This is a genomic window from Ectobacillus sp. OTK, from assembly GCF_059698935.1.
This window is the reverse complement of sequence record NZ_AP048547.1, coordinates 3,219,937-3,277,607: the sequence shown is the minus strand read 5'-3', so window position 1 is coordinate 3,277,607 and position 57,671 is coordinate 3,219,937. Positions and strand designations below refer to the sequence as shown.

52 protein-coding genes, 1 tRNA gene, 2 pseudogenes and 1 riboswitch (2 of these 56 only partly in view) are annotated in these 57,671 nt (G+C 37.7%); of the genes and pseudogenes, 44 read left to right on the top strand and 11 right to left on the bottom strand.

What is annotated here, in order from left to right; translation table 11 throughout:
- Positions 1-159 carry the end of a 2-keto-myo-inositol isomerase gene (gene iolI, locus AC6HZ4_RS16400; protein WP_497490701.1) on the top strand. 687 nt of this gene lie to the left of the window's left edge, so the window shows 159 of its 846 coding nt (coding positions 688-846); the start codon falls outside the window, past its left edge; its stop codon occupies positions 157-159.
- Positions 160-668: 509 nt separating this feature from the next.
- Positions 669-1,319, top strand: coding sequence for a 2OG-Fe(II) oxygenase (locus AC6HZ4_RS16395; RefSeq protein WP_497495743.1), 651 nt, complete (start codon positions 669-671; stop codon positions 1,317-1,319).
- A 333-nt stretch (positions 1,320-1,652) separates the two neighbouring features.
- Here AC6HZ4_RS16395 and guaC read toward each other — a convergent pair whose 3' ends face one another.
- Positions 1,653-2,636, bottom strand: a complete 984-nt coding sequence (guaC, locus tag AC6HZ4_RS16390; RefSeq protein ID WP_497490699.1) for a GMP reductase — start codon at positions 2,634-2,636, stop codon at positions 1,653-1,655.
- A 141-nt stretch (positions 2,637-2,777) separates the two neighbouring features.
- Positions 2,778-2,877: riboswitch (purine riboswitch) on the bottom strand.
- A gap of 431 nt (positions 2,878-3,308) precedes the next feature.
- On the opposite strand from guaC, the gene AC6HZ4_RS16385 reads away from it, so the two are divergent.
- The 3 genes from AC6HZ4_RS16385 to AC6HZ4_RS16375 all read left to right on the top strand — a co-directional run bounded on the left by AC6HZ4_RS16385 (position 3,309) and on the right by AC6HZ4_RS16375 (position 7,933).
- Positions 3,309-4,301 (top strand): LacI family DNA-binding transcriptional regulator, encoded by a 993-nt coding sequence (locus AC6HZ4_RS16385; protein WP_497490697.1) that lies wholly within the window; start codon positions 3,309-3,311, stop codon positions 4,299-4,301.
- 490 nt (positions 4,302-4,791) lie between these two features.
- A complete protein-coding gene (locus tag AC6HZ4_RS16380; RefSeq protein ID WP_497490696.1) occupies positions 4,792-6,495 on the top strand; it encodes a glycoside hydrolase family 13 protein in 1,704 nt (567 codons plus the stop codon).
- On the top strand, positions 6,488-7,933 hold the full coding sequence (locus tag AC6HZ4_RS16375) for a PTS transporter subunit EIIC (protein ID WP_497490694.1): 1,446 nt from the start codon (positions 6,488-6,490) through the stop codon (positions 7,931-7,933). Before AC6HZ4_RS16380 ends, AC6HZ4_RS16375 begins: the two co-directional genes overlap by 8 nt.
- Before the next feature lie 89 nt (positions 7,934-8,022).
- Here the strand turns inward: AC6HZ4_RS16375 and AC6HZ4_RS16370 are convergent, their stop codons facing one another.
- On the bottom strand, positions 8,023-9,615 hold the full coding sequence (locus AC6HZ4_RS16370) for a PhoX family protein (RefSeq protein ID WP_497490693.1): 1,593 nt from the start codon (positions 9,613-9,615) through the stop codon (positions 8,023-8,025).
- 257 nt (positions 9,616-9,872) lie between these two features.
- On the opposite strand from AC6HZ4_RS16370, the gene AC6HZ4_RS16365 reads away from it, so the two are divergent.
- Positions 9,873-10,079 carry a hypothetical protein gene (locus AC6HZ4_RS16365; RefSeq protein WP_497490692.1) on the top strand — a complete coding sequence of 69 codons (207 nt, stop codon included), beginning with the start codon at positions 9,873-9,875 and terminating at the stop codon, positions 10,077-10,079.
- Between the two features lie 3 nt (positions 10,080-10,082).
- On the opposite strand, the gene AC6HZ4_RS16360 is transcribed toward AC6HZ4_RS16365, so the two are convergent.
- Positions 10,083-11,102, bottom strand: a complete 1,020-nt coding sequence (locus AC6HZ4_RS16360) for a LacI family DNA-binding transcriptional regulator (protein ID WP_497490691.1) — start codon at positions 11,100-11,102, stop codon at positions 10,083-10,085.
- A 556-nt stretch (positions 11,103-11,658) separates the two neighbouring features.
- Between AC6HZ4_RS16360 and AC6HZ4_RS16355 the strand changes: the two genes are divergently transcribed.
- From AC6HZ4_RS16355 to AC6HZ4_RS16325, 7 genes are all read left to right on the top strand, one after another.
- On the top strand, positions 11,659-13,002 hold the full coding sequence (locus AC6HZ4_RS16355; RefSeq protein WP_497490690.1) for a sugar ABC transporter substrate-binding protein: 1,344 nt from the start codon (positions 11,659-11,661) through the stop codon (positions 13,000-13,002).
- A 148-nt stretch (positions 13,003-13,150) separates the two neighbouring features.
- The gene (locus AC6HZ4_RS16350; protein ID WP_497495741.1) at positions 13,151-14,455 is read left to right on the top strand and encodes a carbohydrate ABC transporter permease; all 1,305 of its coding nucleotides are present in this window, start codon (positions 13,151-13,153) and stop codon (positions 14,453-14,455) included.
- Positions 14,455-15,291, top strand: coding sequence for a sugar ABC transporter permease (locus tag AC6HZ4_RS16345; protein ID WP_497490688.1), 837 nt, complete (start codon positions 14,455-14,457; stop codon positions 15,289-15,291). Before AC6HZ4_RS16350 ends, AC6HZ4_RS16345 begins: the two co-directional genes overlap by 1 nt.
- 147 nt (positions 15,292-15,438) lie before the next feature.
- Positions 15,439-17,208 (top strand): alpha-glycosidase, encoded by a 1,770-nt coding sequence (locus AC6HZ4_RS16340; protein ID WP_497495740.1) that lies wholly within the window; start codon positions 15,439-15,441, stop codon positions 17,206-17,208.
- 535 nt (positions 17,209-17,743) lie between these two features.
- Positions 17,744-18,487, top strand: a complete 744-nt coding sequence (locus AC6HZ4_RS16335; protein ID WP_497490687.1) for a metal ABC transporter ATP-binding protein — start codon at positions 17,744-17,746, stop codon at positions 18,485-18,487.
- The gene (locus AC6HZ4_RS16330) at positions 18,488-19,345 is read left to right on the top strand and encodes a metal ABC transporter permease (protein ID WP_497490686.1); all 858 of its coding nucleotides are present in this window, start codon (positions 18,488-18,490) and stop codon (positions 19,343-19,345) included. It begins immediately after the preceding gene.
- Positions 19,346-19,361: 16 nt separating this feature from the next.
- On the top strand, positions 19,362-20,315 hold the full coding sequence (locus AC6HZ4_RS16325; RefSeq protein WP_497490685.1) for a metal ABC transporter substrate-binding protein: 954 nt from the start codon (positions 19,362-19,364) through the stop codon (positions 20,313-20,315).
- Between the two features lie 173 nt (positions 20,316-20,488).
- Here AC6HZ4_RS16325 and AC6HZ4_RS16320 read toward each other — a convergent pair whose 3' ends face one another.
- Positions 20,489-21,340 carry a hypothetical protein gene (locus tag AC6HZ4_RS16320; protein WP_497490684.1) on the bottom strand — a complete coding sequence of 284 codons (852 nt, stop codon included), beginning with the start codon at positions 21,338-21,340 and terminating at the stop codon, positions 20,489-20,491.
- A gap of 250 nt (positions 21,341-21,590) precedes the next feature.
- On the opposite strand from AC6HZ4_RS16320, the pseudogene AC6HZ4_RS16315 reads away from it, so the two are divergent.
- Positions 21,591-21,719, top strand: a pseudogene (locus AC6HZ4_RS16315) (ketopantoate reductase C-terminal domain-containing protein); the annotation flags it as partial.
- 51 nt (positions 21,720-21,770) lie between these two features.
- Here the strand turns inward: AC6HZ4_RS16315 and AC6HZ4_RS16310 are convergent.
- A complete protein-coding gene (locus tag AC6HZ4_RS16310; protein ID WP_497490683.1) occupies positions 21,771-22,544 on the bottom strand; it encodes an alpha/beta hydrolase in 774 nt (257 codons plus the stop codon).
- 609 nt (positions 22,545-23,153) lie between these two features.
- Here AC6HZ4_RS16310 and AC6HZ4_RS16305 point away from each other — a divergent pair.
- The 4 genes from AC6HZ4_RS16305 (at position 23,154) to AC6HZ4_RS16290 (ending at position 25,049) form a co-directional block, all read left to right on the top strand.
- Positions 23,154-23,606: a riboflavin kinase gene (locus AC6HZ4_RS16305; RefSeq protein WP_497490682.1), complete on the top strand. Its 453-nt coding sequence runs from the start codon at positions 23,154-23,156 to the stop codon at positions 23,604-23,606.
- Between the two features lie 233 nt (positions 23,607-23,839).
- Positions 23,840-24,022: a YezD family protein gene (locus AC6HZ4_RS16300; RefSeq protein ID WP_497490681.1), complete on the top strand. Its 183-nt coding sequence runs from the start codon at positions 23,840-23,842 to the stop codon at positions 24,020-24,022.
- Positions 24,023-24,320: 298 nt separating this feature from the next.
- Complete coding sequence (locus tag AC6HZ4_RS16295; RefSeq protein ID WP_497490679.1) at positions 24,321-24,710, top strand: hypothetical protein; 390 nt, start codon at positions 24,321-24,323, stop codon at positions 24,708-24,710.
- 168 nt (positions 24,711-24,878) lie between these two features.
- A complete protein-coding gene (locus AC6HZ4_RS16290; protein WP_497490678.1) occupies positions 24,879-25,049 on the top strand; it encodes a hypothetical protein in 171 nt (56 codons plus the stop codon).
- 265 nt (positions 25,050-25,314) lie between these two features.
- Here AC6HZ4_RS16290 and AC6HZ4_RS16285 read toward each other — a convergent pair whose 3' ends face one another.
- A complete protein-coding gene (locus tag AC6HZ4_RS16285) occupies positions 25,315-26,199 on the bottom strand; it encodes a sulfite exporter TauE/SafE family protein (protein WP_497490676.1) in 885 nt (294 codons plus the stop codon).
- A 661-nt stretch (positions 26,200-26,860) separates the two neighbouring features.
- Here AC6HZ4_RS16285 and AC6HZ4_RS16280 point away from each other — a divergent pair.
- The 9 genes from AC6HZ4_RS16280 to AC6HZ4_RS16240 all read left to right on the top strand — a co-directional run bounded on the left by AC6HZ4_RS16280 (position 26,861) and on the right by AC6HZ4_RS16240 (position 36,091).
- The gene (locus AC6HZ4_RS16280) at positions 26,861-28,057 is read left to right on the top strand and encodes a chromate transporter (protein WP_497490675.1); all 1,197 of its coding nucleotides are present in this window, start codon (positions 26,861-26,863) and stop codon (positions 28,055-28,057) included.
- A gap of 18 nt (positions 28,058-28,075) precedes the next feature.
- Complete coding sequence (locus tag AC6HZ4_RS16275) at positions 28,076-28,510, top strand: Chromate resistance protein ChrB (protein ID WP_497490673.1); 435 nt, start codon at positions 28,076-28,078, stop codon at positions 28,508-28,510.
- Positions 28,507-28,920 (top strand): chromate resistance protein ChrB domain-containing protein, encoded by a 414-nt coding sequence (locus AC6HZ4_RS16270; protein WP_497490671.1) that lies wholly within the window; start codon positions 28,507-28,509, stop codon positions 28,918-28,920. The genes AC6HZ4_RS16275 and AC6HZ4_RS16270 overlap by 4 nt, the downstream gene beginning before the upstream one ends.
- Positions 28,921-29,340: 420 nt before the next feature.
- Entirely contained in the window at positions 29,341-30,138 is a 798-nt protein-coding gene (locus AC6HZ4_RS16265; RefSeq protein ID WP_497490670.1) for an ABC transporter permease, read from the top strand.
- A gap of 30 nt (positions 30,139-30,168) precedes the next feature.
- Entirely contained in the window at positions 30,169-31,218 is a 1,050-nt protein-coding gene (locus AC6HZ4_RS16260; protein WP_497490668.1) for a taurine ABC transporter substrate-binding protein, read from the top strand.
- Between the two features lie 21 nt (positions 31,219-31,239).
- The gene (locus AC6HZ4_RS16255) at positions 31,240-32,061 is read left to right on the top strand and encodes an ABC transporter ATP-binding protein (protein ID WP_497490666.1); all 822 of its coding nucleotides are present in this window, start codon (positions 31,240-31,242) and stop codon (positions 32,059-32,061) included.
- 338 nt (positions 32,062-32,399) lie between these two features.
- Positions 32,400-33,320: a TauD/TfdA dioxygenase family protein gene (locus AC6HZ4_RS16250; RefSeq protein WP_497490664.1), complete on the top strand. Its 921-nt coding sequence runs from the start codon at positions 32,400-32,402 to the stop codon at positions 33,318-33,320.
- Positions 33,321-33,398: 78 nt separating this feature from the next.
- Positions 33,399-33,471: transfer RNA gene (locus AC6HZ4_RS16245), tRNA-Cys, on the top strand.
- Positions 33,472-33,871: 400 nt separating this feature from the next.
- Positions 33,872-36,091, top strand: a complete 2,220-nt coding sequence (locus AC6HZ4_RS16240; RefSeq protein WP_497490663.1) for a hypothetical protein — start codon at positions 33,872-33,874, stop codon at positions 36,089-36,091.
- Between the two features lie 109 nt (positions 36,092-36,200).
- Here the strand turns inward: AC6HZ4_RS16240 and AC6HZ4_RS16235 are convergent, their stop codons facing one another.
- From AC6HZ4_RS16235 to AC6HZ4_RS16220, 4 genes are all read right to left on the bottom strand, one after another.
- Positions 36,201-38,078: a glycoside hydrolase family 15 protein gene (locus AC6HZ4_RS16235; RefSeq protein ID WP_497490662.1), complete on the bottom strand. Its 1,878-nt coding sequence runs from the start codon at positions 38,076-38,078 to the stop codon at positions 36,201-36,203.
- Positions 38,079-38,305: 227 nt separating this feature from the next.
- Positions 38,306-39,415 carry a GerAB/ArcD/ProY family transporter gene (locus AC6HZ4_RS16230; RefSeq protein WP_497490660.1) on the bottom strand — a complete coding sequence of 370 codons (1,110 nt, stop codon included), beginning with the start codon at positions 39,413-39,415 and terminating at the stop codon, positions 38,306-38,308.
- Between the two features lie 16 nt (positions 39,416-39,431).
- Complete coding sequence (locus AC6HZ4_RS16225; RefSeq protein ID WP_497490659.1) at positions 39,432-39,665, bottom strand: hypothetical protein; 234 nt, start codon at positions 39,663-39,665, stop codon at positions 39,432-39,434.
- A gap of 512 nt (positions 39,666-40,177) precedes the next feature.
- The gene (locus AC6HZ4_RS16220; RefSeq protein ID WP_497490657.1) at positions 40,178-40,735 is read right to left on the bottom strand and encodes a CBO0543 family protein; all 558 of its coding nucleotides are present in this window, start codon (positions 40,733-40,735) and stop codon (positions 40,178-40,180) included.
- A gap of 340 nt (positions 40,736-41,075) precedes the next feature.
- Here AC6HZ4_RS16220 and AC6HZ4_RS16215 point away from each other — a divergent pair, with 340 nt between their 5' ends.
- The 13 genes and pseudogenes from AC6HZ4_RS16215 to AC6HZ4_RS16155 all read left to right on the top strand — a co-directional run bounded on the left by AC6HZ4_RS16215 (position 41,076) and on the right by AC6HZ4_RS16155 (position 53,584).
- Entirely contained in the window at positions 41,076-41,951 is an 876-nt protein-coding gene (locus tag AC6HZ4_RS16215) for a helix-turn-helix domain-containing protein (RefSeq protein WP_497490655.1), read from the top strand.
- Between the two features lie 165 nt (positions 41,952-42,116).
- Positions 42,117-42,899: pseudogene (locus AC6HZ4_RS16210) on the top strand (MFS transporter); the annotation flags it as partial.
- A gap of 116 nt (positions 42,900-43,015) precedes the next feature.
- Positions 43,016-43,267: a DNA alkylation repair protein gene (locus tag AC6HZ4_RS16205; protein WP_497490654.1), complete on the top strand. Its 252-nt coding sequence runs from the start codon at positions 43,016-43,018 to the stop codon at positions 43,265-43,267.
- Between the two features lie 603 nt (positions 43,268-43,870).
- Positions 43,871-44,557, top strand: a complete 687-nt coding sequence (locus tag AC6HZ4_RS16200) for a GntR family transcriptional regulator (protein ID WP_497490653.1) — start codon at positions 43,871-43,873, stop codon at positions 44,555-44,557.
- 457 nt (positions 44,558-45,014) lie between these two features.
- Complete coding sequence (locus AC6HZ4_RS16195) at positions 45,015-46,040, top strand: zinc-dependent alcohol dehydrogenase (RefSeq protein ID WP_497490651.1); 1,026 nt, start codon at positions 45,015-45,017, stop codon at positions 46,038-46,040.
- A gap of 13 nt (positions 46,041-46,053) precedes the next feature.
- On the top strand, positions 46,054-46,803 hold the full coding sequence (locus AC6HZ4_RS16190) for an SDR family oxidoreductase (protein ID WP_497490650.1): 750 nt from the start codon (positions 46,054-46,056) through the stop codon (positions 46,801-46,803).
- Between the two features lie 578 nt (positions 46,804-47,381).
- The gene (locus AC6HZ4_RS16185; protein ID WP_497490648.1) at positions 47,382-48,128 is read left to right on the top strand and encodes an IclR family transcriptional regulator; all 747 of its coding nucleotides are present in this window, start codon (positions 47,382-47,384) and stop codon (positions 48,126-48,128) included.
- A 29-nt stretch (positions 48,129-48,157) separates the two neighbouring features.
- The gene (locus AC6HZ4_RS16180) at positions 48,158-49,111 is read left to right on the top strand and encodes a sugar kinase (RefSeq protein ID WP_497490647.1); all 954 of its coding nucleotides are present in this window, start codon (positions 48,158-48,160) and stop codon (positions 49,109-49,111) included.
- A gap of 26 nt (positions 49,112-49,137) precedes the next feature.
- Positions 49,138-49,770: a bifunctional 4-hydroxy-2-oxoglutarate aldolase/2-dehydro-3-deoxy-phosphogluconate aldolase gene (locus AC6HZ4_RS16175; RefSeq protein WP_497490645.1), complete on the top strand. Its 633-nt coding sequence runs from the start codon at positions 49,138-49,140 to the stop codon at positions 49,768-49,770.
- Between the two features lie 16 nt (positions 49,771-49,786).
- Positions 49,787-50,935, top strand: a complete 1,149-nt coding sequence (dgoD, locus tag AC6HZ4_RS16170) for a galactonate dehydratase (protein WP_497490643.1) — start codon at positions 49,787-49,789, stop codon at positions 50,933-50,935.
- Positions 50,936-51,794: 859 nt separating this feature from the next.
- Entirely contained in the window at positions 51,795-52,763 is a 969-nt protein-coding gene (glpX, locus tag AC6HZ4_RS16165) for a class II fructose-bisphosphatase (RefSeq protein WP_497490642.1), read from the top strand.
- Positions 52,764-52,832: 69 nt separating this feature from the next.
- The gene (locus AC6HZ4_RS16160) at positions 52,833-53,348 is read left to right on the top strand and encodes a hypothetical protein (RefSeq protein WP_497490641.1); all 516 of its coding nucleotides are present in this window, start codon (positions 52,833-52,835) and stop codon (positions 53,346-53,348) included.
- 77 nt (positions 53,349-53,425) lie between these two features.
- Positions 53,426-53,584, top strand: coding sequence for a hypothetical protein (locus tag AC6HZ4_RS16155; protein ID WP_497490639.1), 159 nt, complete (start codon positions 53,426-53,428; stop codon positions 53,582-53,584).
- Here AC6HZ4_RS16155 and AC6HZ4_RS16150 read toward each other — a convergent pair.
- Positions 53,581-53,778: a hypothetical protein gene (locus tag AC6HZ4_RS16150; RefSeq protein WP_497490638.1), complete on the bottom strand. Its 198-nt coding sequence runs from the start codon at positions 53,776-53,778 to the stop codon at positions 53,581-53,583. The genes AC6HZ4_RS16155 and AC6HZ4_RS16150 overlap by 4 nt on opposite strands.
- A 337-nt stretch (positions 53,779-54,115) precedes the next feature.
- On the opposite strand from AC6HZ4_RS16150, the gene AC6HZ4_RS16145 reads away from it, so the two are divergent.
- The 4 genes from AC6HZ4_RS16145 to AC6HZ4_RS16130 form a co-directional block, all read left to right on the top strand.
- The gene (locus AC6HZ4_RS16145; RefSeq protein WP_497490637.1) at positions 54,116-55,201 is read left to right on the top strand and encodes a GAF domain-containing sensor histidine kinase; all 1,086 of its coding nucleotides are present in this window, start codon (positions 54,116-54,118) and stop codon (positions 55,199-55,201) included.
- On the top strand, positions 55,198-55,773 hold the full coding sequence (locus tag AC6HZ4_RS16140) for an ANTAR domain-containing response regulator (RefSeq protein ID WP_497490636.1): 576 nt from the start codon (positions 55,198-55,200) through the stop codon (positions 55,771-55,773). The genes AC6HZ4_RS16145 and AC6HZ4_RS16140 overlap by 4 nt, the downstream gene beginning before the upstream one ends.
- A gap of 102 nt (positions 55,774-55,875) precedes the next feature.
- Positions 55,876-57,324, top strand: coding sequence for an ethanolamine ammonia-lyase reactivating factor EutA (locus AC6HZ4_RS16135; RefSeq protein ID WP_497490635.1), 1,449 nt, complete (start codon positions 55,876-55,878; stop codon positions 57,322-57,324).
- Positions 57,325-57,342: 18 nt separating this feature from the next.
- Positions 57,343-57,671 carry the 5' portion of an ethanolamine ammonia-lyase subunit EutB gene (locus AC6HZ4_RS16130; RefSeq protein ID WP_497490634.1) on the top strand. The gene runs 1,042 nt beyond the window's last position, so only the first 329 of its 1,371 coding nucleotides appear in the window; it begins with the start codon at positions 57,343-57,345; the stop codon falls past the right edge of the window.

Here is a 57,671-nt window from a genome sequence, read left to right as displayed (position 1 = left end):
ATTTTATCTACATTGAAGGAAATCGGTTTCTCAGATGTTGTATCTGTTGAATTATTCCGTCCGGAGTATTACCAGCTGGATGCGGAAGAAGCAATCAAGACCGCAAAAGAAACAACACTTAAAGTGGTATCTAAGTATTACGACTTACAGACAGTATAAATCGTCAGTACGAATAGCTTTATTACGCAATAGCGGCATAGCGTTGCAGGGATTGCTAACAAAAACTGATTTTAGAGAAGAACCGGATGCGAGATGCTCCGGTTTTTTGTAATTGTAGCAGTTGGAAATAGGGGGCAAAATAAGTTGTTCCTTTTCAAGTGTTTTATATAGGTTCATTTCAACTAAATTAAATAAGGATAAAACTATAAAGTCTATTGGAGAGTAAAATCACTATTTTTTTCTATAAAAAAAGAATAATATAATTGTAGAAATCTAACAATGCAGGGTGTAAAATTTAATACTGAAATCAGTAAAACAATTAAACAATTAAACAATAACATCCTTTGGAATGCAGGAGAAAATTAAAACTTAATAGAAGATATAGTTATTACGATCTTTCCTCTAGATGAAAGAACCAATAAAACCTAATGAATGACCGCTTTCAGTAACAGACCCGTCTGATTATTTTAGAAATTAAAAATAATTGAAAAGGTTGATGAAAGTTGACAATGGATGCTAAAGAATTAACTATTAAAGAACAAACTATTTTTAATCACATTGGAAATAAAATTAAAACAGAAGATAGGGAAATTAATATAATTGCTAGATTAGAAGAACCACTAATAGTGATTTTAGGAAATGTTTTAAGTAATGAAGAATGTGATGAGCTAATTAGGTTGTCAAAAGATAGACTTCAGCGTTCAAAAATTGGAGATACACGTGAGGTAAATGAACTCAGAACAAGCAGTAGTATGTTTTTTCAAGAAGGCGAAAATGACATTATTAGTAGAATTGAAAAAAGAATATCATATATTATGAATATATCTGTTGAACATGGAGAAGGTCTTCAAGTTCTTAACTATAAAATTGGTCAGGAGTATAAAGCTCATTTTGACTTTTTTTCATCAGCAAATAAATTGGGTAGCAATCCTAGAATTAGCACACTTGTCATGTACTTAAATGATGTAGAGCATGGTGGAGAAACTTTTTTTCCTAAACTTAATTTTTCAATCTCCCCACAAAAGGGTATGGCGGTGTACTTCGAATATTTCTATAATGATAACACTTTAAACGAGTTAACTTTACATGGCGGAGCACCCGTTATAAGTGGAGATAAGTGGGCTGCAACGCAATGGATGAGAAGACAAAAATTAAGATAAAAAGGTTTGGTAAATAAGCTGCTTTAACAATTAATTGGTCATTCAGAATTGGTTCGAAAAAGTATGATTCATCTAAGGAACAGATTTATTTCACTATAAGTGCGTTTCTGCAACAAGCAGGAACACTTATTAAAAAACAATTCATAATGAATTACATAGGTAATTTTATTTGCTTTGTTGAATGAGGAACATTCGATAGAGGAGAAGACTAAGCACAGGACTAGTAAAGGTGCCTATGCTTAGCTTTTTTATTTGTGGAGAACTTAAAGGTAAACAAGGACTAGTGTGCCTTGCTTACCTAACTGTTATTATAATTAAAGCGATTTATAACCTTTAATATACTTTATCTCCATTAAAGATTGAATTTTTAACAACAACATAATCAACAGTACGGATTGCTGCTAACTTGTTTCCTCCTGCATAAGAAATAGAAGATTGAAGGTCTTGTTCCATTTCTGTTAAAGTATCTTGTAAAGAACCCTTATGTTCCACAAGCATTTTTTTGCCTTCGACATTTCTTCGTTCTCCTTTTTGAAATTCCGAAGCTGAACCAAAATATTCTTTATAGTACTTTCCATCCTTTTCAATTGTTTGGCCTGGAGATTCTTCGTGTCCTGCGAATAATGAACCGATCATGACCATAGAGGCACCAAATCGAATCGATTTCGCGATATCGCCATGTGTTCGAATCCCTCCATCGGCAATAATCGGCTTACTCGCAGCTTTTGCACACCAACGCAGTGCAGCTAATTGCCAGCCGCCTGTTCCGAAGCCGGTTTTAATTTTCGTAATACATACCTTTCCTGGTCCAATGCCTACCTTTGTTGCATCTGCACCAGCATGCTCTAATTCCCTTACTGCTTCTGGAGTTCCGACATTTCCGGCAATCACAAAGCTTTCGGGCAAGTGCTTCTTAATATGCTGGATCATCTCAATCACGGCATTTGAATGCCCATGGGCAATATCAATTGTGATGTATTCCGGTGAAAGCTGTTCATCTGCTAATTGTTGTACAAATCTATACTCTTCTTCTTTGACTCCGACGCTAATCGATGCAAACAATCCACGTGATTGCATATCCTTAACAAAAGAAAGCCGTGTATGTGGTTCAAAACGATGCATAATATAGAAGTAACCGTTTTCTGCCAAAAAAATTGCAACCTTTTCGTCAATAATTGTTTGCATATTGGCAGGTATCACAGGCAGCTTAAAGGTCCGTCCGCCAAAGGTTACAGATGTATCACACTCAGAACGACTTTTTACAATAGATTTTGCTGGAATTAGTTGTATATCCTCGTAATCAAACACGTTATCCATGAATTACACTCCTAACACAAATAGTAGAATAAATTTGATAAAACTGTTCGTGAAAACAAACATTGAACTTGCTTTTTATTAGTACGTTAAATATTCATGTAAATCCTCCTTAAAATAAAAAATTCCTAACTGCAAATGGGTAGAATGATCCCACCCATTCGTAGTTAGGAATTTTCGGTTCCTAGTAGAAACTCTTAGCCCGTATTACTAAGAATATACGAATGATAAATGATTTATCTATAGGTTATTTTAAACGAACTTTTTTTGTTTGTAAACATTTATTGTTCGTTTTTATGTTTATTTTTGTTATTGAATTTAAAAATTAGAGGGCTATAAATCAGAATTCGTAATTTTTGAAGTGGTTTGCAACAAAGCCTTCTAATGCCGGTATGCCAATTCGTGAAGTGGTTAATTCATCTGGGATTGTTGCAAAAAGTTGCTATTCAAACAAATGCTGGCATGTTGAATGAGTAACACCGGATTGAGGAGAAGCTTGATCAATTTTTAGATATAAATGATTAACTGAAGGATCGGGAATCAATCCAACTGAAAATTGTCAGACATAACGGAGGAAACTAGATGGGGAATATTCATTGTAAGTTGTCTCTTTTCTAAAGTAAAATAAATAAGAAACTGATTTCATACTTATTTTAACAGTGGAGTGATGGACAGATGTCTACAATATCAGATGTAGCAAAATTATCAGGATTATCAAAAGCGACCGTTTCGCGTGTAATAAATAATCATCCATACGTTTCAAAAGAGAAAAAAGAGCAAGTGCTAAAGGCGATGAAGGAGCTTGGCTATACGCCAAATCCTTCTGCAAGAAGGCTAAGAGGACAGCTGACAACTACACTTGGGGTGATTGTACCTCGAATTGTGAATCCATTCTTTTCGTCATTAGTAAACGCGATCGAACAGGCCGCCTATAAAAAAGGATACCAAGTGTTGATTTGCCAAAGCAATGAAGATAAGGAGAAAGAATTAGCATTTTTAAATTTATTAAAAACAAAGCAAGTAGATGGAATTATTATGACTTCAATTGAAAATGATTGGGAGATTGTAGAATCGTATAAAGAATATGGTTCTATTTTGTTATGCAATGATTACGTAAATCAAGAAGTTGTTCCAATGATCCGTTTAGATCAAACTAAAGGGGCATATTTAGGCATTAAGCATTTAATTGAACGAGGGCATAAAAAAATTGCTTACTGCACAGGTGGATTGTTTGATGAGTATGGGAAGGGTAAAGATCGTAATCAAGGTTTTCAAAAAGCGCTAAAAGAAGCAGGAATTACGATTAATCCAAAATGGATTTTTATAAATCAGCATACTATTGAAGATGGTAAACAGGTGATGAAGCAAATTCTAGAGATGGACGATCGTCCTACTGCTATTTTTACTGGCAGTGATCAAATCGCGGGCGGGGTAATAATTGAAGCAAAAGAGCAGGGTTTAACAATTCCTGATGATCTTGCAGTCATTGGGTTCGATGATCAGCCGATTGCAGAAATACTGGATCCTAAACTAACGACGATTCGTCAACCTGTAGATCAGATGGGGGAAAAATCAGTAGAAGTAATTATCGAGCTGCTGGATAACCCCGAAATGGAGATAAAAAATTACGAGCTGCCTATAGAATTAATTATTCGACAATCAACATAGTTATGTAAGCATTGTTAATCCTGCATTAACGAAATAAATACAAGTAAGGGACAAAGTGAAACTTTTATAACAGTTTCACTTTATTGTTTTTTCAAGAAATTGCAGAAGCTATAGGAGCATTCACGAGAAACAAATGATAAGGGGGTTGTTGAGTTATTTATAATTTAAGAATTTGGTGAGAAAGCGTTGACAGAATTCAAAAACTAAAAGTATAATAACAAACAGAAACCGGTTCCATTGATAAGAGAATATATTCATTACACATATATTTTTTTACTCCTTTATGGAACCGATATCACATTTTTGAAAGATGTTTTACGTCCCTGTTATACACATGAATGCGATTAAATGCTTATTTTTACTTGGTAATGGTAGCATTATCTCTTAGGTATATTTTTTTGAGAGTATATGAAACCGATATCAGATACGGATAACAGACGTAAGTATCTAAGAAAATGTTTTAAATATATACGCCGTTGGAGGGAATCACATGGAGAAGAAATGGTGGCAAAAAGAAGTTATTTATCAAATTTATCCCAAAAGCTTTTATGACTCGAATAATGATGGAATAGGCGATATAAAAGGGATTACACAAAAACTAGACTACTTACAATCTTTGGGGATTACAATGGTTTGGATTTGTCCAATTTACCAATCTCCAATGGCTGATAACGGGTATGATATCTCAGACTATTATCAGTTAAATCCAGAGTTCGGAGAAATGAAAGATCTGGATGAATTAATTGAAAAGGCAAAAGAAAAAGGAATTAAGATTGTTCTAGATCTAGTCATAAATCATACATCGGATGAACATCCATGGTTCCAAGATGTACTGGAGAACCCAGAGAGCAGTAAATATAGGGATTATTATATTTTGAAATCCGGCAAAGACGGCCAACCTCCTACTAATTGGCGTTCTGTTTTCGGCGGCAGTGTATGGGAGCCTTTGAAGGATACGGATGAATATTACTTTCACTCTTTTCATAAAAAGCAGCCAGACCTGAACTGGGAAAACAAAAAAGTCCGGGAAGAGTTATATAAAATGGTGAATTACTGGCTGGATAAAGGGATTGCTGGATTTAGGGTGGATGCAATCACGTTTATTAAAAAAGACCAAAATTATGATAATATTCCGGCTGACGGAGTAGACGGCTTTGGAAAATGTACAAAGAAGACTCGGAATCAACCGGGTATTGCAGAATTCCTGCATGAATTAAATGATGAGACCTTTGCTAAATATGATTGTGTGACCATTGGGGAAGCTCCTGGTGTACCTTATGAGCAATACGGTAATTATATTGGGGAAAATGGATACTTTTCAATGATTTTTGATTTTAGATATGCAGATCTTGATGTAGCTTCTGGCAGTGAATGGTTTAAGAGGATTGATTGGAATGTAGTAGGCCTAAAGAAATTAATCTTCAAAAGTCAAATGGAAATCCAAAAAGTGGGCTGGGGAGCAAACTTTTTAGAAAATCATGATCAGAATCGGTCAATAAGCAAGTATATAAAAGAAGAAGAGGATCGAAATTTTTATTCTGCGACAATGCTAGGAGCGATGTTTTTTTATCTTCGAGGAACGCCTTTTATCTACCAAGGCCAAGAGATTGGGATGACCAATTTCGAACGCAAAGGTATTGAGGAATTTGATGATATTTCAAGTATTGATCAGTACTATCGTTCCATAGATGAAGGCTTTAGTGCAGAAGAGGCATTACACTTTATAAATTTACGGAGCCGTGATAATTCAAGAACGCCATTTCATTGGAATGCTCAGGAATATGGAGGATTCTCAAAAGTTAAGCCTTGGTTAGGGATGAACGAGAATTACAAAATGATTAATGTGGAACAACAGGAGCAGGATCCGGATTCAATCCTCAATTTTTATAAAAAAATTATTTGGGTTAGACAGTCAAGTAAGGCAAGTGAATGCTTAATTTATGGAGAGATTGAGCCGATTTTAGAGGAACATCCAGCAATTGTTGCGTATAAACGTAAGTTGAATACTGAAGAAGTTATTTGTTATTTCAATTTTTCATCTGAAAGTCAAAAAGTTGAATTAGATTGTAATAAATATGAGGTTTTATTAAACAACTACAAAGAAGAAAAAGAAGCGGTATCCGAACAAGAATATTCTTTAAAGCCATATCAAGCACTATTACTCCTAAAGAAGGAAGATAGCCATCATGAGTGAAAATAGATATGAACGTATAGGAAAAGAAATTGTAAATGTCATTGGTGAGGATAATATCGAATCGTATGTTCATTGTGCAACAAGATTACGCTTTTCGGTTAAAGATCGTAATCAAATCGACGATGAGGCAATCGAAAGGATAGATGAAGTTAAGGGGGTATTTTATAATGCTGGTCAATATCAGGTCATTTTAGGGACCGGCACAGTCAATAAAGTTTACTCCGCCTTAAGGGGAAATCAGCCCATTCAGGAGGGCGATCAGCCAAAGAAGGAAGCATCCTCTGCGAAAAAAGATAAGGGAATAAGAAGGGCTATTAGGACATTGGCCGATATTTTTATCCCTATTATTCCAATCATTGCAGCAACAGGCCTATTCCTTGGACTAAAGGGTGTGCTGTTCAGCGATGCGTTCTTGGGACTAATGGGCATGACTGCAAATGATGTTCCAGATGATCTGAAAACACTTATATCTGTTCTAACAGACACAGCTTTTGCTTTTTTGCCAGCTTTAATTTGTTGGTCTGCATTTAGGAATTTTGGCGGTATGCCTATTATTGGCTTTGTACTTGGATTAATGCTTGTTTCTCCTGCGCTTCCTAATGCATATGCGGTAGCTGACATAAATAGCGGGGTAAAACCCATTATGGTATTCGGTTTCATTCCTGTTGTTGGTTATCAAGGTAAAGTGTTAACAGCTCTTGTTGTCGGGATTCTTGGGGCGAAACTTGAGAAAAAACTACGGGCTGTAATGCCAAATGCATTGGATTTAATCTTTACTCCTTTCTTTGTTTTATTAACAATGATGATTACTGGTTTACTTATTTTAGGACCTTTATTACATTTTGTAGAAATGGGATTAGTAAATGTTATTACTCAACTTATTCATGCCCCTCTTGGTATCGGGGGACTATTGATTGGCTTTTTATATCCGTTAGCAGTTACGACGGGAATGCATCATTTATTTATCGCGATTGAAACAACATTACTAGCGAACACTGGATTTAACCCGCTTATTACTCTATGTGCGATGTACGGGTTTGCAAATGCGGGCACGTGCTTGGGCATTACAATAAAAGCTAAAAAAAGAACAGTAAAGGTTACAGGTATGAGTGCAACTGTTACGCAATTACTTGGCGTTAGTGAACCGGCGTTGTTTGGTGTGGTGATGAGATATAGCATGAAGCCGCTTTATGTGATGATTGCTTGTTCAGCTGTTGGAGGCGCAATCTTATCGTTGCTTAATATCAAAGCAAACTCATATGGCTTGGCTGTCGTTCTTTCTCCCTTGATGTACATTTATGACTGGAATCAGCTTGCTGTTTATGTTGTGGTTTCTATTTTGATTTTTGTTGCTGCATTTATCATTACCTACCTATTTGCAGTTCCAAAGGAAGTCATGGTAGAAGACCAAGATCAGAAACTAAGAAGTGCTGGTTAATAACGGTTAAATAGAATGGGGGATTATACAATAAATAGATGCTGGTATGGAAACCAGCATCTATTTATTGAATCCTTAAACTTTCTTTTCTATTGTCTCCTAATGGCAACCACAGATGGTCTAGGAATATCTCCGTAGGGCCACCTGCTTGTCGGGTTATTGACATCTTTACTTTCTTCGCCTGGGTGCTGAACTGACATGAACAATGTCTCCCCATCTGGAGCCAGCCATGTTCCAGTTAGTTCCGCTTGAACAGGTGCGGAAGCGAATTGCATCGCTTTTCCGCGGTTAGGCCCTTCTGTTGGTATCATGAAAAGACCATTATTTCCGAAAGGTTTGTAGGCTCCCTGATTTGTCTTATCAGAAGAGATATCTGTACAAACCCATAAGTTCCCCGCCTGGTCAAACATCAGGTTATCTGGACAAGCAAAACCGCTTTGTGGTCCGCCTGATATAAATATTTCATAAACAAATGAAGTACTTTCGTGATTATTGTCATCCTCAACAAGGCGGTAGATTTGTCCGAAATAATTTCCATGCTTTGTATTATTGGTAAAGGCGATATATACGGAGCCATCTCTAGGATGAATTTCTACATCCTCTGGCCTGTCTAATGGAGTACCCCCTACGAGTTTTGCCGCTTCACGGGTATTTACTAAAACTTCCCCTTGTGTCTTATATTTTTCCTTAAGTTTAGGAGTTTTATTAAGATCAAGTGGAATCCACTTATTTGCACCCATATCTGCAACATAAAGGGTACCTTCTTCTAGGAGACGGCTATTCTCTTTTCCTAATTCAGGCTTGTACACTCCATTGCTAACAAATTTGTAAACACACTCATCATTTGCATCATCACCGCTATAAACGACAAGGCGTCCGGATCTTCCTAATGTCATGACAGCATTTTCGTGTGCAAACCGGCCGAGCATGGAATGTTTTTTAGGTGTAGAAGTAGGATCAAATGGATCAATTTCAACCACCCACCCATAATGAGTAGGGTTTAAGGCTGGAACTTCAGGATTTTCCGACCAATCTTCCACAATCCCTGCATAATTCTCTTCGCCTGAGAGAGCTGTATTCCATAGTGTCTTTCCGCCTGAACAATTGGCAAAAGTCCCAATCACTTGAGTCACCCCGCCTACGGCAGCATCACCTTTAGCAGGGCCGGTTAGATCGATAGGTGTGTTACCTGTGATCCGTCTATTATATTGAGAGCCCTTAACAATGCTCCAATTTCCCGCTTGATCTTTGCGAATATGGATTACAGATCCACCCAGGTTATATTTTTCAACGGCAATTTGCTGTGCTGACCGTTTGGGTCCACCGGGTTCTTCCTTATATCCGGTGACGAATATACTCATATGGCCGATATATTCATGGTTGACCCAGAGCAAACCTTCATTAGGGTTACTGCCAAAATAACATGTGAAATCATTGTTATACCCAAATTTTTCGCCGTTTCCAAAATCTTCTCCCCAAGTAGCCACAATATCATATTTATATCCTCTTGGAAGAATCAGCTGATCTTGACTAGATGGCCGGATCGGCCGGAATTGTGAGAATTGTGTTCCGTAATGTTGCCTTAGTAGTTGAGGCTGGGGCACATGGAGATAATAATGGTGGTACTGTCCGCTAATGAACTGTGGATTATAAGGATAATAAGGATAATGCCAATTTGACATAAGGAGTCACCTCTTTCAAGAAATTTGGACTAGTTTCCCTGTATGTATACGTGTAAAGGTGGAAATTATTCTCCTGATGAGAGATTTTTAGGGTCGATTGTGATGCTTAGGTTTTTGGAGTAATTTTTAAACGTATTTTGAATAGTTATATTGAACTGTATTGCAAATAAGCAACAGGCTCTAATTCAAAGGTATTCAATATTTCTGATTCTGATAAGGTTTACACAGATGAAGAGATTCTTGAAGGTAAAAATACTGTGATTATCGATGGAAGTCTGGTAGGATATGAAACAATTCTTTGGTTCACGAATCAAGGTAAGTATGTAACACCTGTAAAAGTGCAAAGTGATATATTTGAACGTTCAATACATAAAACAACGAGCAGTTCCTGCCGCTTACAAAAGTGCTGGGAACTGCTCGTTGCTTTCGTTATTAGCTCACATTTATTATTTCAGGCTGTATAAAACCTATGGAGTTGCATGTTTTTTTGTGGCAGCTGATGTGCTGTTACGGATTACTAAATGGTGAGTGACATTATAATGTTGGGGAGTTACTGTTTCCCCCTTAATAATTTTAATTAGGTTGCGGGTTGCTGTCATTGCAATCTCCGTTGCAGAGTAGTCAACTGTCGAAAGTGCAGGTCGTACTATGGCTGACATGAAGCTTCCGTCAAAGCCAAAAATAGAAACATCTTCAGGGACGCGTAATCCACTGTCCATTAAATAATTCATTGCTCCAATTGCTATCCAGTCCGTTGCACAGAATACAGCAGTGGGCATTGAGCCGCTTTCGGTAATACTGCGCATAGCCTTCATACCGTCTTCTGTGGAAATTCCACTCTCAACGACCCAATCCTTATGAATTGGGATACCCGCATCGCTTAGTGCTTGCTGATATCCTTGAAAGCGGTACTTCCCAAGGTCTGGACCTGGACCGTGAATGATTGCAATTTCACGGTGTCCGTTTTGAATTAGATATCTTACCGCTTCATAAGAAGCAGTTACATTATCTATATGAACGGAAGGGACAGAGGGGATAGATGAAATCTGCCCAACTAAGACACAGGGGATTTTATATTGGTCAATAATTTCAGCATGTTTTTCCTCAAAAGCAGAACCTATAAAAATAATACCACGCACTGATATTTTTCCGAATAAATCTAAATAATGCAGTTCGTTTTCGGCACCTCCATCCGTTGAGCCAATCATAATATCATATCCATACAGTTTAGATACATTATTGATACCTTCTAGGAAATCATTGAGAACGGTATGGGTAGATTGAGGTGTAATAACTCCAATTAGACGGGATTCATGTCTTTTAGGCTCTGTACTAAATGTATTAGGACGGTAATTGGTTTGTTTGATAACTTCCAAAACCCGTTTCTTGATATCTTCTTTGACTGGTTTGCTGTTATTGAGGACTCTGGAGACAGTCGCGATAGAAACCCCTGCCATTTCGGCAATATCTTTAATTGTTATTTTCAAGCGAATCACCACAATCTTTTATAATGTACGCAATTTAGGAAAAAACTTTCCTGTAACGTTTGAATAGTAAGCTTCTACAATTATCTAATCGCTTCTTGCATGTACGAAGCAGAAGCGGAATTAATTAAGTTTTTAAAATGGAGGAAATCCTGTAGTTACGCTTGTTAGCATAGAGCAAACCAAGCTGGGAGAACTACAACATTTTTAGGAAAACTCTTCCCATAAATCATAACACAAATAGAAAGAATAATTCAAATATACATTGACTAGGAAAATAACATCCTATATAATCGGTTTCAAAGGAAAAGTTTTCCCGGAAAAGAAAGATTTTTTGAGGTTTTATTCGGATTTTACCCTTATTTTTCATAATTTGCGTGATTTTTTCTTTGTTACAGGAAAATATTTTCCTTACTGACTTTTTTGAAAGCGTTGTTATGAGAGGGCAATCAATTTTGGTAGGGTTTTTACTAGAGTGGTAGAGGGTATGTTCGGCCTGTCATTTAAAGGGATGGTGTCCGATGACTATAAAACTAATTTTAATAAAGGGGAATGGGAAATGGTATTAAAGCAACAAGAAAATTATCATTCAATCACTGATGAAAAGCATGGCATGATGAAGCGAGTAACACGAAAATTAGGGTTTGCTGCACTTGCTTCTATCCTTACATTTTCTATGGCTGCTTGTGGCGGAAAATCTGCTTCTAATGAAACGAAAACATCCGAACAACCGGCAGGGGTGGCAGCAACTGGTGAGCTGACACCGGAGCCGGGTGCACAGCTTCTCCTTTGGGATTCTAAAGATCCTTTCGTAGAGTTCGCAGCTAAAGAATTTGAAAAGAAATACAATGTGAAGGTAAAGTTTGAGAAAGTGGAATCAACTGATACAGTGAAACGTCTCTCAACAGATGGTCCAGCTGGTACTGGTGCTGACCTAGTTGTGTTCCCGCATGATCATTTGGGAACTGCGGTAAAATCTGGAGTTGTGCTGCCAAATGACTATTTTGAGGAAGAAACAAAGGAAACGATTGTTGAACCTGCAGTGGAAGCTTCGACTTACGATGGTGTTTTGTATGGATATCCGCGTAACATTGAAACATATGCGTTGTATGTGAACAAGGACTTGGTGAAAGACGCAAAGCTGGATACTTGGGAAGATATCATCGCGTTTTCGAAGCAATTTAATGACATTCCCAACAACAGATTTGGCTTCTTATATGAAGCAAATAATGCGTACTTTAACTACGCGTTTATCGCAGGCTACGGTGGTTATGTGTTCGGGAAAAACGGTACCGACAAAAATGACATCGGTATCAATAATGAAGGCGCTGTCAAAGCGATGGAATTTTATCGTTCACTCAAAGAGATTATACCGGTTAACCCAAAGGATATTACAGCTGATGTAAAGACTGGACTATGGCAAGAAGGCAAAGTGGCAATCAATCTAGATGGAATCTGGAACGCTGGAAACTTTGCGAAATTACCGTTTGAAGTTGAGGTTATCCCGCTTCTCAAAATGTCTAGCGGAGCGGAACCTATTACATTCTCGGGTGTAAAATCCTACTATGTGAGTGCATATTCGAAATATCCAAACGCTGCTAGATTGTTTGCTCACTTTCTGATAACGAAGGAAATGATGTTGAAAAACTACGAGCTAAATGGTGTTCTTCCTGCCGCAAAAGGTCTTGAAAATGAGGAAGCGATTAAGAATGATAAGATTATCACAGGGTTCATGAAGCAAGCGGAAAAAACGCAACCAATGCCAAATATTCCAGAGACACAGTTCTTCTGGCAAAGCATAACGCCAGCGCTTGAGCAAATTTGGAACGGTGCTGATGTGAAGGCAACATTGGACAAGGCTGCCGAAGAGATGAAAACAAATATTGCCGCTGGTAACAAATAAACCGGGCAGCAGCGTGTATTAAAGAATACAAGATTCGCTCACCCGATGCAGCATACCAGGTGAGCGAATCTATGTTAAGAAGGAGTTGATCAGAATGCAGCAGCAATACAAGACAGTACTTGATAAGCAGCAATATAGTTTGGACGGAATGCGGCAGCATCGTAAGACAGCAACGATCTTATCTATCCTCGCTATGGGAATGGGGCAACTGTATAACAAACAGTATGTAAAAGGAATTTTAATGTTGCTTCTTCATATTTCGGGTATATATTTCATTGCTACTAAATTACCGCATGCAATTTGGGGTTTATATACACTGGGAGAGACGAAAACTGAACTAAAAAAGGTAGGAAAATTGTATCAGCAAGTCATGGGTGATCATTCTATTTTCTTACTGGTTGAAGGTTTAATTATTCTTTTCATCGTAGTCGTATTGGCCTGCATTTATGTGTCGAACGTAAAAGATGCATATCGGATCGGACAACTGCGCGAAGAGGGGAAAGTACCGAACACGTTTAAACAGACCGTGAAATATATCGCAGATTATCGCTTTCCGCATTTTGTGATATCGTTTCCAATGCTGGGGATTCTGTTTTTCACAGTATTGCCTATTGTATTTATGATTTTGCTTGCATTTACGAACTTTACACGGGAAAATATGCCGCCAGCCAACCTAGTTGATTGGCACGGGTTTCAAACGTTTAAGGATATGTTTCAGATTAAAGCTTGGAGCGGTACGTTTTACGGGGTAGCATTGTGGACATTCGTTTGGGCGTTCTTTGCGACGTTTACCTGTTTCTTTGGCGGATTCGCTGTTGCGCTTATCGTGCAGCAGAAGGATATTAAATTTAAAGCGTTCTGGCGCACAATCTTCATTCTTCCTTATGCAATCCCAGCGTTTGTATCAACTTTGATTCTCCGTAATATGTTTAATGGGCAGTTTGGTCCAATTAACCAGTACTTAGCGATGATGGGAATTTCAAAAATCCCTTGGCTGACAGATCCAATGTGGGCAAAATTCACAATTATTCTGGTTAACTTCTGGTTAGGATTCCCAGTTTCTATGTTAATGATTATCGGTATCTTGTCTACGATACCGAAAGATATGTATGAAGCAGCTGACATTGATGGAGCGAGCCATTTTCAGAAGATGCGATGGATTACATTCCCGGCTGTGATGCAGTCCATGGCACCTCTCTTAATTATGCAGTTCGTTGGAAATATCAATAACTTTAACATTATTTATCTATTAACAAATGGAGAACCGACTAACGCAGAGTATAAGTTTGCAGGACATACGGATATTCTCATTACTTGGTTGTATAAGTTGTCCCTAGACCAAGGTCAATATAACTTTGCTTCGGTAATTGGAATCTTCATCTTTATCATTCTGGCAGTATTCGCAATTTGGAACTTACGCCGTACGAAAGCATTCAGAGAGGAGGAAGCATAATGAATCGGAAAAAAGCAAAGAACTCTATCCGTTTGGTACTCAGTTATACCGTACTTGTAGTCATTGCCATTCTTTGTTGCTATCCAGCGTTATGGGTGGTGATGTCTTCTCTTCGTCCGGGAGGCGCTCTGTATAGTGAGACACTGATTCCGAAGAATTTGACATTTGTCCATTATGCTGAATTATTTTCAAAATACCCGTTCGGTCAGTGGTATCTCAACACATTAAAGATTGCAGTGATCAGCACGGTCATTGGCACGATTCTTGTCATGCTGACGGGCTATGTGTTCTCAAAGTTCCGTTTCTCAGGACGTAAAAACTTGATGAGCGGTTTGCTTGTGCTCGGCTTGTTCCCTGGCTTTATGAGTATGATTGCGGTATATATTTTGTTAAATCAAATGAACTTGTTAAATACACATTTTGCCATTATTTTAGTATCGGCAGCAGGAGCTCCGCTTGGCTTCTTATATGTAAAAAGCTATTTTGATACGGTTCCAACAAGCTTAGTTGAAGCAGCAAGAATTGATGGTGCATCGAACTTGAGCATTTTGTTCCGAATTATTTTACCAATGTCAACACCGTTAATTGTATTCACTTCGTTAACGATTTTCACTGGAGTATTTACAGATTTTATTTTCGCAAAGCTAGTACTGCGATCTCCTGAGAAGCTAACTCTTGCGGTCGGTTTGTTTGAAATGATTAACAACAAGTTTGCGACTGAATTTACTGTGTTTGCAGCAGGTTGTGTCATGATTGCTCTCCCGATTACAATTTTGTTTATGATCATGCAGCGTTACCTAGTGGAAGGCTTAACAGCTGGTGCTGAAAAGGGATAAGAAAGAGGGTTAATTGACAGATTAATAGATAATCCAAGCAAAGAAAAACAGAACTTAAGCCGTCCCGCATCCTGTTGCGGGGCGGTTTGATGTGATACATGTGAAAAAAACAGACAAAGTTCACTCGTCAAAGGAGGAATAATTTTGATTACCCGGGAAGCGATATATCATCGTCCAAAAAACAACTTTGCATATGCCTATGATACAAAAACATTGCACATTCGTTTGCGTACGAAGAAAAACGAGATAGAGAAAGCGGCCCTTATTCATGGTGATCCGTATATATGGGAGGAAGGTATTTGGCAATACGAAGCAAGCTCTATGTATAAAATAGCAACTACTGAGTTATTCGATTATTGGTTTGTTGCTATCCAGCCAGATTTTCGCCGTTTACGCTATGGTTTTGAATTGAAAAGTATGGAAGAAACACTAGTATATACAGAAAAAGGCTTTTTTGATGAAATTGTTAATGGGGATAATAGTGTGTATTTTTGCTTTCCTTATTTAAATGCAGAAGATGTATTTACTTCTCCTGCTTGGGTGCGTGACACAGTATGGTATCAAATTTTCCCGGAACGATTTGGCAACGGTGATCCTTCCATCGATCCTAAAGGTACATTGCCATGGGACAGCGAAGAGCCGACACCGACAAACTTCTTCGGCGGTGACTTTGAAGGTGTCATTCAACATATGGATCACCTTGTGCAATTAGGTATTACAGGCATCTACTTCACACCGATTTTCAAAGCAACAACAAATCATAAGTACGACACAGTAGATTATATGGAGATCGATCCGCAATTCGGCGACAAGGAAACGTTTAAACGCCTTGTACAGGTCTGTCACGAAAACGGGATAAAGGTGATGCTGGACGCTGTATTCAACCATAGCGGTTTCTACTTCGCACAATTCCAGGATGTATTAGAGAGAGGCGAATCATCGAAGTACAAAGACTGGTTCTACATTTGGGATTTTCCGGTGCAGACAGGGCCTGCACCTAACTATGATACATTTGCATTTACTCATATGATGCCTAAATTAAATACTTCCCATCCGGAAGTACGTGAATACTTATTAGAGGTAGGCCGCTACTGGGTACGTGAGTTTGACATTGATGGCTGGCGCTTAGACGTAGCAAACGAAGTGGGGCACGATTTCTGGCGTGCATTTCGTAAGGAGGTGAAGGCTATTAAACCGGACGTATACATTCTCGGTGAAGTTTGGCACGATTCCATGCCTTGGCTCCAAGGTGATCAATTTGATGCAGTGATGAATTATCCTTATTCAAGTGCAGCTATCCATTTTTTCGCTGAAGATAAGATTCAAGCAGAAGAATTCGCAAACAAAACAGCAGAAGCACTTATGATGTATTCAGAAAACATAGCAGAAACAGCCTTTAATCTATTAGGAAGCCATGATACACCACGTATTTTAACGGTATGCAAGGATAATAAGGAAAAAGTCAAACAGCTGTTTACCTTTCTGCTTTCGTCTCCTGGTACACCTTGTATTTATTATGGAGATGAAATTAGTATAACAGGGGACATGGATCCCGGCTGCCGCAAGTGTATGATTTGGGATGAAGAAGAACAAGACAAGGATATGTTTCAGTTTGTTGCTCAATTAATTCGTTTACGCAAGGAAAACACGGCATTCGGCAACCGCGGCACATTTCGATTTGTTGCGGCAAGCAATGAAACAAATCATATTATGTATACAAAAACATTTAAAGAGCAGACAGTGCTATTTGCATTCAACAACTCTGATAAAGAAATTACAGTAGATGTACCGTTTAACTTAAAAGGCAAAAAGGTTACGAACTTACTGACAGGCGAAAAGGTTGCGTATGAAGCAGAACATGTGGATTTAGTCCTTGCAGCGCATGGGTTTGTCGTATTGAATTGTAATAAGGTTTAAACCATGGGACAGTCGATAACCTCAATTCCGAATAAGGGATTGAGGTTATTTTCATTTTAGGAAGGAAAAGCATGAGGCCGTTATGAAATAGCAGCATCCAAACAATCAGAACTGTTAGAAGGAGGAACAGAAGCGAAGAGTTTACCAGCGAAGCTTTAGGTTGGTATTACCTATTACTCCAACTGATGTTCACATGTTGAATGAGCAATGTTGCAATCTCTGAAAACAATGGATAAGGCGGCAGGAAGCTAAAGGGGAACTAGGTTGCTTTAAACATATTCTATTTTTGGTTTTATGGAAAAAACTTCTAATTAAGCATAAATTTTTTATAATAAGAATATTATTTTAATTGACATAATCTTTCTTTATGCCTAAAATGTTTCCTAAGATAAACTTTTTTATATTAATACACATAACATGGTATTAGGTAAAATTATTGGGTTATTCCATTTTATATTTTTGTGTAAAAGTTGCCTTACTGAAAATTTGTTAGCTTATAGAAAATAATCGAGGGGAATGGAGGGGAATAACTACAATGAATCCTGCACTTAAAGTAAACAGTTTATTTGTTTCTTATCATGGTAATGAAGCTATTCAAAATATAAACTTTTCAATTGAAAAGGGAAAATTAGTTGGAATTATAGGTCCAAATGGAGCAGGGAAATCAACATTATTAAAGGCGTTGTTAGATCTAATTCCAAGAGATAAAGGAGACGTTCAAATATACGGAAAAAACTTTAACGAGCTGCGAAAATTAGTTGCATATGTTCCGCAAAGAAGTAACATTGATTGGGATTTTCCCATCACTGTTTTAGATACTGTACTAATTGGAACATATCCCAAATTAGGTTTATTCCAAAGACCGAAAAGGGCAGAAAAAGAATGGGCTCTACAATGTTTACAAAGGGTAGGTATGGATGGTTTTGAAAGCCGCCAAATTGGAGAGCTCTCAGGAGGACAACAACAACGGGTTTTTTTAGCAAGGGCTCTTGCTCAAAAGTCAGAATTATTTTTTTTAGATGAGCCTTTTGTTGGAATAGATGTCGCAAGTGAAGAAACAATTATTACGATATTAAAAGAATTAAGGAACAGCGGTAAAACGATTCTTGTTGTTCATCATGATTTAAGTAAAGTAAGCGATTATTTTGATCAGCTTATTTTGTTAAATAAAGAGCTACTAGGATTTGGTGATGTAAATCATGTTGTACGTGCAGAAGTGTTAGCTCGGGCGTATGCTGGGCAGTTTTCGCTTCTTGAGGGATTGGAGGGGAAGATTTAGATGGCTTTTATTGAGGCTGTGATGCAGTATGGATTTTTGCAAAAGGCTCTTTTGACCTCTACAATGGTTGGGATTATCTGTGGAGTTGTGGGTTGTTTTATCATTTTGAGAGGAATGGCATTAATGGGTGATGCGATTTCTCATGCTGTCCTTCCTGGGGTTGCTATTGCATATATGCTTGGAATGAACTTCTTTGTTGGAGCTGTTATTTCGGGAGTTTTGACGGCAGTAGGGATTGGTTTTGTAAGCCAGAATAGCCGTATTAAGAATGATATATCTATCGGAATCATGTTTACAGCTGCTTTTGCCTTAGGAATCATCCTTATTACCCTTATGAAGAGCAGTACAGATCTTTACCACATTCTGTTTGGAAATGTATTGGCAGTTCGCTCTTCAGATATGTGGACTACACTTGGGATCGGGATATTTGTATTAGCCTCGATTTATTTGTTTTATAAAGAGCTTCTCGTTACTTCCTTTGACCCAACGATGGCAGAAGCCTATGGATTGCCTATTAAGACGATCCACTACTTTCTAATGACGCTGCTTACAATGGTAACAGTCGCTTCTTTACAAACAGTAGGAATTATCCTTGTAGTGGCTATGCTAATCACTCCAGCAGCAACGGCTTACTTATTAACCGATCGATTGTGGGTCATGATTTATCTTTCAGCAGGCTTAGGAGTCATTGCATCTGTTGTTGGGTTATACTTTAGCTTTACATATAACTTAGCTTCAGGGGCAACAATCGTTTTGGTTTCAACAATCTTATTTCTGTTGACATTTGCTTTTTCACCAAAACAAGGTATCTTATGGCGTTTTTTAAAAGCAAGAAGAAAAAAACTATCACTTTCATAAATTAGGGGGAGTTGCAATGAAACATTTATTAAAATTATTTATGGCAAGTCTTTTTGCAATTGTTATTCTTGCGGGTTGTAGCGAAAGTAAAAAAACAGACATTGGAGCAAAAGAAGATACTAAGGATGGTAAGCTGCAAGTAGTTACGACTTACTCCATTCTGTATGACATTGTCAAAAACATTGGCGGCGATCAAGTTGAGATTCATAGTCTTGCACCAGTAGGATCTAATCCGCATGAATATGACCCGCTTCCATTAGATATTCAAAAGACAACAGATGCAGATGTCGTCTTCTATAACGGATTAAATCTAGAAGCAGGAAACTCCTGGTTTGAGAAACTTCTTCAAACAGCTGAAAAAAACGGTGAAGATGCTCCTGTATATAGATTAAGCAAAGGTGTAGAGCCTAAATACTTAACATCAGAAGGAAATGAAGGGGAAGAAGACCCGCACGCATGGCTTGATATTCGAAACGGTATTAAATATGCAGAAAATGCAAGAGATGCATTGGCTAAAGTTGATCCAAAGCATGCAGATATTTATGAAAAAAATGCTAAAGAATATATTTCGAAATTGCAAAAACTCCATGAAGAAGCGTTAGAAAGCTTCAACAAAATTCCAAAGGAAAAGCGCTTTTTAGTTACCAGTGAGGGAGCGTTTAAGTATTTTTGTGATGCATACGATTTTGAAGCAGGATATATTTGGGAAATCAATGCGGAGAATCAAGGAACACCTCAACAAGTTAAGCAAATCGTAGATTTAATAAAGCAAAAAGAAATTCCGGTTTTATTTGTAGAAACGAGTGTAGATCCTCGAAGTATGGAAATGGTTTCAAAAGAAACTGGGGTTCCAATCGGGGGAACATTATTTACGGACTCTCTAGGAAAACCAGGTGAAGATGGAGATTCCTATATCAGCATGATGGAATGGAATATTAATATTATTTTTACAAACCTAATGAAAAATTAACTTTTCTAACCGAATTACGCACAAATTTAATTCAATCACTTATATTATTAAGAAGCCGTTTATATACAGAAGCTTATTTGCAATTTGTGTATAGACGGCTTACATAACAGAAAATGTTTTTTCTTCAAAATCATGGAAGGTTATGCTGTCCTTTTTTATTTAATTCGAGAAACTTAGGAAGGTAAATGGACAGGATAAAAAGTTCTTATGCTTTTACCATCACGGCTTCTGGATAACTCCAGTTTATAGTGTACGCCATTGATTACACAATCTTCAGGGGCATATTCTTGAGGCATAGCCCGTACAGTTCCTAATGCCAAAATACCTTCAGCACTTAATCCAACAAAAAAACCACAATTTTTTTTAATCAATTTAACGAAACGCTTTTTTTCATAATCGAAGGCTTCTAAATAATATCCAACTGTAATAGCATCCGGTTTAGTAGGAAGTTGTTCAGGGCGAACTGAACAACTCATTACAATCTGGTCCTTATGATGTTCATTTATATCTGCATTATCTTCAAGCCAATATTTATACCAAAAATGATGACCTACAAGTCTTTTTCCTTGCTGCTCCCCGATAAAGACATGTTCGAAACCTGATAAATCCCTGCCATTTTCCGAGTGAAATTGTCTGAACCATAGGTCGTATAAATATGTATACCATTGTAATGCACTAAATTTTTTATTAGATTTTTCTTCAATAAATTTCTTTGCTATTCTACCGGGAGAAGATTCAATAGCCATTGTTAAAAATTCTTCAACTTCCATTGATTTACTAGGCGTATTTTTCTCTTTATTTTTTTGATTTAATGTGTAATTGTTAAAAAGTTTCTCCACCAATTGATAACTTCTTCTTTTTTCTTCAGGTATATACACTTCCTTTATAACATGGTGTTCAGGCTCGCAGCTTCCTGTATCCACAACAACATATCCTTGAGATGTATCCCCATTCTCAGCGGTTGAAATTGGTCTAATACCGTTGCCTTCCATATCTGCATCCCAGATTGCTTGATAAATATTCATATCAGTCCTCCTTAAGCATGCAGCTGGATAAATACTAATATAATTTGCTAAAACTCAGTCTTATATTCTTACTCTAACATATGTATAGGCTAACTTTCTCACTGACGGGGGCTTTTATAATGGAGATAGAGACTGGGTGTTATAGGAATTAGGTAGGGGAAGTTTGTGGAGATCAACCGCTTCAGCAACAAAACTTTGCACAAAGCTTCGTCAAGCCTTTTCGCCCTATTCAGTAATAGGTGGAGTTTGTTTGATTGAAGCTGACCATCTGCAAGGATATTTATTGCAGTTGGCACATAGACACGGCTTACAAGCTCCTGCTCTACAAGGCATCTACGTGAATCTAAAGTTATATGAGAAGCAGCCAAGGCTTTCTTGAAAAAGCGCTTAGCTGCTTGTTTATCTCTTGGGCATTTTCATGGACATAGGATTAGGAAATTTCTTTTTTTCTTGGGTTACTAGCAAATTTCTTAATAAATAAACAGCATTGCTTAGCAATGAATTCTTTTTCATAATCCATAGAAGCAACATGATAGGAGTTATACAGAGGAATGATTTTTTTTATGTCGGACTGGATATGAGATAGTATATAATCCGTATTTTCTGGAGGAATCACATGGTCATTCTCTGATCGAAACGCCAGAGTCGGGCATGTAACACTTGGAAGCTTTCTGCGTGTATCATCCATTAAAGTTAATAACTGCTGAATAGATCGGATTGGTGCTTTTGTATATGTAATTTCATATACATCGTCTGCCTTAATATCTGGCGCCCCTTCATCAATAAACCGAGGTTCCTGTTTATGTTTAAATTCCTCCATTACAGGAATTGTTGTCATCGCTGCATTGATCAGCATAACCCCTTTGATGGCAGGGTATTTACTAGCAAGCTGCATTGTTAATGTCCCCCCCATAGATTGACCAATGATGAAGATGTCTCGGCAATGATGTTGTAAAAACTGATATCCTTCTTCTAGACTTTGAATCCAATCAGAATAAGTGCATCTTTCCATATCTTCATAATGTGTGCCGTGGCCCTTTAATCTTACTCCGTATGTAGTGTAGCCTTGAGATGCAATGTACTCTCCTAAAAATTGGACACTTTGGGGGGTTCCAACAAACCCGTGGGAAATTAGGATGCCAATATGATTCCCTTTAAAGAAAAAAGGTTCTGCACCTGGTAATACAGGATATCTTTCTAACATATGAAATCTCCTTTCAGTTTTTAGTCCATTCCCTGCTTTTTGGTAAATAAATAAGGCACCTATCCTCATAAGAGTTAGGTGCCTTTGGTAGACCAATCAGCTATAAAGTAACATAATAATATACTAACTATTCCGATAATTCAAGTTTGTTTTGAGGGGTGAGTTTAAGAAAATATTTCCAAAATTCCATTGACAACTATTTTATTAAGTTATATATTGTTAATCAATAGCTTTAATGTCTAGTAAACAAGTAGGTAAAGTGAGGAAATGAACCTATTTTTGCCTGGAGAGATGTAGATCTGATCCCAAAAGACTTTGTATAGAAGGATTTTTTAGTAAATTTCATAACTTAAAAGGTAAGAAGAAACCTTACTTCCCTTCATTTGTTTTCGAAAAGATTAGAGGATAGCCATGCAGAATCATAAAACCAATTTAATTTATCGGAAAAAGTGGTTATTGTTTTGTTTGTTACGTATTATAATTATGAATATGGCTTACTCGTCAACCGGCAGCCCCTTAGCATAAAGAAAGTTAACTTTATTTATGCTAAGGGGTGCCTTATCTAGGAATATTGTAATAACTATTAAGAATAAGAGAGGAGAAAAAGCAATGGCAAGTTCGAGCTTTGAACAAACAGTTATTCAAGGAAGCGTAATTCATGGCAGAAAAATAGGACGTAAACTTGGATTTCCAACAGCAAATATCGATTCTCATGATGAACAATTAGAAAATGGCGTGTACGGAGTTCGTGTATTCTTGAATGAAAAAGAATATATAGGGATTATGAATGTCGGTGTTAAACCCACATTCGCTTCAAATGTATCAAAGACTATTGAAGTACATCTTTTAGATTTTGCAGACGATATTTATGGGGATTTTCTAGAATGTCATGTTCTTTTTAGAGTGAGGAATGAACAAAAATTCCCCTCAATAGTCCATTTAAAACAACAAATTATGAACGATATTGCGTATGTCAAACAAACATTTGAACACTTCAGATGTTTCAACGGAAGTAATACAAAAGTATTTTTTGAAAAAGAGCAAATATCTACATCTGTCTAATTCATACCCCTCATATCAAAAGATGATAGATAAATGAAGGTATGTATAAAAAATTCTTTTTTATACAATGAGGGTTCTATATCATCATTCCTTTTAGTAATTCATCGGTAATGGTCTGGGGATCGTAAATATTAAATGGTCATTCAGAGATTTCTAACACTATATTTTTTAAATTTAAAACCAAGTATTCAAATAGGTATTTGTTTTTGTAATGGGAAGAGGGGGAATTATAAATGGCGGCTATAGATCAAGAAAAAATAGATTACATTGTAGCGATGTTGCAAGATATTAAATATGGCTCTTTAGTAATAACCATCCATGAAGGCCATATTACACAAGTTGATAGTACAGAAAAGAAACGCTTTGCTCCTCAAAGTAAACTAGTAAATAAAAAATCCTTACAAGTTGAAAGGTGAATGCTTCATCGAGGGTTCCTAACATTTTTCCTGTTATACATTAAGGAGGGGTTTTTTGTATCTAGGAGATACATTTTTTATAAAAAAATATGCCAACTGGATCACTAGAGGCTCTCAATTTTCAAGGTGGATTTCATCTGGAACTGAGGGTCTTTTTATTTTATTTGTAAAGAACTGAAATGAGAAAAGGGAAGATGGAGAATTTGTTGTGAAACGAACTATTGATTCGAACTTGTAAAAAAGGAATTGAATTAAGTTTTTTAGATTTGTAAGAGGATATCTAGGAAGGGGATTGTATATGTCAGAGATCGATTTGAACCCACGAAATATTTTTAGAAAAGAAGCAGGGAAGAACTCTTTAAAACAGAATGAGTATCTAAATTTGCCTGATTTACAGTTTTTCAATTGGTGCAATCAGCAATATCGATTAAACAGGGGGATATATAATACCATCGATGAATGGTTTTATGATTATGGAATTAAGGAAATTCTTTTCCGTCGAATCTATATTTTAGCATTTTTAAGATTTGTTAAGGAAGCAGAACCAGAGCCTGATCAACATAAATTTATGCGATTTGGAAATAGGGGACTTACAAAACAGCTTACTGAATTTATAACTATACAAGATAAAGAAAGTGAACAGGACAAAAGGGAGAGAAACGGATTCATTCCACTGCTTATACAATGAGTGTAGACTAATAATTCTTTATTTTATATGAATTGAATAGTGGTTAGTTACCGACTAGTCAACTAGAGGTTTTTATTCTGGAACGATCCATTCCAGGATAGAGACCTTTTTTTACTTGGACTCAGTACGCATGCAATTGGAGGATTCGATAAAGATAAAGCTCGTAGCTTGCTGAAGGTTCCAGACGATTTTGATCTTCATGCAGTAATTGCCATTGGTTATCGTGACGAAAAAGAAATCCTTGATCCAACTTTGCAAACGCGTGAAAATCCTAGCACTAGAAAACCATTAAAAGAAGTTATTTTTGAAGGGACAATAAATTCGCAAGCTGAAATATAATCTGTAATGGAATCCTATATAACAACGACAACATTTCGAAGTCTATTCCTATTAATCTAGTATGAATATTTACAAAAAACAAATTTCTCTTAACCAGAGAGGCGAAGAGGCTGGATCAGATCTTCTCTCAAATGGATTTGGGTAATGAGTATCAGAAATCTAATAGGGCAAAAAATTGATAGGAGGATACCTCTTCTAGATATCCTCCTTTAAAAAAGTAAGAAAGTTAAATTTTTTGGGTGCTCCCTGTTTGTTTCCTTATTAGCTATGAAGCTCTTGAATAGTCTTTTGCATCTTTATTCATTTTCCGTACGCCAAAGACAATCGTAGCCCCCCAGCCAACTACAAGAAGCAAGTAAATATAAGGATGAAATGAAGCATTTGCTACCCATGTATTTAAGATTGTTCGTACGTTGACAAGGATAATAAAACCGCCAACTAACAAGCCCATCAGCTGCGATGGAACGATCCGAACGATCCAGGCAGCGATTGGTGCAGCAATAATACCACCGACCATAAGTACAGCTACCCACGTCCAGTTCACCGTTTCCCAGCCAAGCGAAATAATAAAGCCGATTGTTGCAGAAACAGCAATAGCAAATTCACTCGTATCTACTGTACCTACTACCTTACGCGCAGACATTCCCTTTTTTGTTAAGAGAATTGGTGTCGCAATCGGACCCCAGCCTCCCCCGCCCGTTGCATCAGCAAATCCTGCAAGTAAGCCTAATGGAATGGATTGCTTGATCGATAGCGGCTTCGCTTCTGTTTCCTCATTCTTACGAAACATAAACAAAAAGCGAAACAACACATAAAATCCAAGAAGCAGTAAAAATGTAGATACATATGGCTTTACAACATCTCCAGGCAGGCTGCTCAAAAAGCATGCTCCCACAAATGCACCAATTGATCCAGGAATGATAAGGCGATATACCATTTTTCGATCTACATTGCCAAATTTAATATGTGAGATACCGGAAGCAGCGGTTGTCGCAACCTCTGATAAATGAACAGAAGCAGACGCGACGGCTGGTGCAATCCCAAATGCTAATAACAATGACGACGAGGTTACTCCATATGCCATCCCAAGTGCACCATCAATTAATTGTGCGAAAAATCCAATAAACGCCAAAATCAATAACTTTTGCATTCTCATCCTCCTAATTGCTCATAGCTTCATATCTAATTAAACCTTCACTTATCCTGTCCGTATGTAGCTGAGCTAGGTTTTTTATCTAAAAAAACACATCGGAATACTATGTTTTAAGTCGAAAAAATAAGTACATGTTTTTTATTCGACAACATCGTTTCAAGTAAATTCCCCCTATTTTCTCGTATCGTGTAAATTTTCTGAATGTAATTTCTCTTATCTTATTCCAACATTACCGATGTGTCAACTTATATTTTGTCAATAAGTATAGCGGATAAGGAGTACCGCCAATAAAGCGCGGATTTTATGCGCGAAGGATATACAGAATTTTATCTGGCATGATGTGGTTACCTTTCTTCCCAAACGTTGCTGCGGAAGGGACACCAGAAAAACGGCAGGGTCCTCGACCTTGCCGTTGCTTTGTTTAGAGAAAATGCTCGCTGCTTTGAATGAATGATTATGTTAACTAAATATGTATGGGGTGTTCTTTGTTCAACTAACAAAGCTGGTTAGGGAAAAAAGAGAAAATCTGAAGTGGAGGTTTTTCACGATACTTTATATACATGTAACCAGTGTTACAAAAAACTCTTTTTATATTTACTGATGTAATATAAAATGGTTTTAATGCATGTAACCAGTATTACTTTTAGGGGGAGAAACAATGAGTGATTTTTCAGAAACAAAGTCAAATAATCAAACCCAAGCCGCAACGTACTCGCTCTTGCAAATGGTTTTATATTTTTTAAAGCTGGGCACTATTGGTTTTGGAGGACCTGTTGCATTAACGGGGTATATGTATCGAGACTTAGTGGAGAAACGAGGTTGGATTTCAGACGCAGACTATAAGGATGGCCTTGCTCTTTCGCAGCTTGCTCCTGGTCCTTTGGCGGCACAATTAGCTATTTATTTAGGGTATGTCCATTACCGGATACTTGGAGCGACATTAGTAGCTATTGCATTTGTTATGCCCTCATTTTTAATGGTTGTTACTTTAGGCTGGGCCTATCTAAAATTCGGCGGCTTAACTTGGATGCAAGCTGTTTTTTATGCAGTAGGTGCAAGTGTGATTGGAATTGTTGCTTTTAGTGCTTACAAATTAACTGCCAAAACAATCGGAAAGGATTGGTTGCTTTGGGGTATATTTTTAGTTGCCGGTGCAGTAACGGTTCTTACTGAGACAGAAAATATTTGGTTATTTTTAGGAGCTGGTATTTTATATTGGTTGGTAAAAGCTCCTCCAAAGGGGTTATGGAAAAAAACAAAATTAGGCATTCTTGAACCGTTCTCGTTTACTTTACTGCTGGGAGCCGCAATACCTTCAAACACAGGTGTTCTATGGAACATATTCACCTTCTTTTCAAAGGCGGGGGCATTTGTGTTTGGCAGCGGTCTTGCCATTGTTCCTTTTCTATATGGAGGTACCGTTAAAGAATACGGCTGGTTGGATGCCCAACAGTTCCTTGATGCAGTTGCTGTGGCAATGATTACTCCTGGCCCTGTTGTTATTACAACAGGATTCATAGGTTACTTAGTAGCCGGATTCCCTGGGGCAACTGTTGCAGCTTTGGCTACTTTTCTTCCATGCTACTTGCTAACGATTGTCCCTGCACCTTTTTTTAAAAAATACGGAAAACTCCCCGGAATTAATGCCTTTGTGAATGGTGTCACGGCTGCTGCAACGGGAGCAATTAGCGGTGCAGTGATTGTATTGGGGAAGAGATCCATCATTGATGTTCCTACGGCTTTATTAGCCCTTATCACTCTTGGAATTCTTTGGAAAAGCAAGAAGGTTTCAGAACCAATTATTATTCTTGTAGCAGCTATCATTGGATTAATTGTTTACCCAATGATGCGGTAAAGGTTAGGAGATGAATTCATGCAGAATTGGCTGCATTTGGTGTATAAGATTCCAAGAAACCCAAGCAAAATACGTGTGTATGTATGGAGAAAACTAAAGAGACTCGGCGCGGTTCTCCTTCATGAATCTGTGTGGTGCCTGCCGTCTAGTCCAAAAACAAAAGAACACTTTCAATGGCTAGCTGTTGAAATTCAAGAACTGGGAGGGGAAGCAACTCTATGGGAATCTCGGCTTGTTTTGGGAATGAATGACGAGTGTATCATTAAAGAATTTTTGTCTCAGGTAGATAAGGAATATGCCGAAATTCTAGATGAATTGAAAAAGGAACAAATAGATCTTGTTTCTCTCTCTAAGAAATATCAGCAAATTAAAGTAAAGGATTATTTCCAATCTGATTTAGGAAAACGTGTATTAAAGGAATTACAAAATGTCAGAGGAGGAATAAATGGATGAAGTGGGTTACTTGGGAAAATGTAGGAGTAGACAGAATGGCTTGCGCATGGCTCATAACAAAATGGATTGATTCAGAAGCGGAATTCTTATTTATCCCCATAGGTCAAATGTCATTGCCAGATGGAGCAGAACCATTTGATATTCCTGGTGTTCGTCTTTCTCATCGAAAGGGCCATTGCACATTCCATACAATGCTGCAAGAATTTAAAATTAAAGACCCTGTACTAGAACGAATTGCTCTAATTGTAGATGAAGCGGATACGGTACAAGAAGTATCTTTGGAGCCAATTGCACCAGGGCTTGATTTTATATGTGATGGCATTCGGTTAACAAGCCTTGATGATGTGACAGCATTGGAAAGAGGCGGCTTAATTTTTGAAGCATTGTATGCTCAATTATCTGCAGGATAAAATTCACGAAAAACTAGAAGGGTATTACTATACATTTTATTTACTTTCAAGAACGTCAATTATGTGATCTAATAAAAGCCCCTTCCCAATGAAAACTTGAAAGGGGCTTTCGATTCTTGCAACATCGTATTTGGATAAGAATTATTTACTTTGCTTTTTAGGTACAGCTGCGTTTTTGGGTATAAACAGATATTTGAATGTTGATGAGGGTGTACCAAAAGGTAGCGCATAGTTTTACTCTGGAGCCCCTGTTATATTAAAAAGAAAAACCGATTGACATAGTGATGAAACATTGATACTATTCTTATTAAACCGATATGAATTTTAGGTTATCTGACCAGACAACTGGAGGTTCCTCTTGATTTTTTTACGAAATCAAAAGGAGCCTTTTTGCGTTTAAAGAAAAAGGAGGGATATAAAGTGAATGAAAAATTGATGCACAAAAGGAGCATACCTGCCAGGGGAGTCTCAGCGATTAGCGTTAGCTTGCTGTGTATCATTTGGGCAGTGAGCACCAATTTGAAATGGGTAGATCCTATTTTTTTACCATCTCCTCAAGCTGTTTGGAGAGCCTTTTTGGATTTAGCAACAGGGGGATATAAAGGAGCATCATTGAGTACCCACATTCTAAACAGTCTATATAGGTTATCTTCATCTTTGGTTTTGGCGTTTTTTACAGCAGTACCATTAGGAATCCTATGTGGGTATTCAAAATACATACTAGCTATTTTCGATCCTATTGTTGAATTTTATAGACCTCTTCCACCGTTAGCTTATTATGCTTTACTCGTTTTATGGATGGGAATCGATGATAAGTCCAAAGTGGCGCTATTATTTCTAAGTGCTTTTGCTCCGTTGTTTCTTGCAACTGTATCCAGTGTGCAGAAGGTTCCGCGCGATCGGATTAATGGTGCATTAACATTAGGGGCTTCAAAATGGAAAGTTCTTTTATTTATCATTCTTCCATCCTCCCTTCCAGACATTGTAACGGGCCTTCGCACCGCGATTGGAGTTACGTATGCTACGCTAGTTGCTGCGGAAATGGTTGCTGCCACTTCAGGAATTGGCTGGATGGTATTGGATGCTAGTAAGTATTTACGAAGTGATATTGTCTTTGTGGGGATTATCCTAATGGGAGGAATCGCCATTTTAATGGATGGCATTATTAGATGGTATCAACGTTTTCAATTCTCGTGGGTTGGGAAGCAAGAATCATAATATATCAATAAAAATCGGGGGAGAAATTACATGATTTTTCAAAGGAAACGAAACACGCTATGGATTCTTATATTACTTATGATTGTTAGTCTAATCACTGGCTGCTCGAATCAAGGTGCAGCAGGAGAATCAAAAGACTCTGTATCCAATCATGCGGTACCAAAAGAAATTAGGTTGGGATATCAAGTCTCCCCTAATGGAGAATTGTTATCTAAAGCTTTAGGTTTGCTAGAAAAAAAGTACCCCGATATAAAAATTAATTGGATTAAGTTCGATTCAGGACGAGATGTGAATAATGCGATGGCAAGCGGGAGTATTGATTTTGGTCTTGTAGGTACACCCCCAGGTTCAATAGGAATTGCAAACAAATTGCCCTATAAGGTGTATTACCTGCATGATATTATCGGTGAAAGCGAAGCGTTAATCGCAAAACAAGGTTCTGGTATTCAATCATTAAAGGATTTAAAAGGCAAGAAAATTGCAACTACCTTTAGTTCAACATCTCATTATAGCTTGCTAAAGGCTTTGGAAAAGGAAAACATTAATCCTCAAAAAGAAGGAATCACAATCCTTGATATGCAGCCACCTGATATTTATGCTGCTTGGAAACGAAATGATATCGATGCAGCTTATATTTGGCAGCCGATACAGACTAAGTTGATAAATGAAGGAGGGAATATGATTATTAATTCAAAAGACTTGGCACAAGAAGATATTGTAACCGGAGAATTTGGAATTGTGAATAAGGATTTTGCGAAGAAGTACTCTGAAATTGTTAAAGGATATATTGCCGTCTTAGATGAGGCAGTGCATTACTATCATGACAAACCTGAACAATCCGCTCAGCTTCTCTCTAAGGAATTAGGATTATCGCATGAGGAAAGCTTAACAACAATGAAGCAAATTATCTGGCTGGATGCTTCCCAGCAGAAGGCGTACTTTGGAGCGCCAGGGCAACCAGGAAAACTAGCTAATGTCTTGAAGGATACTGCAGACTTTATGGTTACACAGAAAAACATATCATCTGCGCCAGGTCTAAATACGTATCAGCAAGCGTTGCTAAGTGAACTGTATAAATAAAGGGAGGGGAGGAGAAGGAGTATGGCCTTAAGCATCCCGCATGAACGACATACCGAGACTGTAAATCGTTCTAATATAATTGAAATCAAGGATTTAAGTTTGCGTTATGAAACTCAAGATTTATATGTATTAAAGCATATTAATCTTGAGTTATATGAAAACGATTTTGTTTGTGTATTAGGTCCATCAGGTTGTGGGAAATCTTCATTGCTAAATGCTATAGCAGGATTTCAGAAGCAAATAATAGGTGAGGTCATGATTAATGGAAACCCGCATAGGAAGCCTAATGCAGATGTAGGAGTAGTATTTCAACATCACAATCTGTTTCCATGGTTATCAATTGAAAAAAATATTGAATTTGGTTTGAAAATGCAAGGCATACCGAGGACGGTGAGAAAGCATACAGTTTCTTACTATCTGGAGATCGTAGGATTAGAAAATGCTGCTAAAAGGTTACCTTATCAGCTTTCAGGAGGTATGAAGCAAAGGGCAGCTATTGCAAGAACTCTTGCTGCGAATCCTAAGGTTATGTTAATGGATGAACCTTTTAGTGCTTTAGATGCTTTGACCCGTGCATCCATGCAAAATCACCTTCTTGAAATTTGGAGGAAAACGAAAAAATGTGTGTTTTTTATTACGCATGATGTCGAGGAAGCGCTGTTGCTAGGAACGCGTATTGTAGTCATGCAGTCGAATCCAGGAAGAATTATAGCCGACATGCCAAACCCCCTATCTAGGCATAATAAATCAATAGAAGAACTGAAGCGTGATAAGGATTTTAATAAGTGGTGTGATTATTTCATTTCCATTATACGTGATGGAGAGACAGAAAAAGGGGGATGAAAATAATAATTTTCTAAATTCAATTATAGATTTTCTCCACAAATGGAACCTTTTTGGACAAGAGTTAGTGCAGAGTAATGCTTATACAGTTGCTATACTTTTAATTTTTAAGTTTGAAATATCAATTAAAAGATTGACACTATAATAGGAAAAGTATTACAATTTAAATAACAAATAAAGTTTATGTGATTAGTAGGGATTTATTCTCTATAAGTAAGAGCTGATCAGTTAACTGAAGGCCAGAACACCAATGGGTGCTCTGGCCTGTTCTTGTTTATCCAAAGCTTTCTTTGTTAAAAGAGGTTTATATTTTAAAGGGAACGTAAGGGGGAAATCACATGAGTAAGGCTAATCAATCAAATTCCACTAAAGCTCAGTTAGAAATTAAACCAGTCACAGCACGGATTGGAGCTGAAGTAAAAGGGCTTCGCCTATCTGCGGATTTGAATGCGTCGGAAGTGTTAGCGATACGAGAAGCCTTATTAAAATACAAGGTATTGTTTTTCCGTAATCAGCAGCACCTTGATGATGCCAGCCAAGAAGCATTCTCGCGTTTATTTGGTGAGCTGTATGCTCATCCAACGGTACCGAGTAAAGATGGAACAAGCATACTTGAGCTCGATTCAAATCATGGAGGACGTGCAGATGCTTGGCATACAGATGTAACATTTATAGATGCGTACCCTCAAGCTTCCATTCTTCGTTCAATTATCATTCCTGAAGTTGGCGGTGACACAGTTTGGGCGAATACGGCAACTGCTTACCAAAATTTATCCGAGGAATTGCGTAATCTTGTTGATCATCGCTGGGCGTTACATACAAATGATTATGATTATGCAGCTTACCACACACAAGCATCATCGGAGGATTATCGCTACTATAAGGATGTGTTTACTTCAACTATTTACGAGACTAAGCATCCGCTCGTACGGGTACATCCGGAAACAGGAGAGCGAACATTAGTATTAGGACAGTTCGTAAAAAGAATTCTAGGATTATCCTTGTCTGACTCCAATCATCTCATTTCTGTTCTGCAAGATCATATTACCAAACTAGAAAACACTGTACGCTGGCGCTGGGCTGTCGGGGATGTGGCGATTTGGGATAACCGTGCAACACAGCACTATGCGGTGAACGATTATGGCAATCAACGTCGTGTAGTACGTCGGGTTACTTTGGCGGGTGATGTTCCTGTTAGTGTGGATGGCCAGCGCAGCATTACGCAAAAGAAGGTTAAAGTTATTTTAGATAAAGCCTAATCAAAATTTGTTAAGCAACATCCATCATATTTAGAACATTTTTAAGCGGGAATACGTTCGTATCCCGCTAATCCTTAAGGGGGTATAGCCAAGTGGTAAGGCATGGGTCTGCAAAACCCTTATTTCCCCGGTTCGAATCCGGGTACTCCCTCCGATGTATCTTTCGGCACTAAAGACAACATTCGAACAATAAATTGTTATAACATTATATTCATCTGTTGAAGATATCGATCTTCCTCGAAGTGTAGAACATCGTTTCTACACTTTTTTATGTCAAACTGTTAAAAGGTTCTCCTATATGTTTCTCTACTAACAGAAAGATACTACTGATACATAAAGTAAGCTAGGTTTTTAGAAGAGGAGTAGGGCTTAAAACGTCATTGACGTTTTGTTGTTGTATTTTGAGGAATCTTACTCCTTCAATAATGATGAGTTATAGAAACTTGTCATGACATACGTACTGGAATTTTTTGTGTGTGCAGGGCAAAAGCACAGGCGAAATTAATAAATTTTAATATAGTTTTAGGGAGTTTCAAAAAGGAGATGAGGATATGGGAAGCTACTATGATAAATTAAGATACCAAAAAGATAAATACGACCGTTTTAAAGGTCAGTACGATTATTACAGATATAAGTACGACGACCATTACAAAGAGAAGTGCGATGATTGCTACGAAGAGAAATGCGACGATCACTACGAAGAGAAGTGCGATGATTGCTACGAAGAGAAGTGCGATGATTGCTACGAAGAGAAGTGCGATGATTGCTACGAAGAGAAGTGCGATGATTGCTACGAAGAGAAGTGCGACGATCACTACAAAGATAAGTACGATGACCATTACAAAGATAAGTACGATGATCATTACAAAGAGAAGTGCGACGATCGTTACAAAGATAAGTACGACCGTTACAAAGATAAGCATGACGATCATTACAAAGATAAGTATGACGATCATCACAAAGATAAGTACGATGATCATTACAAAGATAAGTACAATGATCACTACAAAGAGAAGTACGATGATCACTACAAAGATAAGTACGATGATCACTACAAAGATAAGTACGATGACCATTACAAAGATAAATACGATGATCGTTACAAAGATAAGTATGACGATCATCACAAAGAGAAGTACGATGATCATTACAAAGATAAGTACGATGATCACTACAAAGATAAGTACGATGATCACTACAAAGATAAGTACGATGATCGTTACAAAGATAAGTACGATGATCGTTACAAAGATAAGTACGATGATCACTACAAAGAGAAGTACGATGATCATTACAAAGAGAAGTACGACGATCATCACAAAGATAAGTACGATGATCACTACAAAGATAAGTACGATGATCATTACAAAGATAAGTACGACGATCACCACAAAGATAAGTACGATGATCACTACAAAGAGAAGTACGATGATCGTTACAAAGATAAGTACGATGATCATTACAAAGATAAGTATGACGATCATTACAAAGATAAGTACGACGATCATCACAAAGATAAATACGATGATCGTTACAAAGATAAGTACGACCGTTATAAAGGTAAGTACCAGTATTACAAAGATAAGTACGATGATCATTCATACGACAAGAAATGGGAGTGCGATTATCCCACTGTTAATCTGAATCTAGATTGTTGCGATCATAAGAAAGATGATAAGTACGACGATCATTACAAAGATAAGTACGACGATCATTACAAAGATAAGTACGACGATCATTACAAAGATAAGTACGACGATCATTACAAAGATAAGTACGACGATCATTACAAAGATAAGTACGACAATCATTACAAAGATAAGTACGACGATCATTACAAAGATAAGTACGACGATCATTACAAAGATAAGTACGACGATCATTACAAAGATAAGTACGACGATCATTACAAAGATAAGTACGACGATCATTACAAAGATAAGTACGACGATCATTACAAAGATAAGTGCGACGATCATTACAAAGATAAGTGCGACGATCACTACAAAGATAAGTGCGATGATTACTACAAAGATAAGTACGATAACCACTACAAAGATAAGTATGATGACCATCACAAAGATAAGTATGATGATCGCTCCAAGGATAAACGCGATGACCACTATAAAGATAAGTATGATGATCATTCCAAAGATAAGTACGATGACCATCACAAAGATAAGTATGATGACCACTACAAAGATAAGTATGATGATCATTCCAAAGATAAGTACGATGACCATCACAAAGATAAGTATGATGATCACTCCAAAGATAAACGTGATGATCATTCCAAAGATAAGTACGATGACCATCACAAAGATAAGTACGACGGTCAGAAGGACGAAAAAAAAGAACACGTAAGGGCATCAGCATTCAGGGCTATCAAAACTGTAAGTCAAACTGTTCCGAGAACCGGAGGGGCAGTAAAGGTTTTTTTCCAAACTGAACAATTTGATTTAGCGAAGGAATATAATCCAGTTACATCGACGTTTATGCCTGATCAAGATGGCAGATATTCCATTATCGCAAGTGTTTCCTTTGTCCCTTTTGGGCGTCCTACAGGTTCAATAGTTTTACAGATAAGAGTAAATGGCAGTATTGTGGCTTCAGACTCTAAACCTACGACTGTAGATGGTTCCGTACGCGTATCTACTATCTTACAATTACAAGCCTATGATAGGGTAGAGGTATTTTTCGATAGTAACAATAAAGGAAAGATTCAAACTGGCCCAGCAAAAAACTATTTTGAAGGAGAACAATTAGGATAAAAGTTTTGCTTTCCTAGAAAAAAATAGCTTAACTTCGACTTTCGACTCTTATGTTAATCAACAGCCTCAAAAGGGCTGTTTTTTGTTTTTTAGTATATTAGAAAAAATTTTAAAACATACCGTTTCGATGAAATAAACCTTGTGAGAGGAGCAAGGATCGTATTACACCTGATTGAGAATAGCTTGGCATTCCAATTCCTCGTGCACGCCCTCTGCTATATAATAATTCTGGTAAGAGGCCGCAAAATGCGCTATTTTGGTAATTGTGATTAAAATATTTCCATGCTTGAGTGACATCACCTTTCACTAAAAGCGTTTCAGCCAACCAAAAAGTTGGTCCTATCCATGGTTTTAAATCACCTTCTTCTGTCGTTAAACTTTCATGTCTCCAAATTCCTCCGATAAAGGGATCTTCCAATCTTTGTTGAATTGCCTTTACGGTTGACTCCATCCATTCTTTTGGAAATATTGGGAATTCTGAGAAGAACAAGGAAGCCGAGGCATCTAATAGCCTTGTTTCCATAGAGCGGCTTACGATCCCGTTATGGACATTATGTTTAGCGATAGATTGGAGCAGTTCATGTGCTCCTTCTCTAAATTGCCTTGCCTTCTCATTTTCCCGAATCGCCTCAGCCATTTCTGCAGCCTTAATTAATCCAAAGGAGGAAATCGCGGATGTCCATGTCATATGCTCGAAAGATTCCCCTAAATGCGGCCCAAAGGTTTCCCAAATTCCTGCATCCGGAAGAATAAGTCCGGTAAAGTCACGATTCCTTAAAATCCAATCGGCAGAATGGCTAATAACTGGCCATAGATCATGTAAAATGGTATTATCCTTTACTAAAGACCATACCTGCCAAATTCCGTATAGAATGAGCCCTGTTGTATCATTTTCAAATGCATGCTCGTTCGGTAATCGTGTTACTACATTGTATGCAAAATAGTAGTTACCATCAGGGCGCTTTATTAGATAATTAAGTGTTGCGTATAAAGCCTTTACAGCATCTTTTGTGTGGCCTGCTAGCGCTAGTGTAGACGCAATCCATAAGCTGTCGCGAATCCACACATTTCCTTGGTACGGCTTAAATCCAATAATAATAGGTGTACCATCTTTCTGCAGGCTCATTTTTAATAAAGTATTACTAACTCTCCAGTAATACTCAAGCTTTGCTGGGAGTGCACCAATATTTATAGTTTCATTATGCCAACTTTCCCACTGCTGTAATGTACGTTGTTCACTTTGTCCGATATTTATTAGCGTATTCTGCAGTTCTTTGAGTGCCTCCTCTTTTGTAGCTCCAGCTGCAAACACTTGATAAACAGGCTCACTATAGTGGTTAGCAGGAATCGTTTGGGGAATGGAAAATATCAAAGGTGTAGGAAGCAAACTATGTTCAAAAATGGATATTTGGCCTCCCGTCACAGCTTTAGCAACATCGTCTGTTACCCCTCTAGAATTAGGAGAGACGGCTGCTGCTAACCACTGATTTTCAGAAACACGGGAAATAAAAATATTGTCTATTCTTTGTACAATATTTTGAAGATGTACGACAGCAAAGATGGATACTTTTGCAGGATTGTTGCGGAGTGTCTTTACTTGGATGGAACGAATAAGGACATTTGTATCAGGAGGAGTCCATGTTTTTGTCCTGACAACTGTGTTGCCTTTATGGGAAACGACTTCATATATGCCGTAACCGTTAATGTACCGTGTGCTATTCATCGATATAATTTCACCAACTTGTCCAAACCTTTCTTGTACAATGCCGTATGGATCATACCAGATTTTTTCATTCTGATCTTTAACGAGTACATAAGAGCCTGGTTTATCTAACATCGCACTGGAAAGATCAAAGTTTGGAAAAAAAATTTGGCTTACTCTATCAACGGGACGGCAGCCTGTATCATATTGCTGAAGCCAAGCTAATACGTTACCGTTAGAAACAGGGGCATGATTATCTTGATTTTCACCAATAAAGTAATGCATGGACTCACTCCCCATCAGGTTAGTATGTTTATAAATTTTCCAATCGTTATAAAGATAATATGATGACTAAAAATAAAAATGTATATATGATTAAGTCGTATAATAAGCGAATCAAAAAACTTGGGTTGGAAGGCAACCACTCTTGCGAAGGAAACTGCCTTGATAATATCTGTGCATTTGTTTGAAATATTACTTTTTTACATCAATAAAAAATAGTATTTATAATTTTATTTCTTTAATCCAGCCTGATGATTTTTTCGGAATATAGCAACTCCTAACAAGAATATAGGATAGAAAAGACCTACTACTAAAATATAAGGTATCCAAGTTGTAGTATCCCACGTTTGTTGATAAGCAACATTGGGATATACCATAATGGAAAGGAGAACTATAATTATTCCAATAGGAAAAGTTAGTGGCCGATAATCTTTTAATTCCAGTATTTGTCCAAGACCTAAAATAGTAGCGTAAAAATAAAGTGATATCTTGACATAGAGTGAAAATAACCACATAACTGCTATAATGGCTTCAATTCGTTCCAGAAAATTCCCGATGGTTATTCTTCTTGCCAGCTCATAGCTTGGATACATATATCTTGCTGTATGAAAAGGACCAAGAACAAAAAGGCTCGAAGCTATAATAACAATCATAATAAGCCCGCCAATGAAATGTCCAACGAAAAAGGCTTTTCGCACTTCTCGGGGGTTATTCACATAGGCAGGAAAAATCATTAACAAAACAATAAGCGTTAGGGAAGCGATACTTAAAAATACTAAGGTAGACCGTAATATAGGTTTTATTCCTGCTTCTAAGATCGGCTGTATGTTTTCAATTTTAATTTGAGGAACTATAGAAAGCGTTAAAATAACAAAGAGTATAATGAAGCAAGGGAACAAAATTTCTACACAACGAGCTAATGATTCGATTCCAAGACGCACTCCTATAATAACGACGATTAGAAAAATAATATGAATCGATATAATTGGTGTTTGATGCATAATTTCCGTGGTCAAAAAATTTCCTAGATAAAACAGAACCTGACTACAAGAAATTAATGTGAAAATAACAAACAGGAGAGAAATAGTTTTTCCAAACCATTTCCCTAAAAGGGTTTCATTCAATTCGACTAGGGTCTGGTTAGGAAAGAAGCTCCCTACGGTGCTATACAACCATACCAATAATAAACCTACCCCTACACCAACAATTGCCGCTATCCAGGCATCTTGTTTTGAATCAGCAGCCATACCTGCTGGCACAACTAAGATAGTGCTGCCGACAGTATATAGTGTTACCAATACCAGGAATTGGTGAAAAGATATTTTACTTTCCTTGAGCATATTCCCCCCCCTTTTTTTATTTTAATAAACCTAGTAGGATATCACTTAATGGATTAAAAATAATTTCTAACCAATCTAGAGGGTTTGGAATATCCATCTGTAAACTTTTTGCAATGCTTAGCACGGTACTAAACAGGAGTAAGATTGAAAATATCCATAGTTCTTTTTTCGTTTTCGTTTTCAAAAGAGAAGGAACTTCAATGATTAGAATGATGGTTACTGCAAATAGCACCCCTAGGATTTTCCACATTCATATTTGCTCCTTTTTTATTTGCAAAAGTTGTTAATTGTAAGATATATTTATAAATCTTTTCTGGTGAATTGATAATAATATTCTATCCCTTCTATAATTTTCTAACGGTCTAGCCTTGATATCAATTTACATTTCTTATGTTTTCTTATTTTCAGAATAAGGGACGTAACCTCTTATGCTGTTTTATATTATCAAGGGGATAGTTATAGTTATGTCCTTTCCCTTCTTTAGTTATAAGAGGTATTAAGAAAGAACTTGTACCTCATTAAAATTTGAACAAACTTTGGTTTTATTTCTAGACTTTAATAATCATCTTATAATTTGTACAGAAAATTGCTACCTTCTATCCAGGAGGTGCATTATTGGAAATCTTGTCTCTAGATTCCCTTTTGTAAAAGTACAATTTTAGTTGATAGCCAGGCAGAAATCTTAACCAAATGTGTATTGAATAAAATGCGGGACTGATTCGATTGATTCTGCTGCTGATCGTGGTGCTAAAAATGTTTAGTCTATACTTCTTCAAAATTATTCATCCTGCTCAATTTATGAGATATAAGATAAAGCAAAACATAAATAGGGATTGAATAAATAAGATTCCATTTAATAGGTACATAAAACCCTAGCCACATAAAAAAATATTCACCTACAAACGCGATAGCGGAAAAAATGAGTGCTTTAAGCCACGGTGAAGCTTTAGGTTTTATCTGAATGATGAAAGAGACAATTACTGGAATTATGCAATAATCCCAAGGAACATATGAAGGCATGGTAGGTATCACTTTTCCGGTGTAGCGCCAAAATCCATACATCACCCCCAAAAAATCCATCCATGATGTAAAGAAAATAACAAAGAGGATAACATATAAAAGTCGATTTGTGCTTTGTTTTTTTCTGAACATGATCCAAAGCAACCAAGGGAGAATAGTGAAGAAGAATGAAAGCCACCAATCCCAATGAAATACGGTGTGTTTGATCCAGTAGCGTAAATATTCATAATGTGCATCTGAAACTTTTTTGTTAAATCTGCCTAATTCCTCTATTTTCTTTGGATCTTGAATTGTTCTCAAGTTAGATCAGACTCCAATCATGAATTATTCTCAGTTAGTTTCTGTGGAAGCGATTAACAATATGTATGTTGAGTTAAATCTAGTTTCGAAAGTTTAGGGATATACAAAATATCTTAAAAGCAGTCATGGAAAGAGTTTTGGCGGTTTATGGGTAAATGTACATGTGTCTACGTTTTTGAGGGATTCATGGGGCCTAATTCTCCGAAGTTCTATCATAACTTACAGGTTGTCCTGTCCATTTTTTTGCGGATGCAGCGTACTATCCTTTCTTTTCAATTCGTATTAAGATATTAGCAAGACCAAGGATAGAAACATACTATTTTAGGCGGTGGTGGCTGAAATGGAATACAAGTATGAACTGATAAAAACTGATGATGATTTACCTATAAAAGTAATCATTCATACCACAGACAAACAGGTGGTTATACCAAGACATTGGCATGATAGCATAGAAATATCATATGTTCTCTCCGGGAAAATCGATAGAATCTATATCGATGGAAGGAATTATACGTCTAAACAGGGTGATATTGTCTTAATCAATTCTAATGCTATCCATTCTTTTTCAGTAAATCAGGGGAAAGATCGGAAGGCTGTTACTATTCTAATACCTTATGAGTTCGTAAAAGCTAACTATACTAATAGCGACCAAATTGCATTTGATTGTATATCAATCTACGAGCAAGATAAGCAGAGAGAGCTACAGTTTAATGAATTGCGTGAAAATTTACATTCCATAGTAAGAGTTTTCTTGGATAAAGAAAATGATCCTCTAGCATCTATAAAAATAACGGGTTTATCGTATGAGTTAATTTATATCTTATTAAAGAACTTTAAAGTTAATAAAAAAAGTAGTGGAATAATCAGAACAAAAAAGTATTTAGATCGATTAACTTTGATTACTAATTTTATAAAAGAAAACTATAATCAAAATTTATCTATTGACGTAATTTCAAATAAGTTTAATTTATCCTCCGAGTATCTTTCACGATTCTTTCTAAAACATGTAGGAATGACTGTACTTAATTACATAAATACTATTCGTCTTGAAAAATCGTATCATGATTTAATGAATACGGATTACTCCATTATACAAATAGCATTAGATCACGGTTTTCCAAATGAAAAATCCTATAATAGAGTATTTAAAGCCGTCTATAATGTAACCCCGCACCAATATCGAAAAGAGCATAGGGCAAGGGACAAAAAGGTTTAATGGTCAGGATTTGACTATAAATAAGTTGAAAAGGACAGGATTTAGAGAGATGCTTTTTTAAATACACATGAATGTAAGCGTTTTAAAAAATTACGAATCTTTAAGTTAGAGGGGGATTTCAACCTAGTATTTTAATTTAAAAATAAACGATGAATCACTCTATTTACAATTGGTGTTATTAGTTTAATTTTATTTGTTTGGCGTCAGTTGGTAGTGGACTATCCGATATTAGAGTTTCGTATTTTTCGCTACCCAGTCTTCACGTTGACTACGATAATTAATGTAATTGTGACAATGGCTATGTTCTCAGGAATGATTTTAATGCCGATTTATATGCAGAATGTCCGTGGTTTCTCTCCATTGCTATCAGGATTACTGCTTTTGCCTGGGGGGATTGTTATGGGAATTATGTCTCCTATAACTGGGAAGCTGTTTGATAAGTTCGGTGCGAAATGGCTTGCAGTCATTGGCTTGGCTATAACAATTGTAACGACCTATGATCTTACAAAACTTCAAGTCGATACGTCTTTTACCTATGTGGTGACAGTATATACTGCACGCATGTTCGGTATGTCGTTAATCATGATGCCAATTTTTACTTCAGGCTTAAATGAATTGGCACTGAGCCTGAACAAGTATGGCACAGCTATGGTTAATACATTGCGAATGGTTGCCGGAGCAGTTGGAATGGCATTTTTTGTATCAATCATGACGAATCAAGGTGCCAAGCATGTCAAAGAACTCGTAGCTCAACATCATGTTCCTCCGACAGATAAAGCACAGATGGTAATGGTAATAAACCAAGGTACTGTATTAGGAGTGAATGATGCCTTCATGGTAGCGACAGGCTTGACGGTAGTGGCATTTGTACTGTCATTCTTTATTCGGCGAACTTCACCTAAAGAGGACACGATTACAAATCGTGTAAAACAGCAACAGATTAGTTGAAAAATGAACTAAGGTACAAGAATTGACATGTAAGGAATTTGTATATGTGATGTATAAATTATGATATAACATACAAACTATGTACATAAGATTAGATGTCAGTGAGGTAGCTTATAATGACAAAACCATATCTTTGCCCTAATTGTAAAACAAATCGTTCAAGGTTTAATATCATTGAGCAAGTAGCAAAACCAGTAAAAATGGATCCTCAATCAGGGGAAATTATCAACGAATATACCAATGATTCGTTAGACCCTTTCCACTTAGCGTACAAAGGTCCGCAATATAAAGTTCAATGCGGTTCTTGCGGTTTAATAGAAGACGAAATAACCTTTATAAAGCGGGCTGAACACAATCCAAGATTTTAAAATACTTAATACTTGTTATTCTCACTTTATTATTGCATAGGTATTAACCAATTAAATAAAGCAGAGAAGATTCTTGTACTGAAAAGTCCATGCGGCAGGTTCTTGAGCTACATGGACTTTTATTATGGAAGGAACTCGGATTTTTCAGATTGCTTTTTATCAATTAACTGAATTGGTGTTGAATTGTTGAACCGCAGCATTGGATTGCGGATGGTGCTAAGCATTGAATGGAGATGAATTTTTTTAAGGACCATCTGCTCACTTATGGCATGAGACTTTGCAATTGAACAGGAATCACCGCTTCGTGTAAAGCAATGAAACAGTTTCAATATCCATTAGATTCTTAGCATACGTTTTACTCCCAAAAGACAATCATCCCTATGTGTATGTTTTTAAAATTTTTTATAACGCTTACAATATTTGTGTTTACAAGGTTGAAATGATTCAGTAGAATAAAGATAAAGTTGTATACAAGTATGCAACTAAAGGAATTTATCTTGTAAAATTGAAAAAAGCCTGAATTGTAAAGCTAGGATTGAGTCATTCTATAACTGATAATTACAAATAATTTTATGTACAATCTGATAGGAGAGTTGAGTATTTATGCAGTATCCTTCCTCGTGGCTACAAGGGGCTTCACTTGGAGAAAAAATTGCTTGCGAGTTACGCTTACAAATTGTAAATGGAAGTATTAAGCCTAACACTATATTGTCAGAAAATCAGATTGCAGCTGAATTTGGCACTAGTAGATCTCCGGTTAGGGAAGCTTTGAAAACGCTTTCTACTGAAGGTTTAATTCGTTTAGAACGTATGGGAGCAGTAGTGTTGGGATTAACTCCAAAGGATATAGAGGAAATATATGATGTTCGTTTTTTAATTGAAACTTTTATTTTGGAACGTCTTTCAAAGATTCATCATGAAAATTTAGTTACTGAGCTAAATAAAATTATTGATAAGATGGAAATGGCGGCTAAGCATCATGATTTTATAGAGTTTGCATATCAAGATCTATACTTCCATGAAATTATGATTTTAGAGGCGAATCACACAAGAATTTTGCATTTGTGGAATAATATTCGTCACATTGTGCTTGCGGCGTTATTAGTGGCAACAGAAAGACGATTTACAGGAGAAACACATGAAATAGGACCTTTAATGGATAAACACCGATTGATAGTAAGCGCTTTAGTTTCAAAAGATAGCAGCTACATGAAACAGGTTATTCACGAGCATTTTGAGGATACTCGAAAAACAGTTAATAACACTGTACTAAATAATAAATTACAATAAAAAATCCTTTGAAGGCTTAACATTGAAAGTCCTGTATTAACATCAAATAAAGGGATGTTTAAATTAAGCCTTGGAAAGGTAACTCTAGATTGCGTTTGAGATGATTTGCTTAGGGAACTCTTGGAAGAGCAGGCCATGTAATACACTATTGAAAGGTGGTGGTTGCTCACATAGATTTATGCTGGTGTGGGTAAAGGTATACAAAGTGCACTAGATTTAGGAGTTGCTGCTTTTCAATTAGCACAGAATCCATCTTTACTCGATTTATTTTTGTGATGAAAGAAGAACGAGTAAAGGCAAGAAAAATTTTCACTGCAACTGGATGTAAAAAGAATCTATTTACGGTATGTTGTCGACAAGTATACATGGGTCTTGTATGTCGACAAGTATACTAGATATAATGATTAGCTATTTTAGAATTTTCATAAACAAATCAATCATTGGGAGGTAAAAAGAAATGACTGTTATGAAAGCTGGATTGTTTCTCGCTGAAAAAAAGGTGGCAGTAGGAACTTTGGAAAAACCAACATTAAAGCAGGGGGAGGCGCTTATAAAGGTATCCTCCGCGGGAATTTGCGGCACTGATATGATGATTTATTTTGGAAAACATCCTAGAGCCAAAGCTCCTCTGGCAATGGGGCATGAATTCAGTGGTGTTATTGAAGAGATCAAAGGCGAGTCAGCTTTTAAGGCAGGGGATAGAATTGTTGTGGAACCTACGATTAGCTGCGGCAAGTGTGATGCTTGCGTATCAGGGAATTCCCATGTTTGTAAAACGCTTGGATTGATTGGGATTGATTCTCACGGTGGATTTGCGGAATATGTAGCTGTTCCTCTACATCGTTTGCATAAAGTACCGAATACGCTGTCTGATGCGCATGCCGCACTCGCAGAACCAGTGGCTGTAGGAATTCACACTGTACGACGCTCGAATGTTAAAGTAGGAGATACGGTGTTAGTACTAGGAGCGGGACCGATTGGTTTATTGATTGCCCTAACGGCAAAATTAGCAGGGGCAGATAGAATATTTATTTCTGACATTAGTCCGTATCGCTTAGGTAAGGCGGAAGAGCTTGGCTTTATTGCTTTGGATGGCAAAAAAGCAGATGTAGTAGAGGAAGTGAAGGCAGCAACAAATGGAGTTGGTGCAGATGTTGTCTTTGAAGTTGCAGGAAATAACATAACAGCGAATCAGATGATTCATGCTTGTCGAACACAGGGCCAAATTGTTGTTGTAAGCGTTTATAAACAACCGCCAACCATTGACCTTGCAGCGATGCACTTCCGAGAACTATCGTTAACGACGACTCGATGCTATAGTCATTCAGATTTTGCAACCGCAATCAGTATGATGGCAAGCGGAAAAATTGATGTAACGCCATTTATTTCACATCAATTGCCGCTTGCTGACATCGAAAAAGGATTTCAGCTTATGACAAATCCGGAAGAGTCTTTAAAAATTTTAATTCAGCCAAATATGTGAGGGGGAATAATAGATGTTTCGATTAGATGGGAAAGTAGCTGCGATTACAGGGGCTACAAGAGGAATTGGGAGACAAATGGCCATAGCACTAGCGGAAGCAGGGGCTACGATCGCATTGCTTCAGCGTAATGTAAATGATCATTCCGTACAAAAGGAAATTGAGGCACTGGGTCAAACTTGTATCATTGTTCCGTGTGATCTAGAGGATCAGTCACAAGTAAAGGCAGCTATACCAACGGTTGTAAATGAGCTTGGGCAGATTGATATTCTCGTCAATAATGCGGGCATTCAACGTCGTTCACCATCCGTTTCATTCTCAGAAAGTGACTGGGATGATGTAATCAATGTGAATTTAAAATGTGTTTGGCTTTTATGTCAAGAAGCTGGGAAATTCATGGTTCCTCAAAGGAAAGGGAAAATCATTAACATGGCATCTTTATTATCATTCCAGGGCGGCTTAACAGTACCAGCGTATGCTGCGGCGAAAGGCGGAGTAGCACAATTAACGAAAGCGCTTTCGAATGAATGGGCAAAGGAAAATGTCAATGTAAACGCGATTGTTCCTGGATATATTGCAACAGATATGAATGAAGCGCTGCTGCAGGATGAAACGCGAAATCGGCAAATTCTTGAGCGTATTCCAGCAGGCCGCTGGGGAACCCCAGAAGACTTTATGGGAACAGTTGTCTTTTTGGCATCAGATGCATCGAATTATATTCACGGCCACTTATTAGCAGTTGATGGCGGTTGGTTAGGCAGGTAAGAAGAACGAAGCTTTCGGTTGACCCGAAAAGGGAGTTTCAGCAGAAGTAAGTAAAATAGACTGCTTATAAATAATAAAGTAAATTACTAATACTAGATTTTATTGTGTAGAAAACGGTTCTGGCACAAAAAATAGATTAATGAGGTTCTATGTTTCTAAAAAATTATATGTGCACCGGAGCTGAAAAAAGAGAGTGAACATACAGGTTTATTTAAGCTGTTTAATGACGGCATAGAGAAGTGCTACAATTTGGTAGTCTATAAATTCCTCTAACGAATGTTGTACCTGTAAAGAAGATATGTATAACTAAAATAAATATGAGCATCTTAATATTAGTGTAAGATATCCATGTACCCTATATTCTATTTGGTGGTCACTGGTAAACAAAAAGGCTTCAGGAAAAATGAAGCCTTTTTGTCATACTCAAGGTGTTCTAAAGGTCATTATATTTTAGAGTATAAAAACGATTTCAATTTTCTGAAAAAAGATATTGTACATAGTAGTATGCTGTGCTAGTATAAAAACATAAAATCACATACTAGATACCGAATCACATATGTGATTTAAGAGGTGAGGATATGTCAGTAAAATCTGCAGAACGAGTATTGCGAATATTTGAATTATTAGCTTTATACAAAGAAGGTTTAACGATTAAAGAAATTAGTGACAAGCTTTCATTTCCACAGAGTAGCACCTCTAATCTTGTTGGCACCCTCTTGGGAGAAGGGTATTTAAATCAAGATACTCTTAAGCGTTACAAGCTAGGTTCCAAATTAATACAACTTGGAACACTTGCTATGGAGTCTTTAGATATTTCCTCTCAAGGAAAACCATATCTTAAACAATTAATGGAAGAAGTACAAGAAACGGTATTCATGGCTGTACTGGCTGAAGGAGAACTAGTCTATGTTGTGAAAATAGACAACAATCGTTCTATACGTACAACAGCACAACCAGGTTATAGAAAACCGCTATATTGTACCGGATTAGGAAAAGCCTTTTTAGCCTTTTTACCTGAAGATGAAAGAAAGAGTATTCTGGATCGTACTGAGCTTGTGCCTATTACACCAAAGACTATTATAAACAGAGAAGAATTAGAGGCGAATTTACAGGCTTTTGCTGAGATAGGGTATTCAATTGATGATGAAGAAAATGAAGAAGGTCTCTTTTGTTTAGCTGCTCCTGTTTTTGGTGCAGATCAAACGATTCAAGCAGCTATTAGTGTAGCAGGACCGAAGGAAAGAATGGTTAACCGGAGAGAGTTCATCATAGAAAAGCTCCTTCAAACAGCAAAGAAAATATCTGAGAGTATTGGATATGTATAAGGGTTGTTATAGAGAAATGGAGGCATAACATGGACGTAGTTAGTATAGGAGAAACAATGGTCTTATTTACTCCTCATACACAAGGGCAGATGAGATACGCTAGAAATTTCTCCTCAAGAATTGCTGGTGCCGAAACTAATACTTTAATTGGACTAGCAAAGCTGGGTCATCAAACAGGATGGATCAGCCGTGTAGGGAAGGATGAATTTGGCTCGTTTATCACGTCAACTGTTCGTGGTGAAGGAGTAGATATAAGTCAGGTTTCGATTGACGCTGAAGCACCGACAGGAGTCTTTTTTAAGGAGATAATGCATGAAAAAAATGTTCGAATTTATTATTATCGCAAATATTCAGCTGCCAGTTATCTAGCTCCTCCCCATATTAAAGAAGAATATATTGCTGACTCTAAGTACTTATATATAACAGGTATTACCCCAGCTTTAAGTGAAACTTGTCGTGATAGTATTTTTTATGCAATTGAACTAGCAAAGAAACATAATAAAAAAGTGGTGTTTGACCCTAATATGCGACGGAAGCTATGGAGCGATGAAGAAGCGAGAAATACGCTTTTGAAGATTGCAAAGCGGTCAGATATTGTGTTACCAGGCGTGAATGAGGGGACGTTTTTGTTTGGAACTGAACAGTGTGAAGAAATTGCAGAATTATTTCATCAGCTTGGAATTGAAAGCGTTATCGTTAAGCGTGGAGAAAAAGGAGCCTATTATTCAACACCTTTTGAAACAGGTTATGTAGAAGGTTTTGAAATTGAAAAAGTAGTAGACCCCGTTGGAGCAGGAGATGGTTTTGCAGCAGGGGTACTTTCAGGCTTATTAGATGGATTGACATTTGAGAAATCCGTACAGAGAGGTTGCGCAATTGGTGCAATGGTGGCAACTGTTAGCGGGGATATTGAAGGCTTGCCTAATCGGGAGATGTTGAATTCTTTTATTCAACCCTCTATAGAAGAGGATGTTTCACGTTAAAAGTGTAAAGGAGGAGCATAATTCGTATGAGTACACTGTCTCATATTCTAGATAACAAAATTATAGCTATTATTCGGAATGCTAACCCCCGTGATGTTTTACAAATTGCAACAGCACTACATAAAGGCGGGGTAAAAGTTTTAGAAATTACCATGAATTCCCCGAAGGCACTATCTGTTATTGAAGAGGTTTCAAGTGAACTTGGAAATCAGGTTATGGTAGGCGCTGGTACAGTGTTAGATGCTGAAACTGCCCGTGCTGCTCTCTTAGCTGGAGCTAAGTTCATTTTATCGCCTACGGTCGATATTGAAACGATTAAAGTGACCAAAAGATATGGGGCTGTAAGTATTCCGGGAGCATTTACACCAACGGAAATTCTATCAGCCTATGAAAATGGCGGAGATATTATTAAGGTTTTCCCGGCCACCTTGGGGCCTAGTTATATAAAAGATATTCGTGGTCCTCTTTCACAAATCCCGTTACTGCCGACAGGCGGTGTTCATTTGGACAATATTCAAGAGTTTTTGAAGGCGGGTGCTGTCGGATTTGGAATTGGAAGTGCTCTTGTGAATACGAAAAATGAAATAACAGAGCAATACCTGTTACAGCTAACAGAAAAGGCAAGGAAATTTGTTTCGGCTGTAACAGATAATCAATAAAAAGGGAGAGTTTATAATGAAAATTACAGGATATGAATTATTTCAAGTACCACCGCGTTGGTTATTTTTAAAAATCGAAACAGATGAAGGGATTGCTGGATGGGGAGAGCCGGTTATTGAAGGAAGAGCAGAAACGGTAGGAGCAGCGGTAAAAGAGTTAATGGAAAACTTAATAGGAAAAGATCCGTTGAGAATAGAGGATCATTGGAATTTGATGTATCGAGCAGGCTTTTATAGAGGCGGTCCTATTTTTATGAGTGCGATTGCTGGAATTGATCAAGCGCTTTGGGATATAAAAGGAAGATATTATAATGCTCCAATATACCAATTGTTAGGGGGAGCATGCAGAGATTCAATCCGAGTATATTCATGGATAGGTGGAGATCGTCCATCGGAAGTAGGAGCTGCTGCTCAAGCTACTGTTGCTGCTGGGTTCACTGCTGTGAAAATGAACGGGACTGAGGAATTACAAATAATTGATTCCTATGAAAAAATTGACCAAGCAGTAGAACGAATTGCAGCTGTGCGAGAAGCGGTTGGACCTTATGTTGGAATAGGAATTGATTTTCATGGACGTGTGCATAAGCCAATGGCGAAGGTTTTAGCAAAAGAACTTGAGCCATACCGGCCAATGTTCATTGAAGAGCCAGTGTTGCCAGAAAACAATGAGGCATTAAGAGAGATTGCTAGAGCAACAAACATACCTATTGCAACAGGAGAAAGAATGTTTTCAAGATGGGAATATAAGAATCTATTAGCGGATGGTTATGTAGATATTATTCAACCAGATTTATCTCACGCAGGTGGTATTACAGAATGTAAAAAAATTATCTCAATGGCGGAGGCTTATGATGTGGCCGCAGCACCTCATTGTCCGTTAGGTCCGATTGCGTTAGCAGCGTGTTTGCAAGTGGATGCGACTTGCCATAATGCCTTTATTCAAGAACAAAGTCTTGGTATTCATTATAATCAAGGAAGCGATCTATTAGACTACATTGTAGATAAACGTGTATTTGATTATGAAAACGGTTTCGTTAAAATCCCAAATGGTCCTGGTCTGGGAATTGAAGTGAATGAGGAACACGTAAGAAAGATGGCTGAGATAGGGCATAATTGGAGAAATCCAGTATGGAGACATAAGGACGGCAGCATTGCCGAGTGGTAATCAGGGCCATCTTTAGATAATGATCAAAGTGCATAAAATAAAAGGTTTGCTTACAAGAAAATGCGCTGGAATTATGGAGATATCCAGTCAGGCATGGAAAGTTAATTCAAATAGTATATAGATGGATTCCTTTTGATTTTGGGCAGATTTCACCTGTTTGGAGAACCTGCCCTTTTTTTATTGCAGGTATGATTTCTATGCCATTTAAAACAATTAGAAAACACGCAGTTATGGTCTTCTGTATTCGTAAAAGCGCATAACACCGTACTGAGACAGCATTCCAGCCATAAGCAACATCATTTACTGCCGTTCTCTAAATGTACTAGTCCTATGAATATATACCTTGCCTCCTATATGTTTATAAAAACTAAATCCAGAATTATTTTGTTCCATGATCTACATCAGCATAGGATAAATGCTTTTTTCTTTAAAATACTTAGTGATAGGTGACATGTCTGTTCAAAGCAGGATTGAGTTCATACATAAATGATTTGGAGTAGTGTCATAATTCACAGATGAAAAGGATATTGAGGTTCCATGTTTTTAAAAAATTATATTTGTACAAGTGCCATTTTTTGTTTCATTGAACGAATTTGAGTGTATTTGAGTGTTTTTAAAACTATTTTGGATGTTTTTGAAAGAATTTGATTGTTTTTTGTTGCTTTTTACGATAGAATTTCCTTAGATAGAAATGCAAACGCTTTTTATTAGTGGATTTACGGGGACATATGTGGAAGGTTTTTTAAAGGAAGAGGGCATTTTTACAAATTTTATTCACGTAAATAGTAATTCTAGAATCAACATTAAATTGAAAACGGAAACAAAATTTGTAATAAATTAGGAATGGGGATGTTAAACGATGGAAAGAAGTTTGTCAATGGAGCTTGTACGTGTTACTGAAGCAGCTGCATTAGCTGCGGCAAGATGGATGGGAAGAGGAAAAAAGGCAGAGGCTGATGAGGCAGCTACACAAAGCATGCGGGATGTATTTGATACAATTCCGATGAAGGGTACGGTTGTAATTGGGGAAGGTGAGATGGATGAGGCTCCTATGTTGTACATCGGAGAAAAGCTAGGGACAGGCTATGGTCCCCGGGTAGATGTAGCTGTCGATCCATTGGAAGGAACCAATATCGTAGCTGCAGGTACATGGAATGCCCTTACCGTTATAGCAGTAGCTGATCATGGCAATCTTTTGCATGCACCTGATATGTATATGGAAAAGATTGCAGTTGGGCCGGAGGCGGTAGGAATGATTGATATCAATGCACCTGTCATTGAAAATCTGCGGGCTGTTGCGAAGGCAAAAAATAAAGAGGTGGAGGATTTAGTTGTTGCGATTTTAAATCGAGAACGCCATGAACAAATGATTCAAGAGATTCGAGAATCTGGCGCAAGAATTAAATTGGTTGAAGATGGAGATGTAGCTGCAGCCATTAATACAGCGTTTGAGGACACAGGCGTCGATATTATGCTTGGTTCAGGAGGAGCTCCTGAAGGGGTATTGGCCGCTGTTGCGTTAAAATGCTTGGGTGGCGAGTTCCAAGGAAAGCTTCTGCCGCAAAATGAAGAAGAGTTGGATCGCTGCAAAAAAATGGGGATCGAGGATGTGAACCAAGTATTAAGGATGGAAGATCTCGTGAGAGGCGACGATGCCATTTTTGCTGCGACCGGTGTAACAGACGGAGAGCTTTTAAAAGGGGTTCAATATAACGGAAACATAGGAACGACACATTCGGTCGTAATGCGTGCGAAATCCGGGACAGTTCGTTTTATTGATGGAAAACATAGTTTGAAAAAGAAGCCAGACTTAGTAATCAAGCCATAAGTAGTTTCATCACTTTAACTTTCAGAATAGATAAAACATAATTGTAATGTGAAAGAGAGGAAAAGAAGTATGGATCTATTAGATGCAAAAGTCATTAATACTGCACAGGGGTTAGAAGTCTATTTAGATTTGGCAGAAAATATTGAAGTAAAAGAAATTCATATTCCAACTATAGGCAGTCCATTTTATGAAGTTCAGTTTGGGATTGAGTATTTTCTTTTAAGGAAAGGAAGGTATTATAGCAGTCAAAGAAATTATTTTCATATTTGTATGAACCATGATTTTAGCTTGATTACATTAAAAGAGACTGAGACGGAAAGTTTATTTGCAGTGAAAAGCGAAGACGAGAGAGCAGCAACAAAGAAGCTTTTGGGAGAATGGTTGATTCAAACCAATAGTTATAAAGAAGCTATAAGCGAATGTATACAAAAGGTGAAAAAGGAAGATGTTTGCACAGGAGAAGACATTCAACACAAAATAGAAACGATAAAACTCTTAGAAAAATTACTTGAATTAACAACTGAGGATATTGAACAGGCTTCTGTAGAAAAGCCAGCTCAATTACAGCTATTATCAGTGCTTTGATGTTCCTTAATTTCGAAAACTCTCTATTAATCTGTGGAAAAAGGGGAAATTATCCTTTAATTTGGAGGGGATTTTGCATGTGGGTAATCACTGTTTATTCAAATTCGCACGTTAAAATGTTTGAATTTGACTCGGAAAAAGAAGCAAGAGAAGCTTTCGGGAAAGTTCAAGGTTGTAAGATCCTTTCCGAAGTTGTTTACTTTAATGATGACTGTTTTGCTTTAGCTGCTATTTAGGTCTTTACTAGGATAACTAAAGCTGAGATCAACCCGCGTGCACTTTTGTAGGAATAGGCACGTGCCAGCATGCCAAAGCCGGTTTTTGAGACAATTACAGCTGCTCTTTTCGTACTTATATTAATGAACAATCGTCTAAGAGGTAAAGGGCAAATCGCCGGCAGGCTTACATAGAAGTTAATATATTTTCTCATTTTCAGGCTGCTAAGAAGTATATTTTAGCAGCCTTTTTGTATACGCATTTAAACATCAAGATGAAAATAATCACACTAGAGCGTTAGATATGTGTCCATTTAGAACGAGGACAAAGTGAGATTTGTTCACTAGAATGGAAAAACAATGTTAGAAAATATGACATTGTTTCAGAGCAAATTGGTTTTTATGATAGAATAGCTACAAGCATGATATGAGATATGTTGCTTCTGGTAACAGATTGAATATTAAATAATTTGGGGCAGAAGGAAATTTTTACATAAACTTCGAATTAATACATTATATTAGCTCAGATGCAAAGAGAGGACGATAATCATTGTGGCAGGTGTTTTACATCTAGATGAAGTAACAAGTCTATCCCGTGAACAATGCGCTATCATTCTGGATATGGCAAAGAGTCTTCAAGTAATTGCTGACATTTCTCAGGCAGATATGTTCATTGACTGCCTTTTGCCAGAAGGTAATGCCGCTATTATAGTGGCAGAAGCACACCCCAGCACGACACAATCTTTGTATAAGAACAGTGTGCTAGGACAAATTGCGTTTGAAGAAAATGAACCGGGGGTTCTATTCAGTTTAAAAACAGGAAAACCTGTTATCGGCTCTAGAGGACTGACGCAGGAACATATTATGATGCAGCAAGACATTGTTCCGATTATCGACTCGTCTGGAGTGACAATTGCTGTTTTAATTAAGGAGCAGGATATTTCCCAAACCATCCAAAATGAGAAGCGGGTCAAAACGCTTACGCAGACGAATAACAGCAAGGAAAAACAGCATGTTATTCAGTCTATGATTATTCAAGAGATTCATCATCGCGTGAAAAATAACTTGCAGGTTATTTCAAGTTTGCTTCGATTGCAAATGAGGAGGGCTTCTTCTGAAGAAGTAATTGAAGTGTTCCGGGATAGTGTGTCCCGAATTTCAAGCATGGCGATGGTTCACGATTATTTGGCTCAAAATGGGATTGAGGAAGTAGATGTTGCGTTTGTAATGGGGCAAATTGCAACCCTGCTTGTCTCTTCATCCAGTGTTCCTGAACAGCATATTGATGTTTCTGTCCACGGAGAACAGCTTTTTTTGCCGTCAAATAGAGCGACATCTGTTGTGTTAGTTGTGAACGAGCTCATCCAAAACAGCATCAAGCATGCTTTTCCTTCTCGTGATGAAGGAAAGATTGAAATATGTGTAAATTGCAGAAAGCAAATGGTAACTATTACAGTCAGTGATAATGGCTGCGGAATGGGAGCGGATGTTCCCTCCCATGCGGCATCTTCTTTAGGATTGCAGCTTGTTCATATGTTGGTAGAGGAAGAATTGCAGGGTGTTCTCTCATTCTTTCATTCTAATAAAGGTACGAAGGCTTCTATAACTTTTCCGATTGCAGGCAGGGTGATGGAATGAAACGTTCAAGAATTGTAATTGTAGATGATGAACCCATTACAAGAATGGATATTAGAGAAATGCTTGAGGAAAACGGCTATGAGGTGGCAGGTGAAGGAAAAAATGGCGAAGAGGCCGTTGAGAAGGCCTATGCCCTGCAGCCGGATTTAATCATTATGGATGTAAAGATGCCGGGGATGAACGGGGTTAAAGCTTCATCCATTATTAAAGGCATTTCGGATTGTGCTATTTTGCTGCTTACCGCATACAGCCATCATGAACTGATAGAAGATGCAAAGAAAGCTGGTATTAACGCATATTTGGTTAAACCGGTAAAAGAAAGAGAACTGCTACCCGCAATTGAAATCACGCTAAGCCAGCGTTTGCAGTTTCTCGCCTTGCAAAATAAGGTGGGCAAGCTGGAACAGAAGATGGCCGAGCGTAAAACAATTGAGAAAGCAAAAGGTATGCTCATGCAGCAGCTTAACTGTACAGAAGAGCAGGCACACCGTCATATGCAGCAGGAAAGCATGAAACGTCAAACGCCGCTTATTAAACTGGCGGAACAGCTGATACAACAAATAAGTTCATAGATAATGAAGCAACGACGCTTTGTGACTGCTCTACTGAATAAAGTAGGGGTGGTTCAAAGCGTTTTTTGTTTACCTGTTTGCAAGAAGCAATGAGGAGGGACAATGGTGAAGGATAATTGGATTACGAGTATTGGTCTTGATATTGGTACAAGCACGACAAAATTTATTGTAAGCCAGTTGCTTGTGCAGAAAACGGGAGATCGATTCAGTCTTCCAGGGTGCCAAATTACAGATCGTAGAATTGTGTACACGAGTCGTATCTACACAACACCTTTAAAAAATGATTATGAAATTGATATGGATGCATTGGCTGAGCTGCTGGCATATGAGTATGAACAATCGCAAACGAGCTTGCAGCATGTGAAAGCGGGTGCTGTCATTATAACAGGGGAGACGGCTCGCAAGGAAAATGCCCAAACGATTATTCATTATTTAGCAGAACGTGCAGGTGATTTCGTCGTTGCGACAGCAGGAGCGAGCTTAGAAGGCATATTAGCCGGAAAAGGGTCTGGAGCTATGTTGCGTTCCCAACATGCAAGCGGTGTGGTAGCTAATGTAGATATTGGCGGCGGAACGGCTAATGCTGCGCTGTTTCAACAAGGGAAAGCGGTTCAGACTGTTACGTTTCATATGGGAGGAAGGCTCATCCGATTAACGGAAAATGGCGAAATTTTATACATCTCAAAACAAATTCAGCCTTGGCTTCAAGCAAACGGATTTCATATACAGACGGGGGAGATGGTTACATACAAGCAGCTTGAGCAGCTGTGCTGCAGGATGAATGAAAGCATGCTGTCTTATCTTACGGGAGTATCGGCACATCATGCAGAATTGCTGCTGCTTGAGCCTCCTGTAGCGCCGCTTCTTCCCGTTGATGAAATCATGTTCTCGGGCGGTGTTGGTCAGATGATGCTGGAACGGCAGCCTCAATCTATGAAGGAAGTTACAGTGCACGGAGATATGGGACCTTTGCTTGCTTCTGCGTTGCGGACTGTTTCCCAGAAATATCCAGTTCATATCCAGGATGCAGCCGAGACAACGAGAGCAACTGTCATCGGGGCAGGGATGCAAAATACGGAAGTGAGCGGAGCGACTGTTTATATAAATAAATTGCTGCTGCCAATAAAAAATGTGCCCATTATAAACATTCCTGTCGAAGAAGACGGGCAATGGCGTACAAATTCATTTCATATGCGTTTACGCGATGCAATGCTGCAAACGAAACAATTATTTGATATGGAACAAGATCCGCCATGCGCCGTAGCGCTCTCATCTATCTCATATTGCACATATGCGATGCTGCAAAGCTTGGCCGACTTACTGTATTACGAATTCACAGCTCATTTTCCAGGGGCAGCTTGTATGGTCGTCATTTGCGAAAACGATATGGCGAAGGCGCTTGGGCAAGCGCTGGCAAAACGATGTGAAAAACATCCCGAGGTTATTTGCATTGACCAGGTAGACTTTACACACGGTGATTATATTGATTTAGGTCTACCTGTTGCTGGAGAGGCAATTTCTGTTTCAGTTAAGACGTTAGCATTTTTATAAATAAGGAGAGGTGCGGAGATGTATAAGAAAACAACGTTATTAGGACAGACGTATCAGTTTCACAGTTTAAAAGAGGTTATGGCAAAAGCAAATGAAGAACGGTCGGGTGATCAGCTTGCAGGCATTAGCGCCGAGAATATGAAAGAGCGTATGGCGGCAAAGACAGTACTAGCTGATATTACGTTAGGAGATATTCGCAACTACCCGCTCTTGCAAGCTGAGGATGATGAGGTTTCAAGAGTGATTGAAGAAAGTGTGAATGAGAGTGTATATAACACCGTTAAAAACTGGACAGTGGCGGATTTGCGCGAGTATATATTGTGCGATGAGCAGACGGGCAGCGACTT

Excerpts from the sequence above, each read along its gene's own strand:
- AC6HZ4_RS16300 (WP_497490681.1), top strand. The coding sequence starts at position 23,840 with ATGGCGGCTATAGATCAAGAAAAAATAGATTACATTGTAGCGATGTTG.
- AC6HZ4_RS16320 (WP_497490684.1), bottom strand. The coding sequence starts at position 21,340 with ATGAATATTTATCAAGCAATCTGGGATGCAGATATGGAAGGCAACGGT.
- AC6HZ4_RS16240 (WP_497490663.1), top strand. The coding sequence starts at position 33,872 with ATGGGAAGCTACTATGATAAATTAAGATACCAAAAAGATAAATACGAC.
- AC6HZ4_RS16275 (WP_497490673.1), top strand. The coding sequence starts at position 28,076 with ATGCAGAATTGGCTGCATTTGGTGTATAAGATTCCAAGAAACCCAAGC.
- AC6HZ4_RS16270 (WP_497490671.1), top strand. The coding sequence starts at position 28,507 with ATGAAGTGGGTTACTTGGGAAAATGTAGGAGTAGACAGAATGGCTTGC.
- AC6HZ4_RS16250 (WP_497490664.1), top strand. The coding sequence starts at position 32,400 with ATGAGTAAGGCTAATCAATCAAATTCCACTAAAGCTCAGTTAGAAATT.
- AC6HZ4_RS16260 (WP_497490668.1), top strand. The coding sequence starts at position 30,169 with ATGATTTTTCAAAGGAAACGAAACACGCTATGGATTCTTATATTACTT.
- AC6HZ4_RS16385 (WP_497490697.1), top strand. The coding sequence starts at position 3,309 with ATGTCTACAATATCAGATGTAGCAAAATTATCAGGATTATCAAAAGCG.
- AC6HZ4_RS16280 (WP_497490675.1), top strand. The coding sequence starts at position 26,861 with ATGAGTGATTTTTCAGAAACAAAGTCAAATAATCAAACCCAAGCCGCA.
- glpX (WP_497490642.1), top strand. The coding sequence starts at position 51,795 with ATGGAAAGAAGTTTGTCAATGGAGCTTGTACGTGTTACTGAAGCAGCT.
- AC6HZ4_RS16160 (WP_497490641.1), top strand. The coding sequence starts at position 52,833 with ATGGATCTATTAGATGCAAAAGTCATTAATACTGCACAGGGGTTAGAA.
- AC6HZ4_RS16395 (WP_497495743.1), top strand. The coding sequence starts at position 669 with ATGGATGCTAAAGAATTAACTATTAAAGAACAAACTATTTTTAATCAC.
- AC6HZ4_RS16175 (WP_497490645.1), top strand. The coding sequence starts at position 49,138 with ATGAGTACACTGTCTCATATTCTAGATAACAAAATTATAGCTATTATT.
- AC6HZ4_RS16310 (WP_497490683.1), bottom strand. The coding sequence starts at position 22,544 with ATGTTAGAAAGATATCCTGTATTACCAGGTGCAGAACCTTTTTTCTTT.
- AC6HZ4_RS16285 (WP_497490676.1), bottom strand. The coding sequence starts at position 26,199 with ATGCAAAAGTTATTGATTTTGGCGTTTATTGGATTTTTCGCACAATTA.
- AC6HZ4_RS16335 (WP_497490687.1), top strand. The coding sequence starts at position 17,744 with ATGAATCCTGCACTTAAAGTAAACAGTTTATTTGTTTCTTATCATGGT.
- AC6HZ4_RS16225 (WP_497490659.1), bottom strand. The coding sequence starts at position 39,665 with ATGTGGAAAATCCTAGGGGTGCTATTTGCAGTAACCATCATTCTAATC.
- AC6HZ4_RS16255 (WP_497490666.1), top strand. The coding sequence starts at position 31,240 with ATGGCCTTAAGCATCCCGCATGAACGACATACCGAGACTGTAAATCGT.
- AC6HZ4_RS16135 (WP_497490635.1), top strand. The coding sequence starts at position 55,876 with ATGGTGAAGGATAATTGGATTACGAGTATTGGTCTTGATATTGGTACA.
- AC6HZ4_RS16215 (WP_497490655.1), top strand. The coding sequence starts at position 41,076 with ATGGAATACAAGTATGAACTGATAAAAACTGATGATGATTTACCTATA.
- AC6HZ4_RS16150 (WP_497490638.1), bottom strand. The coding sequence starts at position 53,778 with ATGAGAAAATATATTAACTTCTATGTAAGCCTGCCGGCGATTTGCCCT.
- AC6HZ4_RS16140 (WP_497490636.1), top strand. The coding sequence starts at position 55,198 with ATGAAACGTTCAAGAATTGTAATTGTAGATGATGAACCCATTACAAGA.
- AC6HZ4_RS16380 (WP_497490696.1), top strand. The coding sequence starts at position 4,792 with ATGGAGAAGAAATGGTGGCAAAAAGAAGTTATTTATCAAATTTATCCC.
- AC6HZ4_RS16205 (WP_497490654.1), top strand. The coding sequence starts at position 43,016 with ATGACAAAACCATATCTTTGCCCTAATTGTAAAACAAATCGTTCAAGG.
- AC6HZ4_RS16185 (WP_497490648.1), top strand. The coding sequence starts at position 47,382 with ATGTCAGTAAAATCTGCAGAACGAGTATTGCGAATATTTGAATTATTA.
- AC6HZ4_RS16375 (WP_497490694.1), top strand. The coding sequence starts at position 6,488 with ATGAGTGAAAATAGATATGAACGTATAGGAAAAGAAATTGTAAATGTC.
- AC6HZ4_RS16180 (WP_497490647.1), top strand. The coding sequence starts at position 48,158 with ATGGACGTAGTTAGTATAGGAGAAACAATGGTCTTATTTACTCCTCAT.
- AC6HZ4_RS16230 (WP_497490660.1), bottom strand. The coding sequence starts at position 39,415 with ATGCTCAAGGAAAGTAAAATATCTTTTCACCAATTCCTGGTATTGGTA.
- AC6HZ4_RS16195 (WP_497490651.1), top strand. The coding sequence starts at position 45,015 with ATGACTGTTATGAAAGCTGGATTGTTTCTCGCTGAAAAAAAGGTGGCA.
- guaC (WP_497490699.1), bottom strand. The coding sequence starts at position 2,636 with ATGGATAACGTGTTTGATTACGAGGATATACAACTAATTCCAGCAAAA.
- AC6HZ4_RS16155 (WP_497490639.1), top strand. The coding sequence starts at position 53,426 with ATGTGGGTAATCACTGTTTATTCAAATTCGCACGTTAAAATGTTTGAA.
- AC6HZ4_RS16350 (WP_497495741.1), top strand. The coding sequence starts at position 13,151 with ATGCGGCAGCATCGTAAGACAGCAACGATCTTATCTATCCTCGCTATG.
- AC6HZ4_RS16345 (WP_497490688.1), top strand. The coding sequence starts at position 14,455 with ATGAATCGGAAAAAAGCAAAGAACTCTATCCGTTTGGTACTCAGTTAT.
- AC6HZ4_RS16325 (WP_497490685.1), top strand. The coding sequence starts at position 19,362 with ATGAAACATTTATTAAAATTATTTATGGCAAGTCTTTTTGCAATTGTT.
- dgoD (WP_497490643.1), top strand. The coding sequence starts at position 49,787 with ATGAAAATTACAGGATATGAATTATTTCAAGTACCACCGCGTTGGTTA.
- AC6HZ4_RS16330 (WP_497490686.1), top strand. The coding sequence starts at position 18,488 with ATGGCTTTTATTGAGGCTGTGATGCAGTATGGATTTTTGCAAAAGGCT.
- AC6HZ4_RS16305 (WP_497490682.1), top strand. The coding sequence starts at position 23,154 with ATGGCAAGTTCGAGCTTTGAACAAACAGTTATTCAAGGAAGCGTAATT.
- AC6HZ4_RS16190 (WP_497490650.1), top strand. The coding sequence starts at position 46,054 with ATGTTTCGATTAGATGGGAAAGTAGCTGCGATTACAGGGGCTACAAGA.
- AC6HZ4_RS16370 (WP_497490693.1), bottom strand. The coding sequence starts at position 9,615 with ATGTCAAATTGGCATTATCCTTATTATCCTTATAATCCACAGTTCATT.
- AC6HZ4_RS16235 (WP_497490662.1), bottom strand. The coding sequence starts at position 38,078 with ATGCATTACTTTATTGGTGAAAATCAAGATAATCATGCCCCTGTTTCT.
- AC6HZ4_RS16355 (WP_497490690.1), top strand. The coding sequence starts at position 11,659 with ATGGTATTAAAGCAACAAGAAAATTATCATTCAATCACTGATGAAAAG.
- AC6HZ4_RS16200 (WP_497490653.1), top strand. The coding sequence starts at position 43,871 with ATGCAGTATCCTTCCTCGTGGCTACAAGGGGCTTCACTTGGAGAAAAA.
- AC6HZ4_RS16295 (WP_497490679.1), top strand. The coding sequence starts at position 24,321 with ATGTCAGAGATCGATTTGAACCCACGAAATATTTTTAGAAAAGAAGCA.